The 57,237-nt window shown below is 46.2% G+C and carries 64 protein-coding genes (1 of these 64 only partly in view); 18 read left to right on the forward strand and 46 right to left on the reverse strand.

The features are described 5' to 3' along the window. Positions 1 to 76: 76 nt before the first annotated feature. The 4 genes from CHH53_RS13850 to CHH53_RS13865 form a co-directional block, all read right to left on the reverse strand. Positions 77 to 1,108, reverse strand: a complete 1,032-nt coding sequence (locus CHH53_RS13850; protein WP_233135111.1) for an EAL domain-containing protein — start codon at positions 1,106 to 1,108, stop codon at positions 77 to 79. After that, positions 1,108 to 1,521 (reverse strand): secondary thiamine-phosphate synthase enzyme YjbQ, encoded by a 414-nt coding sequence (locus CHH53_RS13855; protein ID WP_095216725.1) that lies wholly within the window; start codon positions 1,519 to 1,521, stop codon positions 1,108 to 1,110. Before CHH53_RS13855 ends, CHH53_RS13850 begins: the two co-directional genes overlap by 1 nt. Positions 1,522 to 1,798: 277 nt before the next feature. Further along, positions 1,799 to 2,260, reverse strand: coding sequence for a flavodoxin (locus CHH53_RS13860; RefSeq protein WP_095216788.1), 462 nt, complete (start codon positions 2,258 to 2,260; stop codon positions 1,799 to 1,801). Positions 2,261 to 2,338: 78 nt separating this feature from the next. After that, complete coding sequence (locus tag CHH53_RS13865; RefSeq protein ID WP_095216726.1) at positions 2,339 to 2,539, reverse strand: hypothetical protein; 201 nt, start codon at positions 2,537 to 2,539, stop codon at positions 2,339 to 2,341. Positions 2,540 to 2,636: 97 nt separating this feature from the next. Here CHH53_RS13865 and CHH53_RS13870 point away from each other — a divergent pair, with 97 nt between their 5' ends. Continuing rightward, positions 2,637 to 3,029, forward strand: coding sequence for a fluoride efflux transporter FluC (locus tag CHH53_RS13870; protein ID WP_095216727.1), 393 nt, complete (start codon positions 2,637 to 2,639; stop codon positions 3,027 to 3,029). Beyond that, positions 3,026 to 3,370, forward strand: a complete 345-nt coding sequence (gene crcB / locus CHH53_RS13875; RefSeq protein WP_158221567.1) for a fluoride efflux transporter CrcB — start codon at positions 3,026 to 3,028, stop codon at positions 3,368 to 3,370. Before CHH53_RS13870 ends, crcB begins: the two co-directional genes overlap by 4 nt. Before the next feature lie 37 nt (positions 3,371 to 3,407). Here the strand turns inward: crcB and CHH53_RS13880 are convergent, their stop codons facing one another. The 7 genes from CHH53_RS13880 to CHH53_RS13910 all read right to left on the reverse strand — a co-directional run bounded on the left by CHH53_RS13880 (position 3,408) and on the right by CHH53_RS13910 (position 8,712). Then, positions 3,408 to 3,833 (reverse strand): DUF4064 domain-containing protein, encoded by a 426-nt coding sequence (locus tag CHH53_RS13880; protein WP_095216729.1) that lies wholly within the window; start codon positions 3,831 to 3,833, stop codon positions 3,408 to 3,410. Between the two features lie 21 nt (positions 3,834 to 3,854). Next, positions 3,855 to 4,268, reverse strand: coding sequence for a DUF4064 domain-containing protein (locus CHH53_RS13885; RefSeq protein ID WP_095216730.1), 414 nt, complete (start codon positions 4,266 to 4,268; stop codon positions 3,855 to 3,857). A 26-nt stretch (positions 4,269 to 4,294) separates the two neighbouring features. Beyond that, entirely contained in the window at positions 4,295 to 4,720 is a 426-nt protein-coding gene (locus tag CHH53_RS13890) for a DUF4064 domain-containing protein (protein WP_095216731.1), read from the reverse strand. 17 nt (positions 4,721 to 4,737) lie between these two features. After that, positions 4,738 to 5,658 carry an ABC transporter permease gene (locus CHH53_RS13895; protein WP_095216732.1) on the reverse strand — a complete coding sequence of 307 codons (921 nt, stop codon included), beginning with the start codon at positions 5,656 to 5,658 and terminating at the stop codon, positions 4,738 to 4,740. After that, entirely contained in the window at positions 5,651 to 6,577 is a 927-nt protein-coding gene (locus tag CHH53_RS13900) for an ABC transporter ATP-binding protein (protein WP_095216733.1), read from the reverse strand. The genes CHH53_RS13895 and CHH53_RS13900 overlap by 8 nt, the downstream gene beginning before the upstream one ends. A 125-nt stretch (positions 6,578 to 6,702) precedes the next feature. Further along, complete coding sequence (locus CHH53_RS13905) at positions 6,703 to 8,055, reverse strand: processed acidic surface protein (protein WP_095216734.1); 1,353 nt, start codon at positions 8,053 to 8,055, stop codon at positions 6,703 to 6,705. A 150-nt stretch (positions 8,056 to 8,205) separates the two neighbouring features. Continuing rightward, positions 8,206 to 8,712 carry a GNAT family N-acetyltransferase gene (locus CHH53_RS13910; protein ID WP_095216735.1) on the reverse strand — a complete coding sequence of 169 codons (507 nt, stop codon included), beginning with the start codon at positions 8,710 to 8,712 and terminating at the stop codon, positions 8,206 to 8,208. 160 nt (positions 8,713 to 8,872) lie between these two features. Between CHH53_RS13910 and CHH53_RS17190 the strand changes: the two genes are divergently transcribed. Together CHH53_RS17190 and yidC are read left to right on the forward strand one after the other, a co-directional pair. Continuing rightward, positions 8,873 to 9,253 (forward strand): hypothetical protein, encoded by a 381-nt coding sequence (locus CHH53_RS17190; protein WP_143594504.1) that lies wholly within the window; start codon positions 8,873 to 8,875, stop codon positions 9,251 to 9,253. Next, the gene (gene yidC, locus CHH53_RS13915; protein WP_095216736.1) at positions 9,202 to 9,984 is read left to right on the forward strand and encodes a membrane protein insertase YidC; all 783 of its coding nucleotides are present in this window, start codon (positions 9,202 to 9,204) and stop codon (positions 9,982 to 9,984) included. Before CHH53_RS17190 ends, yidC begins: the two co-directional genes overlap by 52 nt. Positions 9,985 to 10,028: 44 nt before the next feature. Here the strand turns inward: yidC and CHH53_RS13920 are convergent, their stop codons facing one another. From CHH53_RS13920 to CHH53_RS13950, 7 genes are all read right to left on the reverse strand, one after another. Next, positions 10,029 to 10,445, reverse strand: a complete 417-nt coding sequence (locus tag CHH53_RS13920; protein ID WP_095216737.1) for an organic hydroperoxide resistance protein — start codon at positions 10,443 to 10,445, stop codon at positions 10,029 to 10,031. A 99-nt stretch (positions 10,446 to 10,544) separates the two neighbouring features. Further along, entirely contained in the window at positions 10,545 to 11,489 is a 945-nt protein-coding gene (locus CHH53_RS13925) for an ABC transporter permease (RefSeq protein WP_095216738.1), read from the reverse strand. Next, positions 11,482 to 12,402 (reverse strand): ABC transporter ATP-binding protein, encoded by a 921-nt coding sequence (locus tag CHH53_RS13930; RefSeq protein WP_095216789.1) that lies wholly within the window; start codon positions 12,400 to 12,402, stop codon positions 11,482 to 11,484. The genes CHH53_RS13925 and CHH53_RS13930 overlap by 8 nt, the downstream gene beginning before the upstream one ends. A 43-nt stretch (positions 12,403 to 12,445) precedes the next feature. Further along, entirely contained in the window at positions 12,446 to 13,135 is a 690-nt protein-coding gene (locus CHH53_RS13935) for an ABC transporter ATP-binding protein (RefSeq protein ID WP_095216739.1), read from the reverse strand. After that, positions 13,128 to 13,505 carry a GntR family transcriptional regulator gene (locus CHH53_RS13940; RefSeq protein ID WP_095216740.1) on the reverse strand — a complete coding sequence of 126 codons (378 nt, stop codon included), beginning with the start codon at positions 13,503 to 13,505 and terminating at the stop codon, positions 13,128 to 13,130. Before CHH53_RS13940 ends, CHH53_RS13935 begins: the two co-directional genes overlap by 8 nt. A 3-nt stretch (positions 13,506 to 13,508) precedes the next feature. Beyond that, the gene (locus tag CHH53_RS13945; RefSeq protein ID WP_095216741.1) at positions 13,509 to 14,294 is read right to left on the reverse strand and encodes a hypothetical protein; all 786 of its coding nucleotides are present in this window, start codon (positions 14,292 to 14,294) and stop codon (positions 13,509 to 13,511) included. Positions 14,295 to 14,417: 123 nt separating this feature from the next. After that, a complete protein-coding gene (locus CHH53_RS13950; RefSeq protein ID WP_095216742.1) occupies positions 14,418 to 15,527 on the reverse strand; it encodes a glycerol dehydrogenase in 1,110 nt (369 codons plus the stop codon). 155 nt (positions 15,528 to 15,682) lie between these two features. Between CHH53_RS13950 and CHH53_RS13955 the strand changes: the two genes are divergently transcribed. Beyond that, complete coding sequence (locus CHH53_RS13955) at positions 15,683 to 16,585, forward strand: SDR family oxidoreductase (protein ID WP_198946056.1); 903 nt, start codon at positions 15,683 to 15,685, stop codon at positions 16,583 to 16,585. A gap of 42 nt (positions 16,586 to 16,627) precedes the next feature. On the opposite strand, the gene CHH53_RS13960 is transcribed toward CHH53_RS13955, so the two are convergent. Both CHH53_RS13960 and CHH53_RS13965 read right to left on the reverse strand, forming a co-directional pair. Next, complete coding sequence (locus tag CHH53_RS13960) at positions 16,628 to 17,794, reverse strand: iron-containing alcohol dehydrogenase (RefSeq protein ID WP_095216744.1); 1,167 nt, start codon at positions 17,792 to 17,794, stop codon at positions 16,628 to 16,630. Between the two features lie 102 nt (positions 17,795 to 17,896). Continuing rightward, positions 17,897 to 18,754: a dimethylarginine dimethylaminohydrolase family protein gene (locus tag CHH53_RS13965; RefSeq protein WP_198946057.1), complete on the reverse strand. Its 858-nt coding sequence runs from the start codon at positions 18,752 to 18,754 to the stop codon at positions 17,897 to 17,899. 122 nt (positions 18,755 to 18,876) lie between these two features. On the opposite strand from CHH53_RS13965, the gene CHH53_RS13970 reads away from it, so the two are divergent. Further along, the gene (locus CHH53_RS13970) at positions 18,877 to 19,302 is read left to right on the forward strand and encodes a pyridoxamine 5'-phosphate oxidase family protein (RefSeq protein ID WP_369819894.1); all 426 of its coding nucleotides are present in this window, start codon (positions 18,877 to 18,879) and stop codon (positions 19,300 to 19,302) included. 298 nt (positions 19,303 to 19,600) lie between these two features. On the opposite strand, the gene CHH53_RS13975 is transcribed toward CHH53_RS13970, so the two are convergent. From CHH53_RS13975 to CHH53_RS13985, 3 genes are all read right to left on the reverse strand, one after another. Continuing rightward, complete coding sequence (locus tag CHH53_RS13975) at positions 19,601 to 20,839, reverse strand: MFS transporter (RefSeq protein WP_095216746.1); 1,239 nt, start codon at positions 20,837 to 20,839, stop codon at positions 19,601 to 19,603. Between the two features lie 18 nt (positions 20,840 to 20,857). Beyond that, positions 20,858 to 21,262: a MarR family winged helix-turn-helix transcriptional regulator gene (locus CHH53_RS13980; protein WP_095216747.1), complete on the reverse strand. Its 405-nt coding sequence runs from the start codon at positions 21,260 to 21,262 to the stop codon at positions 20,858 to 20,860. Between the two features lie 117 nt (positions 21,263 to 21,379). Further along, positions 21,380 to 21,613: a hypothetical protein gene (locus CHH53_RS13985; protein ID WP_095216748.1), complete on the reverse strand. Its 234-nt coding sequence runs from the start codon at positions 21,611 to 21,613 to the stop codon at positions 21,380 to 21,382. Between the two features lie 120 nt (positions 21,614 to 21,733). On the opposite strand from CHH53_RS13985, the gene CHH53_RS13990 reads away from it, so the two are divergent. After that, positions 21,734 to 22,225 carry a GNAT family N-acetyltransferase gene (locus tag CHH53_RS13990; RefSeq protein WP_095216749.1) on the forward strand — a complete coding sequence of 164 codons (492 nt, stop codon included), beginning with the start codon at positions 21,734 to 21,736 and terminating at the stop codon, positions 22,223 to 22,225. 172 nt (positions 22,226 to 22,397) lie between these two features. Here CHH53_RS13990 and treR read toward each other — a convergent pair whose 3' ends face one another. The 3 genes from treR to treP are packed head-to-tail and all read right to left on the reverse strand — an operon-like array spanning position 22,398 to position 26,225. Further along, on the reverse strand, positions 22,398 to 23,111 hold the full coding sequence (treR, locus tag CHH53_RS13995) for a trehalose operon repressor (protein WP_095216750.1): 714 nt from the start codon (positions 23,109 to 23,111) through the stop codon (positions 22,398 to 22,400). 12 nt (positions 23,112 to 23,123) lie between these two features. After that, positions 23,124 to 24,797, reverse strand: coding sequence for an alpha,alpha-phosphotrehalase (treC, locus tag CHH53_RS14000; protein WP_095216751.1), 1,674 nt, complete (start codon positions 24,795 to 24,797; stop codon positions 23,124 to 23,126). 18 nt (positions 24,798 to 24,815) lie between these two features. Beyond that, positions 24,816 to 26,225, reverse strand: coding sequence for a PTS system trehalose-specific EIIBC component (treP, locus tag CHH53_RS14005; RefSeq protein WP_095216752.1), 1,410 nt, complete (start codon positions 26,223 to 26,225; stop codon positions 24,816 to 24,818). Positions 26,226 to 26,435: 210 nt separating this feature from the next. Between treP and coaA the strand changes: the two genes are divergently transcribed. Both coaA and CHH53_RS14015 read left to right on the forward strand, forming a co-directional pair. After that, positions 26,436 to 27,359, forward strand: coding sequence for a type I pantothenate kinase (gene coaA / locus CHH53_RS14010; protein WP_095216753.1), 924 nt, complete (start codon positions 26,436 to 26,438; stop codon positions 27,357 to 27,359). Between the two features lie 23 nt (positions 27,360 to 27,382). Then, positions 27,383 to 28,249, forward strand: a complete 867-nt coding sequence (locus CHH53_RS14015; RefSeq protein WP_095216754.1) for a MurR/RpiR family transcriptional regulator — start codon at positions 27,383 to 27,385, stop codon at positions 28,247 to 28,249. Between the two features lie 14 nt (positions 28,250 to 28,263). On the opposite strand, the gene CHH53_RS14020 is transcribed toward CHH53_RS14015, so the two are convergent. From CHH53_RS14020 to CHH53_RS14035, 4 genes are read right to left on the reverse strand one after another with little or no spacing between them, the layout of a single operon-like run. Then, positions 28,264 to 28,902 carry a lysozyme family protein gene (locus CHH53_RS14020; RefSeq protein WP_095216755.1) on the reverse strand — a complete coding sequence of 213 codons (639 nt, stop codon included), beginning with the start codon at positions 28,900 to 28,902 and terminating at the stop codon, positions 28,264 to 28,266. Next, on the reverse strand, positions 28,886 to 31,501 hold the full coding sequence (locus CHH53_RS14025; RefSeq protein ID WP_095216756.1) for a YfhO family protein: 2,616 nt from the start codon (positions 31,499 to 31,501) through the stop codon (positions 28,886 to 28,888). Before CHH53_RS14025 ends, CHH53_RS14020 begins: the two co-directional genes overlap by 17 nt. Further along, positions 31,491 to 31,895 (reverse strand): GtrA family protein, encoded by a 405-nt coding sequence (locus CHH53_RS14030; protein WP_095216757.1) that lies wholly within the window; start codon positions 31,893 to 31,895, stop codon positions 31,491 to 31,493. The genes CHH53_RS14025 and CHH53_RS14030 overlap by 11 nt, the downstream gene beginning before the upstream one ends. After that, the gene (locus CHH53_RS14035) at positions 31,873 to 32,835 is read right to left on the reverse strand and encodes a glycosyltransferase family 2 protein (protein ID WP_095216758.1); all 963 of its coding nucleotides are present in this window, start codon (positions 32,833 to 32,835) and stop codon (positions 31,873 to 31,875) included. The genes CHH53_RS14030 and CHH53_RS14035 overlap by 23 nt, the downstream gene beginning before the upstream one ends. A gap of 200 nt (positions 32,836 to 33,035) precedes the next feature. Between CHH53_RS14035 and CHH53_RS14040 the strand changes: the two genes are divergently transcribed. After that, positions 33,036 to 33,266, forward strand: a complete 231-nt coding sequence (locus CHH53_RS14040; protein WP_158221568.1) for an HAD family hydrolase — start codon at positions 33,036 to 33,038, stop codon at positions 33,264 to 33,266. Positions 33,267 to 33,338: 72 nt separating this feature from the next. Here CHH53_RS14040 and CHH53_RS14045 read toward each other — a convergent pair whose 3' ends face one another. Next, on the reverse strand, positions 33,339 to 34,340 hold the full coding sequence (locus tag CHH53_RS14045) for an NAD(P)/FAD-dependent oxidoreductase (RefSeq protein ID WP_095216760.1): 1,002 nt from the start codon (positions 34,338 to 34,340) through the stop codon (positions 33,339 to 33,341). Positions 34,341 to 34,780: 440 nt separating this feature from the next. Beyond that, positions 34,781 to 35,251, reverse strand: a complete 471-nt coding sequence (locus CHH53_RS14050; protein WP_198946058.1) for a nucleoside deaminase — start codon at positions 35,249 to 35,251, stop codon at positions 34,781 to 34,783. Positions 35,252 to 35,429: 178 nt separating this feature from the next. On the opposite strand from CHH53_RS14050, the gene CHH53_RS14055 reads away from it, so the two are divergent. Continuing rightward, positions 35,430 to 35,765 carry a winged helix-turn-helix transcriptional regulator gene (locus CHH53_RS14055; protein ID WP_095216762.1) on the forward strand — a complete coding sequence of 112 codons (336 nt, stop codon included), beginning with the start codon at positions 35,430 to 35,432 and terminating at the stop codon, positions 35,763 to 35,765. A gap of 146 nt (positions 35,766 to 35,911) precedes the next feature. After that, positions 35,912 to 36,214 (forward strand): hypothetical protein, encoded by a 303-nt coding sequence (locus tag CHH53_RS14060; RefSeq protein WP_095216763.1) that lies wholly within the window; start codon positions 35,912 to 35,914, stop codon positions 36,212 to 36,214. A gap of 219 nt (positions 36,215 to 36,433) precedes the next feature. Here CHH53_RS14060 and CHH53_RS14065 read toward each other — a convergent pair whose 3' ends face one another. Continuing rightward, positions 36,434 to 37,795, reverse strand: a complete 1,362-nt coding sequence (locus CHH53_RS14065) for an FAD-binding oxidoreductase (RefSeq protein ID WP_095216764.1) — start codon at positions 37,793 to 37,795, stop codon at positions 36,434 to 36,436. 349 nt (positions 37,796 to 38,144) lie between these two features. On the opposite strand from CHH53_RS14065, the gene CHH53_RS14070 reads away from it, so the two are divergent. Both CHH53_RS14070 and CHH53_RS14075 read left to right on the forward strand, forming a co-directional pair. Continuing rightward, positions 38,145 to 39,836 carry an NAD-dependent malic enzyme gene (locus CHH53_RS14070; RefSeq protein WP_095216765.1) on the forward strand — a complete coding sequence of 564 codons (1,692 nt, stop codon included), beginning with the start codon at positions 38,145 to 38,147 and terminating at the stop codon, positions 39,834 to 39,836. A gap of 105 nt (positions 39,837 to 39,941) precedes the next feature. Then, positions 39,942 to 40,907 (forward strand): AEC family transporter, encoded by a 966-nt coding sequence (locus CHH53_RS14075; protein ID WP_095216766.1) that lies wholly within the window; start codon positions 39,942 to 39,944, stop codon positions 40,905 to 40,907. 42 nt (positions 40,908 to 40,949) lie between these two features. Here the strand turns inward: CHH53_RS14075 and CHH53_RS17405 are convergent, their stop codons facing one another. From CHH53_RS17405 to CHH53_RS14100, 6 genes are all read right to left on the reverse strand, one after another. Then, entirely contained in the window at positions 40,950 to 41,096 is a 147-nt protein-coding gene (locus CHH53_RS17405; protein ID WP_158221569.1) for a hypothetical protein, read from the reverse strand. A gap of 164 nt (positions 41,097 to 41,260) precedes the next feature. Further along, positions 41,261 to 41,860 carry a nitroreductase family protein gene (locus tag CHH53_RS14080; RefSeq protein ID WP_095216767.1) on the reverse strand — a complete coding sequence of 200 codons (600 nt, stop codon included), beginning with the start codon at positions 41,858 to 41,860 and terminating at the stop codon, positions 41,261 to 41,263. 163 nt (positions 41,861 to 42,023) lie between these two features. Then, a complete protein-coding gene (locus CHH53_RS14085; protein WP_095216768.1) occupies positions 42,024 to 43,586 on the reverse strand; it encodes an AbgT family transporter in 1,563 nt (520 codons plus the stop codon). 22 nt (positions 43,587 to 43,608) lie between these two features. Next, entirely contained in the window at positions 43,609 to 45,048 is a 1,440-nt protein-coding gene (locus CHH53_RS14090) for a M20 family metallopeptidase (protein ID WP_095216769.1), read from the reverse strand. Between the two features lie 220 nt (positions 45,049 to 45,268). Further along, a complete protein-coding gene (locus tag CHH53_RS14095; RefSeq protein ID WP_095216770.1) occupies positions 45,269 to 46,984 on the reverse strand; it encodes an ABC transporter ATP-binding protein in 1,716 nt (571 codons plus the stop codon). A gap of 123 nt (positions 46,985 to 47,107) precedes the next feature. Next, entirely contained in the window at positions 47,108 to 47,992 is an 885-nt protein-coding gene (locus CHH53_RS14100; RefSeq protein WP_095216791.1) for a Cof-type HAD-IIB family hydrolase, read from the reverse strand. A 186-nt stretch (positions 47,993 to 48,178) separates the two neighbouring features. Between CHH53_RS14100 and CHH53_RS14105 the strand changes: the two genes are divergently transcribed. Then, positions 48,179 to 49,522, forward strand: a complete 1,344-nt coding sequence (locus CHH53_RS14105) for a sugar porter family MFS transporter (RefSeq protein WP_095216771.1) — start codon at positions 48,179 to 48,181, stop codon at positions 49,520 to 49,522. Positions 49,523 to 49,555: 33 nt separating this feature from the next. On the opposite strand, the gene CHH53_RS14110 is transcribed toward CHH53_RS14105, so the two are convergent. The 3 genes from CHH53_RS14110 to CHH53_RS14120 all read right to left on the reverse strand — a co-directional run bounded on the left by CHH53_RS14110 (position 49,556) and on the right by CHH53_RS14120 (position 52,271). Further along, on the reverse strand, positions 49,556 to 50,260 hold the full coding sequence (locus tag CHH53_RS14110; RefSeq protein WP_095216772.1) for an ABC transporter permease: 705 nt from the start codon (positions 50,258 to 50,260) through the stop codon (positions 49,556 to 49,558). Then, positions 50,257 to 51,102 (reverse strand): ABC transporter ATP-binding protein, encoded by an 846-nt coding sequence (locus tag CHH53_RS14115; protein WP_095216773.1) that lies wholly within the window; start codon positions 51,100 to 51,102, stop codon positions 50,257 to 50,259. The genes CHH53_RS14110 and CHH53_RS14115 overlap by 4 nt, the downstream gene beginning before the upstream one ends. 152 nt (positions 51,103 to 51,254) lie before the next feature. Further along, complete coding sequence (locus tag CHH53_RS14120) at positions 51,255 to 52,271, reverse strand: LytTR family transcriptional regulator DNA-binding domain-containing protein (protein WP_095216774.1); 1,017 nt, start codon at positions 52,269 to 52,271, stop codon at positions 51,255 to 51,257. 79 nt (positions 52,272 to 52,350) lie between these two features. On the opposite strand from CHH53_RS14120, the gene CHH53_RS14125 reads away from it, so the two are divergent. From CHH53_RS14125 to CHH53_RS14135, 3 genes are read left to right on the forward strand one after another with little or no spacing between them, the layout of a single operon-like run. Then, positions 52,351 to 52,791, forward strand: a complete 441-nt coding sequence (locus tag CHH53_RS14125) for a YueI family protein (RefSeq protein WP_095216775.1) — start codon at positions 52,351 to 52,353, stop codon at positions 52,789 to 52,791. A gap of 59 nt (positions 52,792 to 52,850) precedes the next feature. Then, positions 52,851 to 53,471, forward strand: a complete 621-nt coding sequence (locus CHH53_RS14130; protein ID WP_095216776.1) for a flavin reductase family protein — start codon at positions 52,851 to 52,853, stop codon at positions 53,469 to 53,471. Between the two features lie 13 nt (positions 53,472 to 53,484). Then, entirely contained in the window at positions 53,485 to 54,165 is a 681-nt protein-coding gene (locus tag CHH53_RS14135; protein ID WP_095216777.1) for an SDR family NAD(P)-dependent oxidoreductase, read from the forward strand. Here CHH53_RS14135 and CHH53_RS14140 read toward each other — a convergent pair whose 3' ends face one another. From CHH53_RS14140 to CHH53_RS14155, 4 genes are all read right to left on the reverse strand, one after another. Further along, the gene (locus CHH53_RS14140; RefSeq protein WP_095216778.1) at positions 54,166 to 54,708 is read right to left on the reverse strand and encodes a transcription repressor NadR; all 543 of its coding nucleotides are present in this window, start codon (positions 54,706 to 54,708) and stop codon (positions 54,166 to 54,168) included. Between the two features lie 70 nt (positions 54,709 to 54,778). Further along, on the reverse strand, positions 54,779 to 55,651 hold the full coding sequence (locus CHH53_RS14145; protein ID WP_095216779.1) for a glycosyltransferase family 8 protein: 873 nt from the start codon (positions 55,649 to 55,651) through the stop codon (positions 54,779 to 54,781). 180 nt (positions 55,652 to 55,831) lie between these two features. Further along, the gene (locus CHH53_RS14150) at positions 55,832 to 56,392 is read right to left on the reverse strand and encodes a shikimate kinase (protein ID WP_095216780.1); all 561 of its coding nucleotides are present in this window, start codon (positions 56,390 to 56,392) and stop codon (positions 55,832 to 55,834) included. A gap of 95 nt (positions 56,393 to 56,487) precedes the next feature. Then, positions 56,488 to 57,237, reverse strand: the 3' portion of a protein-coding gene (locus CHH53_RS14155) for an aldo/keto reductase (protein WP_095216781.1). Its footprint extends 222 nt past the window's final position; 750 of the gene's 972 nt are visible here — the last part of the coding sequence; its start codon lies beyond the right edge, outside the window; it ends in the stop codon at positions 56,488 to 56,490.

Below are 57,237 nucleotides of genomic sequence, written 5' to 3' on the forward strand. Positions count from 1 at the left end.
TTTTAAAAAAACTCGTCAACAAAAGCCCTGCCACTTCAGCGCAATGATGCCGCCTGGTATCAGGACTTTCACACAATTATCTCAATGGAAACAATGAACCGCCAGAAACTGCTTCCGGACTTGGTTTCCCCACATAGTAGCCTTGGGCTAAATCAATTCCAATACGCTTGCAGAAGCCAAATTCTTCTTCTCTTTCAATCCCTTCTGCCAGAACCTTCGAACCAAGTGTCCTGGCAACATCGATCACATTATGGAGAAATTCCTGTTTTTCGGGATCCGTATCGCAATCGGATATATATGCCCTGTCTATTTTGACGATATCTGGCTCCAGCTCCCTGAACAAATCAAGTGTGGAATAGCCTGCTCCCACATCATCAAGCGCCACCATCATCCCCTCTTGTTTATAGCGTTTGAAAATACGTTTCAAGCGGGACACGTCATCCAATTTCTCCGTTTCGACCACTTCAAACACTAGATCACCGGGAGCAATCCCATATTCATTGACCATATGGAAAGTCTGCCTCAGACAGTAATCAGGATTATAGATAGTGGATGGCAGGAAATTGATGAAACTCTTCACTCCAGCCGGTATACCTTCCTTTGCCCTCTTCCTGACTGCCGTCTGTCTCGCTTGCTGATCAAGCATGGCGGTGAGTCCTGCTTCAGCAGCGAAATGAAACAAGACATCTGGCGTTACTTCCGATTTGTCCGCGCGCAATAAGTGCTCAAAACCGAAAATCGCCTCATCCTTCATGGAAATGATCGGCTGCAAAAAGGAACGAAATGCTCTCTTATCGATGATCTCCGTAAATTGGGGGAATTGAATCCGATGAAGCAGCACCTCGACTGGCACCATTGGATAACTATGCGTGACTTTCTTGGCAACGGAACACATTGCATCGGTTATGCTTTGGCTTCGGATGGAGAGCAGCATCTGCTCCAGCTGATGTTTATTGAAATATTGATAAATCGTATATCTATCTTCCTGCCTGAGCGGATTGCCTAAAGGCGGATTTTGATAGGATCCCGGCAGCCTCAGCAGTAATTCCCCCTTCTCCGGTATAGGGAGGATAGTACCGCACATCGCACAAACAGAGGGCTGCTCCATCACGATACACCCTTTCCGCATGGCAGGACTTGAACTGCATACTTCCGTGATCTGGGTCCATCGAATTCACAAAAATAAATGCCTTGCCATGTCCCCAATACTAATTCCCCCCCTGAAATAAGGACTGTCTGCGCATGTCCGACGGTACTGGTCTTTAAATGGGCTGCAGTATTTCCTTCTGCATGGCGGTCCAACTCATGTTCCCAAGGAAATACCTCCCTGAGCCGGCGAAGAAAATCCCGTTTCACATCGGGATCGGCATTCTCATTTACAGTGATCCCCGCCGTCGTATGCAGGGAAGAGATGACTGCAATCCCCTCCAGGATGCCTGCGGACTGTATATAGCGCTGAATGGAGTCGGTGATTTCAATCATATCATCATGCTGGTTTGTTACTATTGGGAAAATGTCCATAGTCCTGCCTCCTGTTCTGATCCTATACCCAAAATTATTCGACATTGTTCTACATAATCCTTTTTAAATCCAAAAAAGTGTCTGAACCAACTTTGACAGCGTTATCATAAATCATTCAAAATGGCATGACCCAGTAACTCTTCTTCATATATTTCTATTGCAGAGACAGAAGCGCCTAAAGTGGGGATAGGAGATAAAGAGCTTCACTTAGTGCCAGGAGGAACAAACGAAGAAAAAATCTCATGACAAAAAAGCAGTCTGCATTTGCAGACTGCTTTTATATGTGCTGTTTTTCCACTATCGAAGCAAACGAAGCCGCGAATTCCTGACAGTTGCGGATATCCTCGTCTTCCGGGGATAGGTCGACTTTCAGGTTTTCTAAAACGATTTCCGCTCCTCGTTCCTTGAATTTCTCCTCAAACGAATCGATGGCCGCACCGAAACTTGCATATATCGAATCACAAGATCCAAAAAGAGCTACTGGCTTGCCGTCCAGTTCGATGTCATCCAGCTCATCATAGAAATCCTCGATTTCGTAAGGGATGTCTCCGTCTCCCCAAGTATAGGTACCCATCAAGATGCCATCGTAATCCGGCATCGTAAATACATCTAGTTGATCTATATCAATTTGGACCTTCGTTACCTCGATCCCTTTTTCCTCCAGAGTCTGTTCCATAATGTCAGCCATCTCTTCTGTGTTGCCCGACATACTGGTGAATGCTATCAGTACACTTGCCACCTTCATTCACTTCCCTTCATCTGCTCTCATTTTAATTGATAACAATTCTCAATGTCAAATGGAGCAATCAAGGAAGCATCATTTCCTTTTGACTGCCTGGTAGGCAAGCTTAAAGTTCTTTTTCGTCTCTTCGCCGAAGATATTGAGGTCACCTTCGAAAATCTGCTCAACTGTAAGCTGATAAGCTTCTTCCAGGGTACAGTTGCGTGTATTCAGCAACAGGCGAAAATAGGATATGAAATATTCCTCACTAAGAATCGCCGCGTTTTTCATCATCATACTACCTTTCCTTATGAATCCATCATACTAGCGTAACATAAATAATGGGGTATAATACAGACATACAGCAGTATATGCAGAAAAAGAAGGTTTGTGTATGAAAGTGTATATCGCCATCGGCTGCGGCGGCAGTATCGGGGCACTTCTGCGTTATCTTGCCGGGGTAATAGTGAATCAGGACGGCAGTTTTCCCCTGGCCACGCTTTGCATCAATATCGTTGGTTGTTTCGCTATGGGGTATTTGACTAACTTCGTCAAACGGCGCTTCTTCGGGGATAATCCTGCCCTGGCCAAAGGACTGACTACCGGCTTGGTCGGGGCTTTTACGACCTTTTCCACTGTCAGCCTGGATACAGCCCTGCTTTTCCAGGATGATCTGATCCATATCGGATTGCTCTATCTTGCATGCAGTACCGCGGGCGGCCTGGGCGCTCTGCTTCTCGGACTGCGCTTTTCCCCGGATCCGGCTCAAAAGGAGCGTGGAGTATGAGCATTGTTTTTATTTTGATAGGCGGATGGCTTGGAGCGGTGATTCGGTATGAAATCAGCAGACGGATAGAGACATTCTGGAAATGCGGCTTCCCGCTGGCAACCTTCCTGATCAATGTGATGGGTTCTTTTCTGATCGGACTGGTGTTCCAGTCGGATTGGGGAACGGACTGGCATAATTTCCTCGCAGTTGGTTTCCTTGGATCGTTTACGACTTTCTCTACTTTCCATTTGGAAATTGTCCAATTAAGCAGCCGGAAGCAAATCATCATCGCTGTCACTTACTTGCTATGCAGCTATGCGGCTGGTATCATGCTGGCCCTGATCGGATTGACCATTTAAAAAGGGACACCGCTTCTCCAGAGCGGTGTCCCTTTTTTCAATAGCTCTCTATCGTGTTGTCGTTTGTATCGAAGGGTTTCCTGACGATCGCAAGGATCCCTGCGACAAGAAGTAGAATTGACGGGATAAAAGAAACGAAAAGTGTCAGCAAAGCAGAGAGTACGGCAGTTACAATAAAGATGACACCAGAAGCTGTGGATCTGTCGTCACGGCGTAAAAGCACGATTCCCACAACACCCAGAATAGCCGATATCACACTGACAACGACGAAATACCATCCCATACCGCCTAAAATACTGCTTATCAAATCTGCATCTTCAGCCGTAAGTGCAGGATCATTATACATCTCCTCGCGCATGACATCTCCCGTTGCCGCGATGAGTAATCCGACTAAAATGGCAGCCAATGCATGAAAAGCCACACCTATAATCCCTAATACCAATTCTGCAGTACGTTTAATCAATCTGTTTCTCCTCCCTGACCATTAAGCGCCGCTTTCATCCAAGGGCCTTCTAGCCAGCACCAATATACCTGCAATAGTGTACAAGACGCCGCCGATAAAGCCCGATAGGAAAGTAGCGATCGAACCCACCAACGCAACGATGATCAACATGACACCCAGTCCTACCTGCTTACGATCTGCCTTGAGCCTGAATGCAGCCACAATACCTAAAATGGCACAAATCACACTTACAATAATGACGAATATCCCGATGGAACTTGCCATATCGGCTATCATATCCGTATCAACCGGCCGGTCCACTCCGCTATCCACAATCTCTTGGCGGGCAGCTTCCGGATCGTATCCAGCAACCTGGACTGCCGTCATGACCGCAGTAATGAGGAAGACAATTGCACCAATGATGGCAAGTACCTTCTCCGCTGTTCGTCTCAACATGTCAAACCTCCTTCCTGCGTTACTTCTTAATAAGTTTCTCCTCTATCATTATATTGCTCGACAGGCTTGCGCACAATCGCCATGATACCCGCGATCAAATAAAGAACACCACTGATGAAACCGGAAAAGATAGAAAGAAGTGTACCAAGCACCGCTGTTACGATCAGAAGGACGCCTGCCCCTGTTGCCTTCTTATTTGGTTTCAGCATTGCAAGCGAAACAAAACCAAGAATTGCACAAATCACATACAGGATGATCAGCCAAATGGACATCCCAGTCACGATATCAGTAAACATAGAAGCATCCTCTTGCGTAAAACCTTGGTTTACGAGTTCATTCGTTGCTGCTTCATCCGCTCCTCCAAGCCCTATAGCCGACCAGACCGCAAAGATAAGAAATAAAACCGCTCCAATGATTGCCAATACTTTTTCTGCTGTTCTTTTTACCATCATAATTCCCCTCTCCTATTTTATTGACCCGCTACATCACGTTTGGTGAACAATACCCAGCCTATGACAAGGAAGATGAGATAATACACAATGATAGTCACAATCGAGAATGTAAGCGTTAAATCATCAATCATCTTATACCCTGTCGTAAATTGCGTCAAATCCAGATTTGCAAACAAAATATATTTTGCGAACGGTTTATCTGCTATGAAGCTGACAACCGAGGTGCCGACGAACATCAAGAAGATGGCAGTCCCGATGGCTAAGGCGCTATTGCGGAAAGCTGCTGAAATCATGAAGGCGAATGTCGACCAAACTGCCAGTTTGACCAGCTGCAGCCCGTAGTCCTGGGCAATCCTCGTCCAAACAGAAACCTCTACGATTTCCCCGTCCTTCATTTGCAGTACAGAACCATCCCCTCCCAATCCGAAGAAGATCATACCGAATAACCAAGCGGTGATAAATAAAATGATCAATGCCGTCAAAGCAAACAAAAGCACGCTCGCATACTTCGCGAAGAATATCTTTGTTCTCGTTGCAGGTCTGGTCAGCAATAATTTGATCGTTCCCCAGCGGAATTCATTCGCAAGGATTCCTCCGGCAACGATGATTGTAATCAGACTGAGCACGCTTGTCAGATAATGGCTCTCATAAAGGAATCCCCATGCCGACATTCCTTCCGGCTTCAAATCGTTTTCGATCCGATAATTGTTTATTGCGATATTTGGATCGGAAGGATCTATTTCTGCATACATTTGATTTTCTTCCTGCAAACTCTGCTTCCATGTCTCATCATCGTACGTCATGATACCGTCAGCTGTCCGCATTAATATTGAAAAGCCGAGCACGATGACTACAAGGATACCAAGCAATATCCATGTCGACAGCTGGCTGTACAGCTTCGTCTGTTCGTTACGGACAAGCTGGAAAAAGTTACTCAATGCTATTCTCTCCAATCACATGTAAGAATTTATCCTCCAGTGTCTTCCGTTCCACTGCAAAGCCGTACATTTCAATATCGGCGCGTGCCAGTTCCTTGATGATGGATGGGATGGCCTCACGCTTTATCGGGAATGTCAATTTCCCGCTGCTCGCCATTGCAGTTATGCCGAATTGTTCCTGCAGGAGACGCTGTGCTTTTTCGTGATAGTCTGAAGGGCAATCGATCTGAACGAGTTCAGCCGGTGTTTCCCCTTCCGTGTTTTGGATTTGCTGGATGGAGATGAGCTCGCCGTTTTTCAGGATGCCGATTCGATCACACATCAATTCCATCTCAGAAAGCAAATGGCTCGAAACGATGACTGCCACATTTTCCTGTTCTGCCAATCTGCGTATATATTGGCGGATTTCACGTATTCCTGTTGGATCCAATCCATTGGTCGGCTCATCCAGAATCAAAATGGATGGATTATGTAATAAAGCCTGTGCGATGCCCAGCCGCTGCCGCATACCTAAAGAATATCGCTTTACTTTTTGGTGAATGCGTTTTTCCAATCCGACGAGCTTCACCACTTCATCGATTCGCTCTTTCGTAATCCCGGGAATCATCCTCGAAAATACAAGCAAATTCTTATAACCTGACATGAATCCATATAATTCCGGGTTCTCGACGATGGCGCCTACATGGCGGATTGCTTCTTTATAGTCCGTCTTGATGCTTTTCCCCAGTATCCGTACATCCCCTTCCGAAATACGGATCAAGCCTACCATCATCCGGATTGTCGTTGTTTTTCCCGCTCCGTTCGGTCCCAGGAATCCGAATACCTCGCCCGGCTGAATGTCGAAGTCCAATCCCTTCACAATCAGTTTGGAGCCGATCTGTTTCTTCAGACCGATCAGCTGCATAGCCGGTTCTGTCATTCCGTTCACCCTTTCCTTGTCACGAATTTGTCACTTTCCATAATATGTACGCAGCACCTTGCCAGATTGTTTCATTTTTATTCAGAAAAAAACCATGAATCATACGACTCATGGTTCAGCATGTATTAATTACTATGTGTCTTGCGACGGTTCCATGCGTAAAGCGCTGCACCGGCAGCCATCAATACCGTACCTGCTGCGAGAATATTACCAATCGGAGAAGCTGTGTCCGGCAGACGCTTCCCTTCTTCTTTCACTGTTTCTGCGGCAGTCTTCGTCGGTATGGCTGCTTTCTCTTTTACAGGTGCTTCATGTTTTGGAGCTGCTGGTTCCACTGATGGCTTTGGCTGCTCGACTGCAGCCGGGATTTCGAAAATTTCATGGTTCACCAGATCACCAGTCAAAGAAAAATTCATCAGCAGGTTCCCGCTCGCATCATACAGCTCGACAAACAATATTTGATTGCCGATATCCTTTATACGGGATAATTCCTCGATTGTTACTTCTTGCTTCGTCGTTCCATCCGCCAGGTAAAATTTAGCTTTTAACTGGAATAAATCCATTGCTTCGTGCCAGATGGACACTATCTCTTCACGCTGGCTGTCATCCAATTCATTGATCGTTTCAAAGTCACCGAATGATTCCAAGCGATCGTACAATGCAAACAGTCTCTCAAAGAACGCATCATCCATTCCACCCAAGACTGTATTTAAATGATCATAGAAATTCCGATATTCCTCTTTGCTGATTCCGATTGCCTGAAGCAACGGACTCATGGATTCCCATTCCATGTCGAAATCATAGCCGCTCTCCGTATAAATGAAAGATGCCAATTCATCGTAGCTGGCGAAGTCGTCCATTGTTACGCCATTATCAGCCAAAAGCTGATCTAATCCTTCTTTGCTCATGTCAACATCCTGCAATAGGAAATGCAAGGACACGCCATTGATATCGTTGTAAATCACGTCATATAAATCATCCATAAAAGCATAGCTGTAAATGTCTAATCCACTCTCAGCAAACAGATCGGCCAATTCCTTCTCGGTCATGCCAAGATCATCGGCCAGCATCTGCAGGTTTTCGGCATTTACCGGTTCACCCATCACATAATACAGGTCCGTGACAAGCAGAATATTCTCGGCAGTGTAGCCCTTATCAGCATATCCTTGATCTGCCAATCTTTGATCGAATTGTTCGGCAGTATAATCATTTTCATCCAAAAAAGCTTGGAAGTTTTCCTTCGTTACCGGTTCACCGAGAAATTCACGCAATTCTTCCACAGAATCAGCATCGATCTCCTCCAGGGTCCCCCAGTCAAAATCGACCAAATAACGATTCAGACCTTCTGCATCTGTACCGAGCTCAGCTGCATAGGCTTCCAGCTCCTTCTCCTTAATGGCAGCAAACACAGTCCGAGGGGCCGCTGTTTGCAGGCAAAGCAAAACCATGATCATTCCAACCAATAGCTTCTTTGTCACGTATGTTTCCTCCTGGAAATATATTTATATAATTCCAGATTATTATAAATACAGTAGGGAGTCATGACTAGATAATTATTTAAAAAATGAAAACTTTTTTACTTGACATAGAAAAAACCCCTCAAAAAGGGGTTTTTCGAATTCATTTTCTTATTTCAATGATATCCCCATTCGTTTGGAACGGGGCTGCATGCCCATCTTCACATAGAAATCTTCAGCTCTGGTATTGAAATTCCACACATTCAACTCGATTTCTGTAGCTCCGATTTTCTTGCCATAGCGCTTGATTTTCTCGAATAGATGACCGCCGATTCCTTTGCCTCGCATATCGGACCGGACGCAGAATTCCTCGATGAAGATATGCGCATGATGTGAAATCGTTTCATTTTTTATCCTTATCGTAGCAAATGCCATGACTTCCTTTCCTTTTTCCACTAGGAACACTTTTTTATTATCCAAATAAATATTGCTTTCAAACACATGCCGATCCAGCGGTTCCGCCTTCTTGGCGAAATACTCCGGCTGATTTTGATAATGTGTATTGTATAATTCCTTGTACAGGACAGCGACTTGGTCGTAATCAGAGACCTTTGCCTCGCGGATCTTGAACATCGGCTTCACCTCTGCAGCTTGTAGTCTTGTTAACCAGTTTATCATGTTCGTCCCCCTCCGTCATAAAACTGTTCAAATAAACTGCTGTCAGCAGAGAAAACGTTCCTTCTAGCCATTTCTCCAAGCGAATCAAGAATCCCTGCGTAACTTTGACAAGTTCCTGTATCTATAGGAAAATAGAAGGAACGAAAGGAGGTGTATACAGATGCTGTATGCTTTTTGGAATATGTTCGCTGATGATTTTACATCACTTGTATTCTATATCGGCTTGACGATGACCTTCATCCTGGCACATCGGACCACAACGAAAGTCGCGAGCCGTTTTCATGCCAGCGATATGATGCAATGGCAGCATGTCTGTGCATTGGACAGCTGGAAATCGCATGCTCCTGCTACCATTACTTTCAGCAGGCCGATCGTTCATTGGCTCGCCCGCACTACCATGCGCAAAGACGGCCCCGAAGATGATGGCGAAACTGCTCCTTGTCTGTATCCAAACAAGATCCAATCGATACAACAAGGAGGAAAAACAATTTGCAGCGCACATCTGTATCCACTTTCTTTAAAAAGTACGGTATCATCTTAAGTTCCATCATTCTGATTGCATTACTTTCCGGATGCCAGGGCTCCAGCGGAGGAGCATCCGATGAGGGATGGTTCAACCATTATTTCATCAGTCCGTTCTCTTATCTGATCAAGCTGATTGCCAGTAACTTCAATGACGATTACGGAATAAGCGTCATTTTGATCACGTTGGCTGTACGTCTCATCTTGATGCCTTTGATGCTGATGCAGCTGAAAAAGGGCTACGAAACACAGGAAAAAATGAAGGTGTTCAAGCCAGAGCTGGATGCCTTGCAGGCCAAATACAAAAATAAAACGGATGCCGAGTCCCGCCAAAAGCAGCAGCAGGAAATGATGGAGCTTTATCGGAAGCACGGCATGAATCCTTTCTCTGCAATGGGATGTCTTCCTCTTTTGATCCAGATGCCGTTTCTGATCGGCTTCTATTCCGCCATCCGTAATACACCCGAGATTGCCACACATGATTTTCTTTGGTTCAATCTTGGGACACCCGATATTGCCCTGACAGTGATCGCCATGGCAGTTTACTGGCTGCAATACCGCGTTTCCCAGATCGGCGTGGACCCGGCAAGAAGGCAGCAAGCCCGTATGATCGGTATCATATCCCCGCTTATGATTGGCTTCATTTCCTTCAGCTCCCCCGCTGTACTGCCGCTCTATTGGGCTGTCGGAGGTTTGTTCGTGATCTGCCAGACCTTGCTGGCAAAGTTTTTATTCCAACGGAGAAAATGAGTACAAAAAAACCACTTCCTTAATGGGAAGTGGTTTTTTGGTCATTATTCTGTAACGTTCACTTTCAAATCGACATCGATGTTGCCGCGAGTCGCTTTGGAGTATGGGCAGAACTGATGTGTCTTTTCCAATAGATCTTCTGCTTCTTCCTGGGAAACGCCTTTTACGTCCACAGTGATAGCTGCGGCGATTTTGAAACCATCGCCATCTTTCAATAGGCTGACATCAACAGAAGTTTCTGTCTCCACGCGTTTGCGTTCAAGTCTTGCTACATGGTTGAAAGCACCATCGAAGCATGCGGAGTAGCCTGCTGCGAATAGCTGTTCCGGATTGGAACCTTCACGGTCACCTTTGCTTCCTGGCTGGACAAGATCAAGATCGATCAAACCATCATCAGATTTTACATGACCTTCACGACCACCGGTTGCTTTTGCGTGAGATGTGAACAATACATCACTCATGTCAATTCACTCCTATTTCGTTTATTGGTTTGAAAAAACTGCATACAGTATTACTAATTCCTTTTTACCGTTCTTTTAAACATAAAGCAAACGAATTGCTTAAGCTGTGACATCCCGTTTCATGAAACTGAACCAGGTGATGCCATTGATGATGATGAAATAGACAGCCAGTACAGCAATGGAGAAGCCCAATGTCATGCCATCCACCGGCGGAACATTGCCCGGATTATATACCGTCAAGTCCACGTTGTTAAACAAGATATATTTTGACCAGTCATATCTGGAAAGTATGAAACTGATGGTCGGGAAGAACAAGGAAATAAAGATAGAGAACCCGATTGCCAATGCTGTATTGCGGAATATGGTCGAGAGTGCAAATGCGATAGTCGCATAGAACAAGGTCTGGACAAAGTAGAGCCCGTAATCCCTCATCGTGGAGGCCAATATATTACTTGTCACAACATCTCCATTTTCCCAAACCACCCGCTTCGCATCGAATCCATTAAATCCGAAGAAGATACCTCCTATGAGGAAAGACAATCCTATAAAGAATGCAAAGAAAATGATGGTGGTAAGGATCATGCTGGCATACTTGGAAGTCAATACACTGCATCGGGAAGGTGTCTTTGTAAGCAATAGCTTGATTGTGCCTGTGCCGAATTCAGATGAGACAATCCCCCCGGCAATGATGGCAAGGAACAAAATGAGAAACGGTGCACAATTATACAAGACGTCTTCCATATAAGCCGCAAGTGAATCATCTTGAACCGGCGCGATGTCGTGATCCAGCTGATACTGAAGTGTGGTCAGATCCTGCTGTGCAGTGGCGGTATCCAACTCGCCTGCTTCGACCTGTTTTTGTATATCCTGTATCTGCTGTTCTGTATCCGTCCGCCAATCACTGGTGCTTCCTTCCGTGTAATACGCTATGAATCCGGCGATTGCAATCAGTAAAGCTGCTGCGATCCCCATCATGATCCATGTCGATAGACGGCGGAATGTTTTCATATGTTCATTCCTTACCAGCTTAATGAATCTAGACAATTTCTTTCCCTCCAGTCAATTCCAGGAATGTTTCTTCCAATGTCTTCGTTTCTGCTTGGATGCCATAGATACTGATCGCTTCCTTCGTCAGCTTGGCAGCAGCGGCAGGTATCTCATCGCGCGTCAGCTCCATGATGACTTGCTTGTCCTTGATCTGTGGTTTCTTGCTGCCCATATCACCCAGGACAATTGCCGCTTGCTCCACCGGTTCGACCTGGAATCTGACCATTTGAGTTTGTTCATCCGACATTTCATGTACTTGCTGTACCCCAAGCATCTTGCCATGCTGCAGGACTCCGATCCGATCACACATCAGTTCCATTTCGCTCAATAAGTGACTGGATACGATGACAGCCAGCCCCTCCGCCTCGGCCAGGTTGCGGATATATTCACGCATCTCGCGGATCCCGGCAGGATCCAACCCATTCGTCGGTTCGTCGAGGATGAGGACAGCAGGACGATGGAGCAGTGCCTGGGCAATGCCAAGACGCTGTCTCATCCCAAGGGAATAGGTTTTTACCTTGTCATGAATTCGTTTCTGAAGGCCCACAAGCTCGATGACCTCATCAATCCGTTTCCTATCCACGCCATCGCTCATTCTTCCAAAATGCATAAGATTCTGGTAACCGGTGAGATACTTATACATCTCCGGATTCTCCACGATAGCGCCGATATGCTTCATGGCCGCACCATGGGAGGTCTTGATGCTATTGCCTTTGATGAGGATATCTCCGTCCGTCATCCCCATCAGTCCAACAATCATCCGGATCGTCGTTGTCTTGCCGGCTCCATTCGGCCCTAAAAAGCCGAATACCTCCCCGGGATAGATGGAAAAATTGATGCCGTCGATGATCTTTCGGCCGCGTATCACTTTCGTAACCTGCTTTATTTCAACTGCTGGCTGCTTTTGCATGCTTTTTCGCTCCTTTGCCTTCATTAAGAGTTCCAATGCTTCCTTACTCATAAATCGAACTCATCCATTCCAATATGCCTTTCTGCTCATCATAGCGAAGATCTTCCACATTCCGATGATCGACCAATGCACCGTCCTTGATAGCGACCACTTCGTCGAGGATCATCTCCACTTCCATGATCTGGTGTGTGGAGAGGAGAAGCAGCTGCTTCTCGGTATCCACGAATGTAATCAGGCCTTTCACAATCGAATCCCGCACAAGCGGATCCAGGCCGGATAGCGGCTCATCCATCAGCAAGACCGGCACTTCCCTGGACAGTGTGAGGATGATTTTCAGTCTGCCGCGATTCCCCTTGGACAAATGCTTCACCTTTGTGTTGGCATCCAGGTTCATATAAGCCCGTATTTCCTCCGCTTTCCCTTTATTGAAATCAGGGAATTGTGTCGCATGGAAATCGATTGTCTGCTGGACGGTGTAGAAGGAGTAATACTCATCAAGCTCGGAAAGATAACTGACCTTCGATGCCACCCGGCGCGTCACTTTCTCTCCATCCAGTTCCACAGACCCTTTGGTCGGACTGATCAGCCCCGCAATGAGCTTCATCGTCGTTGATTTACCCGCTCCGTTCAATCCGACAAGACCGACGATTTTGCCTTTTTCCAACTTCAGATTCACGTCTCTTAATGCCGTCTTCGTCATATAACGCTTTGTCACATCTTTGAATTCAATCATTGCGTGCATCCCCTTCCAAGTAGGCCTGGAGCCCTTTTGTTATTTCTTCATTCCGATAACCCAAGTCATGCATGACTTGGATGAAAGTCTCGATTTGTTCTTGCTTCAGCTTCTCACGTATAGAAAGGAGAATGTCTTCATTTTCCGTGACGAATGTCCCTTGCCCTCTTCGTGATTCCACGATTCCCGATGCCTCCAGTTCGCGGTACGTCCGCTGTACCGTATTCGGATTTACTTTCGATGAAACTGCCATCTCCCGTACTGAAGGCAGTTTGTCGCCTGGCTTCAGCTCGCCGCTGACTATCTGTCTATTCAGCCGTTCTGCCAGCTGCAGATAAATTGGCTGGGATGATTGAAATGTATCGGCCATATGCTACACCTCTACCTTTTTGTCTAATAGCCAAGATGCAATGAAATAGATGATAAGAATGATGATCAGCTCTATTACGTATTTACCCGCATAAAGAGACAAACCTTCCCCTTGAAAACTGACCAACGCTTCCCTGGCACTGATGTCAAAATGCAAAGAATTGGCAACAGCACCCAAATTGATTCTCCCCCATTCTGTAATGGCGGTGTAGAATTTGGATTGGCTGAAAAGACCGAAATATAGATAGACGAACACCCACCAGCCAAAGAAAACCACTGTTCCGCTAAGAAATGATGGCATGTATCTTTCCAATAACAGAAAAACCACATACGCAAGAATGACGTAAACAGAAAAATCAATCGAAAACGAAACTACATGTACGAATGCAAGCATACCAATCTTGAACCACGTACCATCTGATAATGGTACAAAGTGCAACCCGCCCAGATATGCAGCAATACTCACGATGAACAAAGAGATCATCATGTACACGGTACCTGTAACCAACTTTGCTGCAAGAAGCCCGGAAGCATGCATCGGATTATGAAGCCAGAGATGCAATCTTTTTCTCTCGACCCCCAGACTGTAAAGCATGTAAATAGCCATGAAGAAGAAATGACTGCCTCCCCAGGCTAAACCGATGATGCCAACAGCATCCCAAGCATATCCGAATCTATAGGCACTCACTGTGACTATGATCAGCCCGACCAGGAATAACACAATCGCCAAGAGCAATATCGGCAAACCGACCCGGAACTCCTTCTTCACTAATGCAAGCCATGCTTTCATAAAATAAAACCTCCTGATGTATTACTGTATTAATTAGATAGTACACTAGTACAGAGATACACGTCAATAGGCAAAGAAAAAAAGCTGGAACATTTTTTCCTGTTCCAGCTTTTTCATTTCCTATCAGGCCTCGTACCCAATCGATTCCTTGTAGGCTTTGGCATATTGATCCGCTGCTTTGATAGCATCCACGACTTGATCTGCCGTGATCGTACCAGGGAGATTGTGGATGGATTCCCCTTCTTGAACAGCCAGTTCGGCTACTTTCAGCAAATCTTCATCCGAAACATCTTTCAGCTTGATATCCTCCAATGTAACTGGAAGCCCTAAAGCGAGATAGAAATCAATGTATGTGTTGATTTCATCCAGTGTGCGATCCTCCAAGGCCAGCTGCGTCAATGTACCGAAGGCGACCTTTTCCCCGTGAGTGAGATTATGGATTTCCCCGTGCAGGGCGGTAAAACCGTTGTGGATGGCATGCGCCGCTCCCAGCCCTCCGCTTTCAAAGCCGAGTCCGCTGAGCAGTGTATTTGCTTCGACCACTGCTTCCAATGCTGGTGTGACAATCTGACGCTTGTTGGCCTCATAAGCAAGCAAACCGTACTCAAATAATACTTCTTCCGCTTTCTCGGCAATCGCTTGCCCGGCGATGGTTGCCAGCCCGCCAGCCATATTAGTGCCGCGGCCTTCTATGGAAGCGCGTGCTTCCACCCAAGTGGCCATCGCATCCGCAATACCGGAAGCCAGGAAACGCGGAGGCGCTTGAGAGATGATTTTTGTATCGACCAGGACAAGGTCCGGATTCTTGTCATAAAACTTATAGCTCTCGAATGTTCCCTCCTCGGAATAGATGACGCTCAAACCGCTCGTCGGCGCATCAGTCGATGCTGTCGTCGGCATGATGACGACTCCAGCCCCAATCTCGTCCGCGACCGCCTTGGCGGTATCAAGTGTCTTGCCGCCTCCGATCCCGATGACAACATTACTTTCCTTGCCTTCATCCGCAATCCGTTTGATTTCTTCCGTTGAAGCTTCCCCGCCGAATACGATCTTTTTCGTCTGGATACTGTTCTGCCCCAGATTCTCTACCACTGTATCACCTGCCAAGTCCCATACAAACTCATCAGCGAGAACAAGCGCATCATCCCCGATTTTTTTCACATATTCGCCAGCTTTCCGAAGCACATCCTTTCCTTGTACATACCGGCTTGGACTGATGAATACTTTTTCCATGAATAAGACCCCTCTCCAACTTTTGAATGGTCACTCTTTAAATCCTTTTCCCTCTTTGTTCTGTTCCCTAACGTAAAATACCTTTTCCTTGGCAAATTATCATCTCTATTTGCATATATTTCATCTGGAGCGAAGAATGCAGAGGAGGGCAAGAATTGACGCAGCAACCCAATCAAAAATACCGGCCGGTCCAACCCGGCACGAACTTTTACTTTCCGCCTCAGCATCAGGAGCAGCAGCCTGGCATAGAGGGGCTGATGCAGCCGAGGCCAATCATCGAGACAGATGCATATAAAGGATCAGGTAAGCTGGAAGGGAAAGTAGCCATCATCACCGGGGGCGACAGCGGCATCGGAGCGGCTGCAGCCATCGCTTTTGCCAAAGAAGGTGCCGATGTTGTCATCCCTTATTATTATGAGTACGAAAACGAAGATGCCGGACGAACAAAGAACCGTATCGAGCAGCTTGGTCAGCGCTGCACATTGATAGTTGGCGATTTGCGGAGTGAATCGCATTGCCGGGCTGTTGTCGAGCGTACCATCCAAACTTATGGAAAGCTGGATATCCTTGTGAACAACCATGGGGTCCAATTCCCTCAGGACTCCTTGACGGATATTTCCACCGCACAATGGGATGCAACATTTCATACAAATATTTTTGCTTTCTTCTATTTGACAAAAGCAGCACTCCCGTATTTGAGAAGAGGAAGTACAATTGTGAATACAACGTCCGTGACAGCTTATGAAGGCAGACCTGACCTGATTGATTATGTCTGCACGAAAGGGGCAATTGTCGGCTTCACCAGGGCGCTATCACAAAACCTTGCGACAAAAGGGATTCGGGTGAATGGAGTGGCACCAGGACCGATCTGGACACCGCTCATCCCTTCCAGTTTCTCTGCTGAGGATGTTGCCACATTCGGCCAGGATGTACCGATGAAACGTGCCGGCCAGCCATATGAGCTTGCCCCGGCATATGTATATCTCGCCAGTGAAGACTCTTCTTACGTCACCGGCCAGATCATTCACGTTAATGGCGGCACTATGGTAAGTTCCTAAAATAAAAAGCCTGCGCAAATTCCATGCGCAGGCTTTTGATGATCAATAAGACGCTTTGTAGATGGCAAGCGAATCTTCTTTATTCAGTTTGCGATATCCGCCGAATTCACCGTTGGCATAAGCCTTTTCAGCCATCAATTCCAAGCTGTCCTCGGAAATATCGTAGTCACGAAGTGTTGCCGGGGCATCGATGCTGTTCCAGAATGCCCGTAATGCATCAATTCCCTCAAGCGCAACTTCCTTATCTGTTTTGCCTGCCGGATCGACACCGAAGACACGGACAGCAAGCTGCTTGAAGCGAGGTGCAGTCTCATCATCAAGCACATGCTTCATCCAGTTAGGGAAGATGATGGCAAGACCGCCGCCATGCGGGATGTCATGGACTGCAGAAACAGCATGCTCCAGATTATGTGTCGCCCAGTCGCCGCGGAAGCCCATGTTCAGCACGCCATTCAATGCCATCGTGCCGCTGTAAAGGATGGTTGCACGGTAATCGTAATTTTGCAGATCCTCAAGCAGCTTCGGACCAGTTTCCATTACTGTCCGCAATAAGGATTCACAGAAACGATCCTGCAATTCGGTGTTGGTTGTCGTATGGAAATAATGCTCCAATACGTGTGACATCATATCGACAATACCGTAAATGGTTTGATCACGCGGAACCGTGAACGTGTTCTGCGGATCCAGGATAGAGAATCTCGGGAATGTATGCGGGCTTCCCCAGCCGTATTTCTCGTTCGTTTCCCAGTTCGTGATAACAGAACCGGAGTTCATTTCGGAACCTGTCGCCGCAAGCGTCAGCACTGTACCGAATGGAAGGGCATCGTCTGCGAATGCCTTCTTCGTAACGATGTCCCATACATCCCCATCATATTTTGCCCCTGCTGCAATGGCTTTTGTACAATCGATTACACTGCCGCCGCCAACAGCAAGCAAGACATCGATTCCTTCTGTTTTGCAGATCTCCACGCCCTTGCGCGCGGTAGAGACACGCGGGTTCGGCTCCACGCCTGACAGCTCGAATACTTCGGCGCCGATTTCTTTAAGTTCTTTCAATACTTTGTCGTATAAGCCGCTGCGTTTGATGCTGCCGCCGCCATATACAAGCAATACTTTCTTTCCGTATGCAGGAATTTCTTCTTTCAATTTATCTAATTGGTCTTTACCGAAAATCAATTTTGTCGGGTTATAAAACGTAAAATTATCCAATCTGATCGCCTCCACTTTTTATTATGCTAAAGGCCTGGAGCAGAAGTAAAGCAATCCGCTCAGCCTGCCAAAACTTAGGATATATAATTGCAACTATTTCATTCATTGCCGCAGCAGCGGCAGGGAACAGCAGCGGAATGATCCGCCGGATTTGATGATTTCCGAGAAATCCACCTCGATGACCGTGACTCCTTCCTTGCGCAAAGCTTCATTCACGCGTTTATTGGAAGGCAGGCTCAGCAGCTTATCCGGCGCAAAGGAAAGGATATTGGTCCCCATATAGAATTGTTCTTCTTCGGAAATCTCTATCGTCCTGTAAAGCTTTCGGAACCTGTCCAAATCCGCCTTTTCAAAAGCATCCGGATAAAGGATTGCCAGGTCATCCCGGACCAGATTGAAAACGCAATCCAAATGCAGGATATCCTCCCGGATCTTCACGCCGATCACTTCATAGTCCGGCAGCTGCTGCTGTACTTGCTGTACGGCATCCTTGTCCGTCCGTCTGCTCAGCCCGATCCAGACTCGCCGGCGATCGATGACAACATCGCCGCCTTCGATCGTCCCCTCGGTAATATCCTTATATGTAAGTCCCTGTTCCTCAAGCCATTCGCGGAATACTTTCGTTTCCCCTTTCCGTATATCGTCTTCCATATTCGACGCAAATAGCGTATCTCCTACACAAAAACCGATATCCCGGGTATAAACTTGCTCATTGAATGGTTCTTTCGCCGGCAATGACAGCACATCGACTCCATGATCGCGCAGCACGTCTACAAAATCCGTGTGCTGTTTCATGGCTAAATGCTTATCGATATTATGATTCAGATAATGCTTTTGTGTTTCATTGATCACTTTACGTATTTCCATGAAAGCCGGCGGGCAGACGACGACATGCTTAAGCTGGCCGAATTCCGTCTGGCACTTGATCTGAGGTTTTTTCCCTTCCTGCATCTTAGTCATATGATTCCCTCCATTGTTAGCTATCGGACAACACTCTCTGCCGCTCTTTATACCCTTCCCTATTTTCGTGTTTAATAAGCTGCCAAAAAAGGGATACTACCCTTAGACAGAAGGAGGAGAGCATGATGGAACAAGCAGAAGTCAGAAAACGCGTTGAACGAATTCTTGAAAATCAAAAAATCGGCACACTTGCCACCGTACAGGGAGGCAAGCCTTATACTCGATATATGGCCTTCTTCAATGAAGGATATACATTATATTGCGCAACCAGCGGCAGCTCACACAAAGTGGATGATATCGAGAGCAATCACAGCGTCCATATCCTGCTCGGATATAATGGTGATGGCGTCGGAGATGAATATGTGGAAATCGAGGCCGATGCCATTGTGAGTGAATCTCCCGAACTGAAGCAGCAGCTTTGGAAAGACAGCTTCCGAGCATGGCTTGATGGCCCGGATGATCCGGATTATGTCGTATTGGAAATCAATCCCGATAAAATCCACTTGAAGAATGTGAATAAAAGCGACGTTTATAACGTCGACCTATAAAGACAAGCAGAACCTCTTTGGAAGTCGCCCTATCGGCAGAGAGACTGAGCAGCTTGGCGGGGAAGATGATTCCTGTATGATGCAGGAATCATCTTCTTCACTTTCCGCTTTCCCTGAAAATGATCCTCATAGGAATCACAATTCGAAATCCGTCTCATCTTCCTTCTTTTCTGCAAGCAGTGCCTGGATTCCTCTTTTTCCATGCAGTCCCCGGCAACAGGATGAATCCAATATGATTTCACTGGTGATCAAAGTCTACATACAAAAAAGCCATGATCGGATGATCATGGCTTTCCCTTTAATTCAAGCGATCCATTGCGCCTCTTCTGGCTGTGAATAATAGTAAACCGATTAGCACTGCTGCCGCAGCGACATAATACGGGGCACCAATCGAAATGTGCTCTGATACTTTCCCTGCAAGCCATGGCGATATCGAACCACCTGTGAAGCGGAGGAAGCTATATGCAGCCGATGCAGTAGAACGCTCAACCGGCGATACTTCCATAACGGCTGTTGTCATGACAGTATTGTTAATACCAAGCAACAATCCCATCAAGGCAATCATCACGATCAGGAACACCGGCCAATGGGCACCGATGCCCATCAAAGCCAACGTAATGATGATACCGACCATTACCAGACTAAGCGATTTTTTCGTGCCCAGCTTTGTTTCGAAGGATGGTGCGATAAAGATCGAACCGATTGCCAGCATGACACCCCAGACGAAGAAGACGAATCCGATACCGAATTCACCCAGATTCAAGACAAACGGCGAATAAGTCAATAAGGTAAAGAATCCGAAGTTATAGAATAAAGCTGTCAAGCCCATCGTCAGGAGTCCTGGATGACGGAGCGCCTGAAATGGCGCCGAAAGCGGAATTTTCTTCGCCGGTTTCGGTACATCGGTCAGCAATATCCATACTGCGAGCAATCCGATCAGCATCAGTACAGCGACACCGAAGAAAGGTCCGCGCCAGTGAATGGAACCAAGCAGACCTCCCAAAAGCGGTCCGACCGACATCCCTAAACCCAGGGCCGCTTCATAAAGCATGATGGCAACCGCCGAGCCGCCGCTGGCCACACTTACAATCACGGCAAGCGCAGTGGAGATGAACAAGGCATTGCCCAACCCCCAGCCGGCACGAAGTCCGACCAGTTCATTCACACTGCCAGCCAATCCTCCCAAGGTGGAGAACAAAATGATGATGATCAGTCCGGTCAACAGCGTCATTTTCGGACCGATCCGGCTTGATAACCAGCCGGTGATCAGCATCATGATTCCGGTAACAAGCAAATAGCTCGTAAATAATAACTCGACTTGACTTGGTGTCGCATCCATCTGAGCTGCGATGGAAGGCAGGATAGGGTCGACCAGCCCTATCCCCATGAATGCAACCACACATGCAAAAGCAACCGCCCATGCTGCTTTCGGTTGCCGGAAAATCCGTTTTATACTATGTGCATCTTCCTGTAATTCTTTTTCCGCTTGTTCGATTTCGTGTCCATCGGGTATCGTTTCATTACGAATGTCCGACATACACTCATCTCCTTTCCTTTAATTAGCGAGCATCTTACGGCTCAGCCTTATGAATTCATTCTTTTCTTCTTCCGTCAATTTATCCAAGAAAGAGCCAAATGCTTTATCCCTTGCACCTGAGAAGCTTTCATAGAAATCGGATCCTTTTTGCGTAATCGCAAGCATGACCACTCGACGGTCCTTCTCTGAATGAATACGTTCCAAATAGCCTTCCTTCATCATGCGATTGCCTAAATTTGTCGCGCCGCTATAGCTGATACCGACTTCTTCAGCCAAATCAGACATGCGCATAGGACCATTATTTTTCAGCAGCCTCAGCAATACAAGCTGCGGACCGGAAATCTGGAAATCCCATTCCTTTCGCAACGCTTTATTGACATTGCGTACTAATTCGATAAAATCTACCATGTCTCTGTTTTCCACAGCCAAACCCCCAATTGGTGCTTTCTACTAGTATTAGTATACATCAATATTTCATACATGTGAAATAAATTTCATTAAAAAAGTTCCAGCCGCCCTGACAGCAGCTGAAACTTTTCCTTAACCTCTTCTTTTACTTGTTTTTTCCGTCTGTTCATTCACTGCTTGCCTGATATGATAAAGTTCAGCATACATACCTGCTGCGAATGCCCCGATGATACTGAGCAGCACACTTACGATCATTGCCATGAAGTCTGAATCGAAGCCAAGCATAGCGACCGCGCCGATGATGAATCCGATCACCAAGCCGATGGCAGTGAATTGGAGTATCTTACCGAATGTTACGGAATGCATCTATCCCCATCCTCTCATCTGCCTTTTTATCTATTTTTCTTATACCCCAAACGCAATGAGACTATTCTTCCATTCGATCGTTTAGTATAATAAGCCAAAAAAAACACTGGGGGAAATGGCATGCAATACCGTATCGCAGAAATTCATGATCTTCCTGCAATTGTTTCCATTTATAATTCCACAATTCGGGGAAGGATGGTGACAGCCGATCTGGAAGAGATATCAGTCGAAAGCAGATTGGAATGGTTCCAGCGTCATACTGAGCTGAGACCGCTTTGGGTGGTAGAAGAAGATGGGAATATATTGGGCTGGATCAGCCTGGAGCCGTTTTATGGCAGGGCTGCTTATCATAAGACTGTGGAAGTCAGCATCTATATCCATGAGGATGCCCGAGGCAAAGGACTAGGGAAAAAAATGCTGCAGTTCGTCCTTGATCAGTCCAAGGCATTGGATTTCAAGACTGTTTTAGGTTTTGTTTTCGGACATAACGAACCAAGCATCAAGCTTTTCGAGCACTTTGGATTTGAGCGTTGGGCCAATATGCCGAATGTTGCGGAACTCGATGGCATCGAGCGGGATCTAGTTATTCTAGGCAAGCGGATTCGGCCATGACAGCTATCCACTTGTGGATAAGTTCCTCTCAGCATCAATCGTCAAATTTTTCTGTGTATAACTCAAGTTACGCACAAATTATGTGAACAAACAGAATCCTTCTGTGTACAAGCATCTCCTTACCCACAAAAAATGTGCATAGCCTCTAAGCTATGCACATTTGCCATATCTCTCATTTCGTCCTTCGAGCAAAATCGACAAAGCGGAACTTGTCAGGGCGATGTTTCGACTCCGTGTATTGGAATAAAGTCGTATCCTCCAGATAAACAGCACTGCGCACCACCACAAGCTGTTGATAACTTCCCATGTCCAATATCTCTTTATCTTTTGCATCTGCCTCTTCGACGACAACTTCCTTCCTTGCGTAGCTGATTGAAAGCCCCAATTCCTTTTCCAGATAATCATAAATAGAATCAGCGGCAATTTCTTTCGTAAGCCCCGGGGCCAGCTCCTTCAATAGCAGATCTTTATCATAAATGACTGCTTCCCCATCAAGCTTGCGCAACCGGTGCAGCTCCCATACAGGAGCACCCTCCCCGCATTGCAGCACCTGCTGCCTGAACCCACGCGCTTCCTCGGTGAGAAGCTTGATGACACTCGTTTCCACCTTCTGCGACATCGAACGGGCCAACTCCTTGAAGCTTGTCAAACCACTGACAGGCAGAGGCAGCTTGTCCTGTTCAAGCACTACCGAGCCTTTGCCTTGCAGCTTCTGGATATATCCATTTTGAGATAATAGCTGCAACGCTTTTCTTACTGTTTCCCGGGATGTTGCAAATCTTTCCGTCAATTCATTTTCAGAGGGCAGCAATTGCCCTGCCCTGATTTTCTCCGTCTGAATTTCTTTAGCCAATAAATCATAGATTGCTTGAAATTTCTTCTCCATCCCATCAGGCCTTTACGCTTTACTATGATAAATGACCGCTTCGTACGGGCGAAGCCGAATCTGTCTGTATTCCGATGGACTATCCTGATAATTGGAAAGCAGGATTTCAGCTTTTGCCGTTTGTTCTTTCGGATAGGAAAATTCGGCTTCCTCTCCGAAGAAATTCGCAACGACCAACAGTTTCTCACCGTTCCACCTTCGCTCATAACAGAAGATGCGCTCATCATCCATACATAACGGTTCATAATCTCCATGGGTAATGATAGCATACTCCTTCCGTAATCGAATCAGCTTTTGATAGTGATAAAAGATGGAATCCCCATCCTGGAGTGCTTTTTCCACATTGATGTCCGGATAGTTCGATGCGGCTTCAATCCATGGCTTCCCTTCAGTGAATCCGGCATTTTTTGAGCCATTCCATTGCATCGGGGTCCTCGAATTATCCCTGGAGCGAAGCTGGATGATCCGCAGCACCTGTTCCTCTGCCATTCCCGATTCTCTTAATGCCAGATAAGCATTATGTGTCTCGACATCCTTATAATCATCCAGCTTTGAGAATTTCGGATCTGTCATCCCTATCTCTTCTCCCTGATAAATATAAGGAGTCCCTTGCATCATATGGAGCACGGTTGCCAGCATCTTGGCGGATTCTTTCCTCCATCGACCGTCATCACCGAATCTGCTGACAATACGAGGCTGATCGTGGTTGCACCAGAAAAGCGCATTCCAGCCGCCCACTTCCTGCATACCGATTTGCCAATCAGATAAAATCTGCTTCAATTTGATGAATTCCAGTTTACCATCAGTCCATTTCCTTCCGTTTTCATAATCCACCTTCAGATGGTGAAATTGGAACGTCATATCCAATTCCTCGGCATCGGGTTTCGTATACTGCTGGCAGGCAGCCAAACTCGTGGATGACATCTCGCCGACTGTCACCAAGTCATGCGGAGCAAACACTGCTTGATTCATCTCATGCATAAATTCGTGGATACGGGGGCCATCTGTATAATATCCCTTGCCATATTGACCATCCGGAGCATTCCGATCATCAGGAAAGCTCTGTACTTTTGACACTAGATTGATGACATCCAGCCGGAACCCATCAAGACCCTTTTCGGCCCAAAAATTCATCATCTTAAATAAGTCTTGCCGTACCTTTTCGTTTTCCCAGTTAAGGTCAGCTTGGGTCTTGTCGAACAAGTGTAAGTAATACTGATTCGTATGTTCCTCCAATGACCAGGCACTGCCGCCAAACTTGGATACCCAATTGTTCGGCTCGGCGCCATTTTTGGAATCCCGCCAAATGTAATAGTCGCGATATGGATTATCGATCGAGGAACTTGCCTGGCGGAACCATTCGTGATCGGTCGATGTATGGTTAATCACTATATCCATCATCAATTTCATATCACGATCATGCAATTCGCTGATTAACCGTTCCACATCTTCCATCGTGCCGTATGCTGGCTCGATCCTGTAATAATCGCTGATATCATATCCATTGTCTTTCTGGGGTGATTGATAGATAGGGGTCAGCCACACCATATCCACACCCAGCTCCTTCAGATAATCAAGCTTCCCGATGATACCTTGTAAATCTCCCACTCCATTGCCTGTCGTATCAAGGAAGCTTTTTGGATAGATTTGATAAACCGTACTTCTTTTCCACCATGGTTCGTGCATTATCATTTCTCCTCCTGCTTACACATTCCTTTTCTTTTTCGCCACTAAATAGGTTGTGACGAATGGCACAACAATGACAATCACCATCCCGATAGCAAATGCTCCCCAGCTTCCGGGAAGAATCGAAAAGATACCCGGCACGCCTCCGATCCCCACCGAGCTAGCCTCCACGCCTCTCCAGGCAATGAACATTCCAGCTATGGCCGAAGCTCCCAGTGCCAGGAAGAAGGGGTAGCGAAAACGCAGGTTGACACCGAATACCGCTGGTTCCGTGACACCGAGCCAAGCGCTGATCCAGGATGTCAGCGACAATCCGCGCAGCTTCTCATCCTTTGTTGCCAGCATCACACCCAGTGTGGCTGACCCTTGCGATATATTGGACAAGGCTAATATCGGCCAGAGGAATGTGGCACCTGTATTGGCGATCAGCTGTAGATCGAGCGCCAGGAATGTGTGATGCAAACCGGTAACGACCAATGCTCCGTATAATGCCCCGTACAGCAAACCACCAAGCGGGGCGACCATATCAAAAACAGCAACGAATCCATCAGTGATGGCATTTCCGACGATGAACATGATGGGGCCGATCACGACGAAACTCACAATTCCAGTAAGCAGGAGCGCCACAGGAGCTACAATGAGGAGCTGGAAACTGTCAGCCACTTTACGCCGCAGGAATATTTCTATCTTTGCCAGCACCCATGCTGCAAATAGTACCGGCAGGACCTGCCCTTGATATCCGACACGCTGGATTTCCAGTCCAAACAGATTCCAGACCGGTGCATTGCCTTCCAGGGCCGCACTGGCATAATCAGTCGGATTCAATAGGGATGGATGGATCAAGGCCAATCCCAGCACCATACCGAGCAGCGGACTGCCACCGAACTTTTTGACAGCCGACCAGCCGATCAAAGCCGGCAGGAAGGCAAACGCCGTGTTAGCGATTACATAAATCATATCGGCAATGCCTGCCCACTGCGGATAAACCTGTATGATCGATGCTCCATCGAAGATGATGCCTTCATTATTCAAGATGTTATGAATGCCCAGCAAAAGACCCGCCGTGACGATGGCTGGCAAAATCGGGATGAAAATATCGCCAAGTGTTTTCAACGCTCGCTGCAGCGGGTTCCCTTTACCGCTTACAGATTCTTTGACCTCCTCTTTGGTGGATTCGCCGATATCGGCAACCCGGATGAAATCCTTGTATACTTTATCAACCGTACCTTGTCCGATGACAACCTGATACTGGTTATTTGCCGAAAAAGACCCTTTTACAACATCGATCTTCTGCAATGCCTCTTTGTCCACTTTTCCTTCATCCATCAACGCTAACCGCAGCCGCGTGACACAATGCGTCGCAGCTTGGACGTTCCCTTTGCCGCCAAGGGCCGCCAGTATTTCCTCCGCCTGCTGTTTTAAATCCACTTCGGACACCTCACCTTTTGTATGATGTAAGCGAATACATTTTCATCATAACTTGTATATACAAGTCATGCAAGCTATTACTACCATTCTATACCCCAAGATTCCACTCTGGATTATTGAATTTTGTCGTAGTAAAATGGAAAAGTATTTGTAAACGTTTTTACTTGGCACACTAATTCTCAAATTCGCAGACAAAAGTTGAGGGTAATCATGCATACATACAAACCTTACTATCATTTTTCCCGGGAAGCGTGGGCTGCTCTTTCGGAAACTGAAACACCGCCCCTGACGCAATCAGAACTTGAAGAAATCCGCGGAATCAATACACGGATTTCCCTGCCCGAGGTGGAGAGTGCTTATATGCCGCTGACGAAGCTCATTTCTTTTTATCTTGAAGCGGCAGAAACACTCCACGCCAAAGCAGGTGCTTTCCTTGGAACAAGCGAGAAAAAAGTACCTTTCATAATCGGCATCGCTGGAAGCGTGGCAGTCGGCAAAAGTACAATTGCACGATTGCTGCAATTACTGCTTTCCCGTGTACTGCCTCATAAGAAAACGGAGCTCGTGACGACAGATGGCTTCCTTTATCCGAATGCAGTCTTGCAGGAAAAACAGCTGATGAAACGGAAAGGTTTCCCGGAGAGCTATGATATCAAGGCATTGATCGATTTCATGGGGCAGGTGAAGGCGGGCACGACGAATATCATGGGCCCGCAGTACTCCCATCTAACCTATGATGTCCTGCCGGAGCAGGCAGAATTGGTATCCGATCCAGACATCCTGATCGTCGAAGGAGTGAATGTGCTGCAAGTGAAGGAAGAATATCAGTTCTTCGTCAGCGACTTCTTCGATTTCTCGATATATATCGATGCCGAAGAAACCAATATCGAGAAGTGGTATAAGGAACGCTTCCTTATGCTGCGGGCTACGGCATTCCAGGATCCGAAATCCTATTTCCGCCATTATGCGGAAGTTTCCCTTGAAGAAGCACTGAAATCAGCGGATACGATATGGAAAGAGATCAATGCAAAGAATCTGCACGAAAACATCCTGCCGACTAAAGGCCGTTCCGATCTCATCCTCCGCAAGGGAAATAATCACGAAGTCGAAGACGTATATTTACGTAAACTCTGAAGCGAAAGGGGTCTTTTTCCGTCATGCCGGATATATACCACCGTATTTCCAGTCAGCGGGAGCAGATGTCAAAGTCCCAAAAGAAAATTGCTAATTTCATCATCGAACATCCGAATCAAGCACCCTTCCTCAATGTGGAAGGCTTGGCGAATGCAGCAGGGGTCAGTGATGCGACAATCGTACGCTTTGCCGCTTTTATGGGGTATCGCGGCTTTCCCGAGATGCAGCTCGCCTTGCAGAATGCCATGCAGGAGCAGCTGAATGCAACGGAACGATTCAAGCATCCTTCGGAGGAAATCGAGACAGAGGATCAGGATTTATATGCCATCTTCCTGCGTGACCAAGCGAATATCCAGGAAACGATGGAGGGAATCGATATGCAAGCATTCCATGAAGCTGCCGATACAGTCATCAATTCCAAACGAATCTTCATCCTGGCGAATCGCAGTGCAGTCAGTGTAGCGGATTTGCTGCATTATCATCTCTCCTTCATATTCGAGAATGTGGAGATCGTCGAACCTTCCGACAGGGCAATAGACCAAATCTCCACCATCCGGGAGGAAGATGCGCTGATAGCCTTGAGCTTCGTCCGTTATTCGAATCACACACTGCGATTATTCCAGATGGCCAAGGATCGCGGCGCAAAAGCCATTGCCATTACAGATGGTTTATCATCGCCTCTGCTCACAGCAGCCGATTATTCGTTCATGGCTTCCAGCAAATCTCCTTCGCTGACGCATTCCCTGACGGCCCCGATCAGCCTGATTCATGCTTTCATCGCTCTGATCGGAAAAGAAAAGGCCGATGACGTAAAAAAACGCCTTCGCACAATCGAACAGGCGTGGCGTGATTTTAAAGTGTTTTCCAATTTCAAACCCCCGACATCTTGATCGGGGGTCATTTTTTATTTATAAGCAGCCTCTGCTGCCGGCAAGTAACTATAGACGGCTTTTACATAATGAATATCTCCGTAACATGCATCCAATTCCTCCGATTCCGGACGTATACAGCGATAATCTTCCGGATTGTCGAGCTTTGCATATTGTTCTTGAGAAAATTGAATTGCCAGCTCTTCACTGAATACCCCGCCATTCTCATTGACAAAACCAATGAATCCCGGACCGAAATTATAAGCCTGGATCGCAACATCCTGTTCTCCATTTGCTTTCTTCAGCATATCAAGGAAGTGGTCGATACCATAGGCGATGGACTCTTCTGGATCCTGTATACAGCCCGGCTCTCCACACTTGCTTTCAGAAGCTTGCATCGGGTCGTCTCCCCTGCCGCCCGACTCCTGCATCATGATGGAGAGCACAAGCGGCGCCAGCGATTCCTGACCTGCTCCGGCTAATTCCTGCTCGATTGTATCCCGATAAGCTAATACATCCTCGGAAAGCATCCTCCCCTCTTTCTGCTCCCTGCCGCTGTTGTCCACCACGACAGACAGGAAAAACAGAAAAAAGAATAAGCCCAAACCGAATAAAAGCACTGTACCGAAAGCATATAAAAGTGATTGCTTTTTCCTGTTACGCTTCTTTTTCACCCTTCTCACCCGCCATATGACGTTTTCGCAGAAGCCATCCCCATCCCAGTGAAAGAAGGAGGCTTCCCAGACAGAGAACAATCAGTATATTCCAAAACGGCGGTCTGTATGTGAAGACTATATGGTTTTCCCCATCCTGGAGCTTCACTCCCAGAAACGCATAATCAGCCTTCAGGAGTTCCTGCTTCTCGCCATTCACCGATACTTGCCAGCCCTTTTCGTATGGCACAGGTATTTTCAAATAGCCATCACCATTCTGCTGATTATCGTAGTCTACTATCACCTGGTTATTATGGATCAAAAATGGTATCTCCTCAGCTTCCGCTGCAGTCTCTTCAAGTTTTTGGTAGTCTTCATGCTGCAGCTGAAAGTCTTTGATGGTATAACTCCCCTTCGGCAGTCTTATCCGAATCGTATCAGCTGCCTTGACCCGAATGGTCAAGTCATCGACTTTCGTACGGTAAATCGATTGCTGGGATTTCCGGTCTGTTTTGAACTCATTGACTGCCAAATCATATAATGGCGCACTCGGATCATTATTCTTCAGGTAGAAGCTGGTGTAATAATCCCCTGTCTGTGGCAATCCTTCATCGAGCCGCAGATCGAGACCGCCTTCCTCTTCATCCACCTGGAGCTGTCCATCCTGGTAAGTGCCTCCTGCAGCCTCCACCGTTACCTGATCCATCAGATCCGGAAGTGAATCTGCATCTTCACTCGATTCACCATCAGCGAGGACGATCCCATCAAGCATTGCATGCTCCCGCTCCAGCGGTGTATGACTTTCCAGATCCTTCTCCTGGAACACATCATCAGAAACCTTCGCAAATGGTAGCATATTATCATTCCGATAAACGACATAATTGCTGCTGGCCATGTACGGCTCAAATCCGTAAGGCGCATCAATCGGTTCCTGTTTATCGTACATGATGTATTTCCCATTCAGCAAACCGTACAGATTCGCTCTGTTTCCAAAGCCTGCATAGCGGCTCACGCTTTCTCGTTTCATATCAATATTCAGGTCATAATAATAGAAAAACAGCAGTTCCTTATTCAAAATGCTCGAATAGATACTGACACCCGGAAAACTTTGAACCAAATTCGTATTATTCCGATTATCCGTCTTCCATTCGAGTCTGGTAAAGGTCCCATCCGATTCGAGTACATCCTGAATCAATTCCTGCTGTTCGCTGCTGGCATACCTGTCACTTTTCAGGAATTGGAGCGTGGAATCCTCCACATTGCCAGCACCGGACAGCTGCTTTTCCTGATGGGCATTGATAAGGGGAATGTAAGTCGCAAAGACAACAATAAGACAAAGTCCCAGCATCCATGCTTTCCTTTTGAACGTATAAATAAGGAAAGCAGCCATTACCAGCGCAACACCCCTCCAGACGTACCTCGCCCAGTCGTCCTCCCAATCCAGCGTCACATCATGGCGCAGATGGAGGCAGTACAATAGCACCGCAAGTCCAATCGCCAATAGCAGATGCGCTTTCCTCACCTTAGGCAAAAGTGTCAGACCGACAGCAATGGTTCCGGCAATGACAAACATGGACAAATATTCGAAACGATATTGCGGAGCGGAGAAGCCATTGAAAATGCTCGCGATACGGGGGCTTCCCTGGAAGAAAATGAACAAGATACTCAGCAGCGCAAACAATCGGAATAGCTTGTTCCTATAGAATCCTGCCACACATACAAGGATGACAAATAAAGCAGGCACAAGCAGCGTCCTGCTCGTGAACAGGATATTATCCTCATTCCCATAAAACGGAATCGGGTCGTCAAAAGCCGGCCGGTAATTATTCAAAAATGCATAGACAGACGGTATGAATGAAATCGAACCGATTCCGAAACCAAGCAGTAAAGCAGGAATGAAATAGAGCAGCTGAGACCTGATTGGCAGCTCATCCTCTGATAGCTTGATAACCCAGCGAGCTATGACATAGATTCCGATAAAAATGAAGCTTATGTATGAAAAGTAGAAATTATCGAAAACGGATATCGCCACAGCAGCAATGAACCAATAAGGTTTCCGTTCCCTGATGATTTTTTCCACTCCCAGCACAAGCAGCGGCAGCCACAAAAAGGCATTGGAGAAAAACTCCCAATATACGACATGCCGGAAATAGATGGCGCTGCCCGAATAAAAACACGCCCCGGCAAATGCCGGCAGAAGCGGTATGCGAATATACCGGAAGACTGCAACTGCAAGCAAAAGCGCTGTTGTAAGACGGATGATGCTGACAGGCAGGATGGCTTTCGCCCAGGTAATGACATCCGGATTTCCGATGACATTGGCAATATCGAGAACCTTTATCACAAGCATTGTCAGCAGATACACGATGCTTGTAGAAAAATAATAAGCCAGCTGACTGTATATGCCCCCTCCGAGTCCGAAAGAGAACGAATAGAAAAGGTTCCCCTGTGTATATTGCTCATACAAGTGCTGCTTGAACGGCAGCATCTGCGCCATTCCATCATTCGGTCCGAGCATGATGCGGCCATCCAAGTATCCCCTGATGAAATGCATATGTACCAAAATAGCAAATGTGAGCGCTGCTGAAACAAGCAGCACCACTTTCCACCTACGCTTCATTTGTCACATCCTCACGTCCACTCTTCATGATTTTACTGGTGATGACAAACGTGATCGGCACAGTGAAGAAAACAGCTGCGATTGGTGCCACTGTACCATTCCAGCCGAAGCCCTCGATGAAAATGTATACGAGGACGGAAGACACTGTGATATTGACAGCCTGCGTCAGCGGAAACTGGAAGAATTTCCGCCAGGTCGGTCTTACACCGTACGTAAAGTAACTATTCAAGAAAAATGAAAAAACCATGCTGATGATGATCCCGATCCAATGGGATACAAGATAATGCACATCCGCCAGCTGATAAAAGAGCAAGTATACCAGATAATAACAGATTGTGTTCAGCACACCGACAATGATAAAACGAGTGAATTCAAGCTTCCATATTTTTTTCATAATGTTTCCTAGCCTCGATATTTGTATCTTTTACTAAGTAATGCGGTCTCCGTTTGGTTTCATTGTAGATCCGGCCGATATATTCCCCGATCACACCCAGGCTGACCAACTGCACTCCGCCCAGGAACAGGATGGCAGTGATCAAAGTGAAATAACCCGGTGTGACGACTCCGCGGACCAGCACTTCCACGAATGTATAAAGGATGTATGCCAGTGATAGGAATAATACGATGAAGCCGGCATACAAGCAGGCACGCAATGGTTTTGTGTTGAAGGATACGATACCATCTATGCCATAATCGAGCAATTTTCCAAACGACCATTTTGATTTACCGTTTTGGCGGCAGACATTATCGTAATAGACTGTTTTCTGTTCGAACCCGATCCAGGAAAATAAACCTTTCGAAAACCTATTGCCCTCACTCAGGATCAATAAGGCGTCGATAGCCCTGCGGCTAAGCAAACGGAAATCACCGACTCCATTTTGGATCCGGACATCAATGAATCGGTTGATGATTTTATAGTACATCGTCGAAATAACTTTACGCGGGAAGCTTTCCCCTTTTCTGTTTCTCCGGGCGATCACTTGATCATACCCCTCTTCAAATCCGGCCAACAACTCATGCAGCAGGGAAACAGGATGCTGTAAATCAGCATCGATGACGACCGCACAATCCCCTTGGGCATGCTGAAATCCGGCCAATATCGCCGCCTCTTTTCCAAAATTCCTTGTGAATGACAAATACCGCACATTATAATGCATATCCGCTAACTCTTTCAGTTCCAATAGCGTGGTGTCAGAACTGCCATCATCCACATAGATCACTTCATAATCATAGGATGAATATTGTAATTCCTTGGCAAGTTCATCATAAAAAACCTTTACATTTTCCGCTTCATTAAACGAAGGCACAATTACGGATAGTAATCTCCCAGCCATTCTTTTCCCTCCATTTAGGTATAAACCATTCTCTATGTATTGTTAAAATTGTGAGCGGCTTGACTCCTTATTATACTTCACTACCCTTAATTCGTCAGTTTACATCCTGTTCAAAAGAGGAAATATGTGTAAAAGATAAGTAAAAAAGCTGCCGAAGATGCGTAAATTAGCAGCAATAGACCTGGATGGAACTTATCTCCATGCTGCATGCTGATGCTGTTAAAAAATCACAGCAAAAAAGGGGCTGGAATCATCGGCAGCAAAGCATCGAGGGAAAATGCACTGAAAAACCCGCAAAGAAATTAGACTTTAGTAAAGACGAGATCATTGCCGTCGGCGACAGCATGAATGATCGGATCGTGCTTGAGACCGCAGGGACAAAGGTCGTTCTGGGCAATGCAGCTGAAGAAGTGAAACAGCATTGCGATTAGCCGACCAACACCAATGAAAAAGACGGCGCTGCCAGTATGCTTGAATGGGAAACACAAAAATAGAGGCTGATTTCAGCCTCTATTTTTGTGGTATTCGATTGTACTATATACTTGCGCGCTAGCTGATGGATCCAGATACAGCTTCGCACTATTGACTGCAGTGATCGCCTCAGCGAACCCTGTCGCAATCAGCATATTCTTATTGGGATACTGAACAGCGTCCCCGGCTGCATAGATACCTGGCACATTGGTCGCCATCGCTCGATCAACGATGACTTTATTCTTGTCCGTCTCGATTCCCCAGCTGGCAAACGGTGTTTGCGTCAGATTGACATTTTCATAATAAAGCAGGGCGTCCGTTTCATGCATCATCTGTAAACCTTCCTGATCCACCAGCAATGTATGCAATCCTCCGCTGTTCCCAATCAGCTTGGTCACTTTATGATTGTACTTGACCTGTATCGAGGTTTCCTCCAGCGCTTCGATCACATGAGGAGGAGTATATAGGAAATAATCCTGCTGATTAAGTAATGTCACTTCCTTCGCTGTCTTCTCTAGTGCCATCGCCCAGTCAATGCCGGTCCTATTCATTGCATAGACAGTGACGCGCATATCACGGAATCGCTCAGCCGACTTCAAATAATAATGAAGATTCTTTCCTTCATAAAGCGGCGCCTCCGCAAGCCGCAGCGGTTTCATCTGATAAGTTCCCATTCCGCAGGCAAGGATGATTGTCCGAGCCATATACAGCTTGCCGGCAGTCGTTCCCACTTCAAAAATATCGTTTTGCTGTTTTCTCACCTGTTCGACAAATTCTCCACTCACGACTTCAGGCTCTGCCGATCTGCTTTGCTCAAGCAATTTGCCGACCATCTCCTCTCCCGTCGCGACCGGGTATGCACCTACATCATAAATTTGCTTTTCCGGATAAAACTGCGCCACTTTCCCGCCAAAATCCGATGAAGCTTCGATCAATAATGTCGTCATCCTCCGCAGCTTTGTATAAAAGGATGTATAGAGACCGGTTGTGCCTCCTCCTATGATGATCACATCGTATATAAAATCATTTCGCAATTGGCTATCCTCCCTGCTGCTTGATTTCCATGATAATTCCTCTGATAGAGGGTTACTTTTTCACACTCACACACAATGTATCCAAGCCTATTTTACTGTAAAAAAACTTAAAAGTTATTCACAAAGTATTTTGCCGGGTCGGATACTGTCACCCTTGCTGCATGCTTCCTATTCATTGCAGCTCCCTCAAGCTATATCGCAATTGAATACGCGCCCAGCAGGTTAAACTGCGCGACAGCAAGATACAAATACGGCTTTAGACTCAACTTCGGCGAATCAAAAGCCAGCCGATTACAATATATCGCAAATCATGACGAGTTGACGAATATACCGGATCGCCGCTGCTTCGAACAGCAGTTTTTCACTATTCGACAAAAGCTTACAAGTGAGCGTGCTCCACAAAAAAAGAAGACGCCTCCTGCATAACAGGGTCGCCTTCTTTAATATTCTGCTCTATCTTCCTTCTCCATCCAGGCCTTCATCGGATCTGATGTTTCCTTGTCACGGAGCTGCACCGTATGAATCTTCCGCTTCTCATATGGTTTCCCGATTTCCTGATAAATGAAATCATCATCAAAACCGATTGCAGCAGCATCCTTTTTCGTATAAGCGAAATACAACGCCTTTGGGCGAGCCCAATAAATTGCTCCCAAACACATTGGGCATGGTTCACAGCTGGAATAAATGATGCAATCCTTCAATTCGAAATGCCCAAGATTGCTCGTTGCATCGCGTATGGCCTGTATTTCGGCATGGGCGGTCGGATCATGAAGACTCGTGACCAAGTTCGTTCCTTGTCCGATGATTTCCCCATCCCGGACGATGACAGCACCAAATGGTCCTCCTTTACCGCTATTTACGTTCTCAACAGCAAGCTTACAAGCATAATCTATGTAATGATGATGATCCACTTTCATCTCCTCCTACAGCATACTTACTTTCAGTATAGAATTTTTCATAATTTTTAGCCAGTAAGTCTGGATAGAATGCCGCAGAATCAGGAACAATAAACTTGTTACTTTTCGTAACCTCATATATAATGAAACATAAAAGATTAAGTAAACAGCGCTTTTGAAGAGGTGATGATAGATGAAATCCGCAGAATTATGCCCACGCTTTGAATCAGGAATGGAGCTTCTCAGCAAACGTTGGACTGGGCTTATCATTTTCCGCCTCTTAGAAGGATCACAGCGATTCTCTGAATTGGAATCTTCCCTGCCGATCAGCGGCCGTTTGCTCTCTGAGCGTCTCAAAGAGCTGGAAGCAGCGGGTATCGCAACAAGAACAGTATATCCGGACACACCTGTCCGTATTGAATATGAACTGACAGAAAAAGGTCATGCATTGCGCCCTGTGATTACTTCTATAAGAGAATGGGCGGAAAAATGGGTTACATTGGATGAAAGCGCTCCAACAAAACACTAATTTTTTTAACAGCCTGTCCCAGCCATAGGACAGGTTTTTTTGTGTGATTTTATTCCGAATTGTGAAAATATTACTAAAAATCATTTACATTTTTTCTTAACGGGTATATACTTAAGAGATCATACTGGATAGGAGGTGGGGAGGAAATGCAACGTAAAGCTGCTCTTTTGTTTATTGGCCTTGTATTGTCGATCACATTGCAAGTAATGGTGCTGCATCCGATGTTTCATTTAGGGACAAATGACATCCAACCACAGCACGTCGTCATCCATAAGGCCGATTTACCGGATGATGAAAAACATTGGTTTCCGATCATAACACAAACAGCAGTCCTGACTTTTCTGCCATTGCTGCTTGTCCCGATTATGTTACAAGCACGTATGCTGCAGACCAAGCAGGCAGTCCGGCATTTCCTGCTGGCCGTCTTCTATCAATCGAGTTATCGCTGAATAGTCCTCCTTTTGCTTTAGGTTGTTTTAGCAATCCAAAGGAGGGGACGAAAATGTTTGTGGCAAGAGCGATCATGGTCATAGCACTTTCTGTTAGCGCACTATCCATCCTTGCATACCAAGGTATTGAATTTGTGCATGCGATTTCAGACCTATTCAGCAAAAAAGGATAATAGAAAAAGAGCGTATTCTTGAGGGGGAATACGCTCTTTTTCTATATTAATCGATTAACTTGCCGGGATTCATGATTGCACGCGGATCGATCGCCTGCTTTATCGTGCGCATCAAATCGTACGCTGCCCCATGTTCCTTTGATTGATATCGCTTCTTGCCTACTCCTACCCCATGCTCGCCTGTACAGGTTCCATCATGCGCCAGCGCATAGTCCACAATCTCTTCATGAAGCTGTTTCGCTGCAGCCACTTCACTCGCATCCGCAAAATCCGCCATTGCGATGATATGGAAATTCCCGTCACCCACATGTCCTACAATACCAGCTTCCAAGCCGCTTTCATCCACTGCCCGTCTTGCATGGAGGATTGCCCCGGCAAGCTCGGATATAGGCAAGCATACATCCGTGACAAGCATTTGTTTAGTCGGCGCTCCTTGTATGTAGTAATAAGCAAGATTATGTCTTGCATCCCATAATCTCTCCTGAGCACCCATGTCTGTCTCGGCAAGGAATTCCACTACCTCAAAAGGCTTTAATAGCTCCTCCATCCGTTTAAGCTGATGCTGGAGATGCTCAGTTTCCCCGTTCAATTCGAAGAAAATCGTCGGCTGTTCGATATAGGCTGTCTTGGCGAAATGGTTGACGTGCGCTACAGAGGGTGCATCCACGAATTCAATCCGCGCCAAATCCAGCCCAGCGGTACGAAGTCTTACGACAGCCGTGACTGCTTCTTCAAAATCACGGAAGACTGCACGTGCAGCCACTGTCGCCTCCGGTATCGGATACACACGGAGTGTAAGCTCCGTAATGATGCCAAGGGTGCCTTCCGAACCGGTAAATATCCCCGTAAGATGTAATCCTGAAGAAGATTTCAGCGCTTTTGAACCTGTATGGATGATTTCCCCGCTTGGCAATACTACCTCCATATCCAGTATATTATCCCGCATTGTGCCGTATTTCACTGTATACGAGCCGCTCGCATTCGTTCCAGCCATTCCCCCAAGCGTCGCTTCCGCCCCGGGGTCGACACTGAAGAATAATCCATGCTTCTTCAGGGCATCATTCAATTGGAACTGCGTCAGCCCTGCTCCGACGACAACGTAACCGTCTTTATCTCCAATGGCCTTCAGATCATTCATCAAACCAAGGTCCAGGGAGATTCCTCCGTCATAAGGAATTGCATGTCCCTCCAAGCTGGAGCCTTTCCCAAAAGGAGTGACAGGAATCCCATATTCGTTGGCAAAAGAAAGGATCGCGCTGACCTCTTCCGTGTTTTGAGGGAAGACAACAGCATCGGGATCTGCCGCAGGGTGATAGGATGCATCATGATTATGCTGACCGATGACTGCAGCCGCTGTCGATATCCTCCCTGGATTCACAATCTTACTCAGTTCTTTCACAATGTCCATACCTAGCTGCACCTTCTTTCCATATATAAATAAGCTTAACATGAAGGCTGCGAATTAAAAAGCAGAATAGTTAGAATAAACAAACGCATTATAAAAAAACGTTCATGTATATTTTTCTAAGTAAAAAAAACAATAAAAAAGTAAAAATCGAATTTATTTCACATCTGTAAAATACTTTGATGCCGCGGTTTTCCGGAACGCCAATCAGTATGTGAAATATCACACAAACTCGATAAATGCAATAGTTATTTTAAATACTTTGTTAAAATTGATTAACAATTGATTAGTGATAGAATTATTTATGGCAGTTACAAAAGGTAAGTAATCATTCGAAAAGGTGGAATCTGATATGAACACATATCGCAATAATGAAGATGGATCCATTTCCACTTCTCTAAGAGGTAAGAACTTAATTTCAAATCCTTTTCTAAATAAAGGTGTCGCTTTTACAAAAGAAGAACGGGCAGAGCTTGGCCTTGAAGGCGTATTGCCAGCGACCGTATTGACATTGGATGAGCAAGTGAAGCGTGCTTACGAACAGTTCAATGCACAGCCTAACAACTTGCTGAAAAACAATACATTGAACCAGCTTTACAATCGTAACGTGGTTCTTTACTATCGTCTTTTGACTGATCATCTAAGCGAAATGCTTCCTGTCGTTTATACTCCGACTGTAGGACAAGCCATCCAGGAATACAGCCATGAGTACACACGCCCAGGCGGTGTTTATCTTGATATCAACAATCCGGACGGCATCGAGCAAGCATACGAAAATAATTTGCTTAATTCAGATGAAATCGACTTGATCGTAGTCACTGACTCCGAAAGCATCCTTGGAATCGGCGACTGGGGTGTCGGCGGCCTGAATATCTCCATCGGTAAATTGGCTGTATACACAGCAGCTGCTGGCATCGACCCTAACCGTGTACTTCCAGTCGTAATCGATGCTGGTACAGATAATGAAAAATTGCTTAACGATCCGCTTTATGTCGGTAACCGCCATAAACGTGTACGCGGCGAGCAATATGATCAATTCATCGATGCTTTCATCAGCAAAACAGTAGCGAAATTCCCTAACGTACTTCTACACTGGGAAGACTTCGGCAACCGTAACGCTCGCAACATCATTGATAAGTATGGCGACAAGATCCTTACTTTCAACGATGATATCCAAGGAACTGGCGCCATTACACTTGCAGCTGTGATGAGTGCTTGCAAAGTAGCTGGCACACCAATCAGCGAGCAGCGCGTCGTTGTATTCGGTCCTGGTTCTGCAGGTATCGGTAACGCAGACCAAATCGCTGCTGCCATGGTACTTGATGGCATCTCCAAAGAAGACGCATTGAAAAACTTCTGGGCTATCGACCAACGCGGTCTTTTGACTGATGACATGGATGGCATTGCTGATTTCCAGAAACCATACCTTCGTTCTGCTGATGAAGTAAAAGACTGGAATAGAGAAGATGGCATCATCGGACTAGCTGAAGTCATCCGCCAAGTGAAACCGACTATTTTGATTGGTACTTCCGGTCAAGCTGGTGCATTCAGTGCCGAAATCATCAAAGAAATGGCAAAACACGTAGAGCGTCCAGTCATCATGCCTATGTCCAATCCGACTCCGCTTGCTGAAGCAATTCCGAAAGACTTGCTTGAGTGGACTGACGGTAAAGCATTGATCGCAACAGGAAGCCCGTTCGACCCTGTTGAATACAAAGGTACGACTTACCACATCGGTCAAGCGAACAACGCCTTTGCTTTCCCTGGTCTTGGACTTGGCTCCATCGCTGTAAAAGCAAGCCGCATCACTGATTCCATGTTTGCCGCTGCAGCCAATGCAATCGCGGACATGGTTGAAAGCAATGTACAAGGCGGTTCCTTGCTTCCAGCAATCGACGAACTTCAACCTGTTTCAACCGCTGTTGCAGAAGCAGTTGCCAAAGCTGCAATCGAAGACGGCGTATCTGATGCAAAACCTGAAGAAATCAAAGACCTTATTGCTAAATCTGTATGGAAACCAGAATACAAAACCATCAGAGGCTAAGATTTTAAAGAATTTCTCATGGTGCAGGTGACTCCTTCATAAGGAGGCACCTGTATTAATTTTGACAATTCGAGCAAGATATCTACTGTAGGGAGTGGAATGAACATGAGTTTTGGTGAAATTTTCATCATTCTAATACCGATCTTCTTCGTAATCCTTCTTGGATTCATCGCAGGGAATCGGGGCATATTCAACAAAGAAACATCCAAAGGGATCAACACACTTGTAACAAAAATCGCATTGCCAGCACACTTATTCGTCGGGATCACAACTACTTCCCGTGAAACGATTTTCGATAAAGCTTCTTTCCTTGGAGCATTGATCATCGGTGTTATCGGATTCTTCATCGTTGTACTTCTTGTCACTAAATGGACTACTAAATACGATTTCGTACAATCAACGATGTTTTCCTTGAACTCGACTCAGCCAACGTTCGCCTTCATGGGTATCCCGGTTTTGGGAAGTCTGTTTGGCGCCGAAGCAATCGCTATTCCAATTGCTTTGATGGGTATCATCGTTAACGCATTACTTGATCCACTGTCCACCATCCTTGGTACAGTAGGTGAACGTAACCGCGGTACAGGATCAGATGAAAAACAAGAAAGCTTGTTCAAAGTAACAATGAAATCCATCCTGCATGGTCTCAGCGAGCCGCTTGCTTGTGTACCTATCATCGGTTTGCTTCTTGTGCTTATCTTTAACTTCCATCTGCCTGAATTAGGCGAAAAATCACTAGATCAAATCGGTGATGTCGTATCCGGTGTTGCATTGTTTGCAGTCGGTGTCACAATCGGTATCAATAGAATCAAACTAAGCTTCTCTGCATTCTCGATCGCAATCCTGAAAGCAGTCGTTCAGCCGCTTGCTATGATTGTCATCGCGCTTGCACTTGGTTTGAAACATGATGATCTTGTAATGGCAGTATTGCTTGTATCCTTCCCAGGTTCCGCGGTTGCATCCATGATCGCAATTCGCTTCAAAAGCTTGGAAACAGAGGTTGCTTCCGCTTTCGTAATCAGTGCCATTATGTCCATCATCACCTTGCCGTTCCTGATCACGGCGATAATGTAAAAATAAAAGGAGTATCCCCTGATAGAGGGGATGCTCCTTTTTTTATTTGACGGCAGGAAGGTCATCTGATTTCGACATTTCGTCTCGCAAGTAATCCATGTATCGTTCCAGAGTGGTCAGAATTTCATCTCGTTCATCATCCGACAAGTCACCGGCATGCTGCAACTTTTTATATGGATATGCACTCACTTTACTTCCTTCCTTTCATTATAAGTTGATTATATTTATAACTACTGTATACCCCGCTCCCAAGGCAAGAAACATATGTAATACAAATGTAACGGAATTTTCAAATAATTATATCTAAACAAAGCGCTATTGTCCACTTCAGACAATAGCGCTTTGTTTTCGTCTTATTTAATGATCCTTACACGCTCTTCCAATGGTTTGAATTCTTTATCACCAGCTGGCATTGTCGGTTTACCGAATGGCATCTGTCCACGAAGCTTCCAGTTGGATGGGATATCCCACTCTTTTTGAATCGCTTCATCAACCAATGGGTTATAATGCTGCAGGCTCGCGCCAAGTCCTTCCATTTCCAGCGCAGTCCAGACAACAAGCTGATGCATACCAGAGGTCTGTTCAGACCAAATCGGGAAGTTGTCTGCATAGAGTGCGAATTGCTCCTGCAAACCTTTTACAACCGTCTCATCTTCGAAGAATAGCACTGTGCCATATCCATTGCGGAATGATGCGATTTTCTCTTCTGTTGGTGCAAAGTTGTCAGCCGGCACGACTGCACGAAGCTGTTCTTCTGTTATATCCCAGAAACGGTCATGCTTGTCTCCAAGAAGTACGATGGCACGTGTGCTTTGGGAGTTGAACGCAGATGGCGTGTATTTAACTGCAAACTCCACAATCTCCTGAATACGCTCATCAGAAATAGGAGACTCCTTAGCTAATCCATAAATGGATCGTCTGTTTTCTAATGCCTTGAAAAAATCCTGAGTCATTACTTATCCCTCCAAAAAATTGTATTACCGTTAGATAGCTTACCCTTTTTGATAACCAACCATTAGTTACCTATGATAATGGGGTTACTTTCAGTAATTAATTTAACCCATTCGAAAGAATCCGTCAATAAAAAAGCGCTGCAAACAAGCAGCGCCCGACTTCCTATAAATGAATATCGACACCAGGACCAACCTGCAGTCCAAGCAAACTCCAAATAACGAACATAATGATCCATGCAGCCAAGATGATGACCGCAAATGGCAGCATGAGCGACATCAGCGTACCTAGACCAGCCCGTTTATCATACCGTTTCATGAAGCCAAGCAGCATGACCACATAAGGGCTCATCGGGGATAAAATATTGAAAGCCGAGTCCCCGATACGGAAGGCTACCTGCGTATAAGCGGGGTCATATCCCAACTGGTAAAACATCGGTACGAATACTGGCGCAAGCAGCGCCCACAGCGCGGAACCGCTTGTGATGAACAGATTGACGATGGCACTGATCAGCGTGAAGCCGACCATAGCCCCTACACCTGTCACATTCATATTCTCCAAAGCCACACTGCCATTGACAGCAATAATCGTACTGATATTCGTCCATTCAAAGTATGCAATGAATTGAGCAGCTGCAAATACCAGGACGATGAATCCGGACATCTCCTTCATTGCAATGCCCATCTTTTCCGGAATGTCCGAAACCTTCTTCAATGTACCAGTAGTAAATCCATAGGATACCGCCAGGATGATGAAGAGGATCAAAATCAAAGGAACGATATTACTCAAAAACGGTGATGGGATGACTGTCCCCTCTTCTCCGCGCAGGATACCGTTGGAAGGGACGATAAGCAAAGAAACCAGAATGACATAAATCCCCGCAGCAATCAATGCATTCCGGACACCGCGTTTCTGCTCCGGCCGCAATTTTTCAATCTGTGCATTGAGTATGCCTTTGTCGGCAAAGGCAGGATCATAATCACCAAGCCGAGGTTCGATCAATTTCTTGGAAACGAACGCTACGACGAAAACGAGCATGATGGTAGATGCAGCCATGAAATACCAGTTATCTAGCGGGGAAACTGCCCGCGCATCACTATACTGTCCTTGGATGACTTCCGTGGAAATGCCTGACAGCAAGACATCTGTTCCCGCTATCAAGAAATTCGCTGTAAAACCAGCAGATACAGCGACGAACGATGTCAGCAGTCCCGCAATCGGATGCTTGCCGATGGAATAATAGATCATTGCGGCAAGCGGCGGTATGATTACCATTGCAGCATCCGAAGCAATGTTTCCCAAAACACCGGTAAAGATGATCATATATGTAACAAGACTCTTCGGGATATTCATCACCATCCCGCGCATGACCACTTCAAAGAATCCGACGTGCTGCGCAAGCCCGATACCGAACATCATGACCAGCACAAGACCTAACGGGGCAAACCCAGTGAAGTTTTCAAGCATAGAGGATAAAGCAAATGTCAATCCCTCTGTCGATATCATGTTGTTAACTTCCACAACCTCATTTTCCGGTGTGGTGACGGATACGCCAAGCATGCTCATGATCCAGGAAACAATGGCGATGATTACTGCCAGGTAAATGAAAAGCATGAATGGATCAGGCAGCTTGTTCCCAGCCCGCTCTATTGCCGAGAGAAATCTCAGAACCTTCCCCTCTTCCTTTCCAGGCTTTTGCGAGCCGCCATTTCGAACCTGATTTTCCATCTCTTTACCCCCGATCTGTTAGTTAGGTTAATATAGTCGGCTTCACACCATCTGGAATAGGGTTTGTATATCCATTCGGTCCCAGTCGCCTTTGCATTTCAAGCTTTGCAGCTTCCAGCTGCTCTGGCTTTTCGAATAAAGATAGTGCTGTAGCAGCCATCACTTCGCTTGCATACAGCATTCCTTTTTGGGCCAGTGATGTTTTCCCTTGTGATACCACTTGCCATGTATGCAATGGCGTCCCAACAGCGAAGCAGGCCGCATGGAACTGAACAGTTGGTGTGATTCTGCTCACATCGCCCACATCAGTCGAACCATATTGAAAATTCTCCGAATCATGGTATGGAATCGGCCTCGCAAGGATTGGCGAAGCATCCATTTCCTCTTCCCATAATGGTGCATCCTTTCCGATCAGCTGCAGAATCGATCGTTTATCGGAAGCAATATCTTCTTCACTCAAGGTCATCTGAATACCTCTGGCAAAATCAAGCTCCTCCGTTATATAGTCAGGGACTTTGATACGCTCCACCTGTTCCTGCATGATTTGCTCAAGGACTGTATTGCGGATGAATCCGGAACAAGCTTTATCGAATGTTATCTCCAGCTCGGTTTCTGTCATCAGTGCTGCCCCCCGGGCGATCTTTACGACCCGCTGATAGATGCTCTCCACCTGTTCCGCCTCTGGTGCCCTGACTAAATAAAGGACCTCAGCTTCAGGCTGGACAACATTTGGAGAGACACCGCCTGCATTCGTAATCGCATAATGCAAACGCGCGTCCTGCACAACATGCTCACGGAGGAAGTTAGTGCCGATATTCATCAGTTCGACAGCATCCAGTGCGCTCCTGCCTAAATGAGGCCCTCCTGCTGCGTGTGCACTTTTCCCCTTGAACTTGAAATATACTTGATAATTGGCCAGCGTCTCCGCTCTTTGCACCCCGCTGTGCGTATAAGGATGCCATGTAATGGCTGCATCGGCATCATCGAAAATCCCCTCTTTCGCCATGAAGGTTTTACCTGATCCACCTTCTTCTCCCGGACAGCCGTAATAACGGACAGTTCCTCTCAATCCGTTTTCCTTCATATATTCCTTGACTGCCAATGCAGCTCCAAGCGCACTTGTACCAAGCAGATTATGTCCGCATCCATGACCCGTCCCTCCCGGAACGATTGCTCTTTGTTCAATGACTCCTGCCTCTTGGCTTAAATCCGACAGTGCATCGAATTCCCCCAAAAAGGAAATGACCGGCTTGCCTGCACCGAAATTCGCCACAAAAGCCGTCTCGATTCCCGCAATTCCGCGCTGGACTTCAAATCCTTCTTCCTCCAGCACATCCGCAAGGAGAGCAGCAGATTGTTTTTCTTGAAAGCGCAATTCCGCGAACTCCCAAATCCGTTCACTTACCGCGCATAGCTTTTTTGCTTTATCCTTTAAAAGGCCATCGATCGAAATTGTCTCCATTAACTATTCCTCCTTGGTACGCGAATCACATGTTAGCTTTCCTCACCTGTGATGTTACATGTAGATGAGGGAATTCGCAATAGAATATCGTCAAAAAAGTCTAATAATTCAATTTTTATTGTAAGTTATTTTAACATACCTTAAGGAAAACGCTTACATATTCGACAAAAAAACAGGAAGTCTCCTCTTCCTTTTGGAAGAAAACTTCCTGACCTGCACATCAATGAGTGAATTGCGCATCATAAAGACGGCGATATGCACCTTCTTTTTCTAATAGCTCACTATGCTTCCCTTCTTCTGCAATGCCTTGCTTTGTGACCATGATTATCTTATCAGCGTGTTTAATTGTAGCCAGTCGGTGCGCGATGACCAATGTCGTCCGCCCCTCCGACAGCTCATCCAGCGCTTCCTGTATCTTCACTTCCGTCTCTGTATCCAGCGCAGATGTCGCTTCATCCAAAATAAGGATCGGGGGATTTTTCAGGAATACACGCGCAATGGATATACGCTGTTTCTGTCCGCCGGAAATCATCACGCCGCGTTCGCCGATGACGGTATCCAAACCATCCGGCAGTTCTGCAAGGAAATCTGTCAGCTGCGCCCTTTGCGCCGCTTCCTCTATCTCTTCATCCGTTGCATCAAGCTTACCGTAAGCAATATTCTCTTTGATCGTGCCACCGAACAAATAAACATCCTGCTGCACAATCCCGATTTGACCGCGGAGGGAGGCAAGCGTCATCTCATCGTTCGGTATACCGTCGATGGTGATCTGGCCTGCATTCCGTTCATAAAATCGCGGCAGCAAGCTGCATATCGTCGATTTACCGGCTCCTGATGGACCGACAAAAGCGACGGTTTCTCCAGCATTGATGGAAAAACTGATATCTTTCAGGATCGAGCTCCCCTCTTTATATCCGAAAGATACATTCTCATAGCGGATATTCCCGGCCAATGAATCCACATGCTTGGCATCTGGGGCGTCTTTTATATCCGGATCAAGCCGCATGATATCCATATAACGCTGAAAACCAGCAATCCCCTTCGGATACAGCTCAATGATTGCACCGATTTTCTGAATCGGCTGGAAGAATACATTCGTCAGGAGGATAAAGGCTACCAAATCGCCATATGACATCCTGTCCTGGATGATGAACCATGCCCCAGCCACCAACTGGAATACTGCTATGAATCGCATCAACATATAAGTAACGGATAAATTCAATGCCATGATCTTATAGGATAGCAGTTTTGTCAGGCGGTAGCGTTCATTATTGACCTTGAACCGTCCTTCTTCATGCGCTTCATTGGTAAAAGCCTGGACAACACGGATACCGCCGACTGTGTTTTCGATACGGGAACTGAAGTCCGCTGTATCTTCATTCATCCTCCTGGAGGCTTCTGTCATTTTCTTATTACAATAAAGGACAATCCAGAATAAAATCGGTACAACAAGCATTGTCATCAATGCAAGCGGCCAATTGATGAAGAACATGATCAACAGCGCACCAGCAATGGTCATCACCGCTATGAACAAATCTTCCGGTCCATGGTGGGCCATCTCACCGATCATGAATAAATCGTTTGTCAGACGGGAAATCAAATTCCCTACCTTTGTATTATCGAAGAAGCGGAAACTCAATTTCTGCATATGTGTAAACAGCTGCTTCCGCATATCACGTTCAATATTGATACCAAGCTTATGTCCCCAATAGGTTACGATGTATTGCATGACTGTACTCAAGCCATATACGATGAACAGCAGGATACATGCAGTTACGATCCAGCTCCAGTTCTCCGTCGGAAGCAATCGGTCCACCATCATATTTACACCGATCGGAAAACCAAGCTCCAGTATAGCTACAAAGACTGCGCTGCCGAAATCCAGCATGAACAGCCGTTTATACGGTTTATAAAAAGCAAAAAAATCCTTTAACAAGAACCAACACTTCTTTCCAGGAATGATTATCACTCTATTTTACATAAAACAGCCCGACAGCGCATCCATTTATCAGAATTCAGTACACAAAAAAACCGGCGCACCCGGGCACCGGTCTCCCCCTCATACTCCTTCTTCGACTCGCCGGAGCTCTTCTTGCTCCCCGGCAATCAATTTATCCAGGAAGTAAGCAACGCCCAGATCATCGTTTGATTTCGTAACATGCGTGGCAATTTCCATAAGCTCTGTCATCGCATTTTCCATGGCAACACCGTTGCCGGCAACCTCGAACATACTGATATCATTCGGACTGTCCCCAACCGCATAGATATCTTCCTTTTGGATTCCATACTTTTCAGCAAGCATGGTAACGGCATAGCCCTTACCTGAATTACTTGGTAATATCTCCAAAATATGCTCTCCGGAAGAGGTCACTGTGATTTTGGAATTCTGGCTGATTGCCTTATACACTTTAGCGAGATTTTGAAGATCGAAACTGAAGCAAAGGATCTTGAAAATCGTATTTTCATCAGTGAAAATATGATCTATATTCGGTACAAAGCGAATGCCGGATTGCTTGAATTGAGACATGGCACCGATCCAGAGCTGCTCCAGGTTTTCATCCGGATTGGCCGAAACCACCTTATCCAATTCCGCTTTCAGCTTCTCTTCCCCATTATATGGAGACAGCAGCTCCGTTTCTGTATACACTTCAAAATAGATGTCCTGTTCGACAAGGAAATCAGCAATTTCCTTCGCCAATTCTTTCTCAAAGATAATCTTGTTAAGTAATCTATAGCCTGTGTCATGAATCGTGCCGCCATTGGATGCGATGATCGGGATGTCCAAATCATCGCCTACAAGGGATTTTACATCGAATGTCGCACGGCCGGTACTGATGGCTACCAGCATATCGGCATCCACGGCGCGTTTGATGGCCGCTTTATTTTCTTCGGGGATTTGACTCTCGGTATTCAATAATGTTCCATCCAAATCGATCGCGATCATTTTTTTAGCCAAGTAAAATCCTCCTAATAAGATTTTTATGTAGTCATTCCTGCCATTATTAAATTATAATGGTTTATTGTGGGACTTTTCAATCGAGAGCAGATGAAGAGGTTTCATCTTATAACGAAAGAGGAAAAGGCTTACATATTATAACACAATAATCATACAACTCAGGAGGTACAGAATATGCAGAAAAAACAATCAAGCAGCTTATTGTATTTTTTTGGTGCATTAGGCGGCTTGCTTTATGGCTATGATACCGGAGTCATTTCTGGTGCGTTGCTGTATATTGATGAAGATCTCGGCCTTACTTCCTTTACAGAAGGATTAGTCGTCAGTTCCCTTTTGGTCGGCGCCATCATCAGTGCCGCAATCACTGGAAGAGTCACGGATAAAATAGGACGTAAAAAGACGATAATCAGCGCCGGTATCCTGTTCCTTATCGGTGCATTGACTGCTGGATTGGCTGTCAATGTAACGATGATGGTCATTGCCCGTGTCATTCTTGGTTTAGCCGTCGGATGTTCCACTACTATTGTACCACTATATTTATCAGAGCTTGCTCCGAAAGAAAAGCGCGGCTCTCTTGCTTCATTGAATCAGCTGCTGATCACAATCGGTATTTTATCCTCATACCTGGTGAACTACGCTCTATCCGATGCAGGCGCATGGCGCTGGATGCTTGGACTGGCCGTCATTCCCGCAGCGATCCTGATCATCGGCATGATTTTCATGCCAGAAAGTCCGCGTTGGCTTTTAACGACCGGTAAAGAAGATCAAGCACGCGCCATCCTGAAACGTGTGCGCGGTGAGAATGCTTCCATTGATGAAGAGGTTGCCGAAGTCATGAAAACAGAAGAAGAAGACGAAGGCGGTATGAAAGAATTGCTCTCCAGCTGGGTGCGGCCTGCATTGATTGCCGGCGTGGGAATTGCCTTTTTCCAGCAGTTCATCGGCATCAATACAATCATCTATTACACTCCGATAACGTTGGAGAATGCTGGCTTTGGAGATTCCGCCGCCATACTTGGTACTGTCGGCATCGGGGCAGTCAACGTATTGATGACGATCATCGCCATCCGTTTTGTCGACAAGATCAACCGTAAGACTTTGCTTATGGCAGGTAATATCGGTATGGTTGCCAGCTTGATCGTCCTATCCACCGTCAACTTGCTTGCACCTGATTCGACAGCTGCAACATGGGCAATCATCGTTTGCCTCGGCACATTCATCATCTCTTTCTCGACAACCTGGGGACCAGTCGTCTGGATCATGCTGCCGGAACTATTCCCTACCAGCGTCCGCGGAATCGGAACAGGTGTGGCTACCTTCGCTTTGCACGGGGCTAACTTGATTGTTTCCTTGCTATTCCCGATTTTGCTCCGCACAATCGGTATCAGCTCCCTATTCTATATTTTCGCCGTCATCGGTATCCTAGCCTTCCTGTTCGTGAAATTCTTTACTACGGAAACACGCGGGAAGAGCCTGGAACAAATCGAGGAAGATTTGCGCAAACGCAGTGCAGTTTAATCCAAACGAAAAGCCGCCCAGCCTGGGCGGCTTTTACTTCGATAACTTTTTCTTTTTAAATGTAAGGAGGGTTACCGCCAAAGCCGCAATGGTCCATCCCCCAAGCCAAAGGATATCTCCGCGATAGGAGGAGAATGCCTCGCCATTGATCGCTCCCATACAAGCTTCCATTATATAGTTACCAGGCGAATAGCCTAAGATGTCAGCTATCACACTATCCGAAAAATACATCTCAATCATCGGACTGAAACCGAAAAGGAAGCTAAGCGGCAAAATATACATTGACGTTTGTACCAGATTTTCACTTAGTAAGCCAACCAAAGTGCCCATTGCAGCAAAGAAAATTACAGCCAATAGCAAGATGATACAAAGTAGGAGCGGACTTTCCATTCGAACGTCTATGATCAGTATAGGTACAACAAAAGTAATGACGGTCAAGATAACCGAGATTATACTTTTTCCGATCATGATCTCAGCGGCTGTTGCAGGTGAAAGCAATAAAACTTGCAGTGTATTCTTCTCTTTCTCTTCCCCAATCAGGACTGCCTGTGCATACATCGTTACAAACGCAACGGCCTCTAAAAAAATAAACGAAAGTGCGAAGTCTTGCTCCCCATCCAGCCGGCTAAAAATCACAGCCAAAAATAGAGGCACGAATAGGACAGATAATATTGTGAAATTCGACTTTATATCGTGGTATTCCTTTACAAGCATGGCGGATAAACGAGCCGTATTCATGCTAATTCCCTCCCTGTCACTTCGATGAATATATCTCCCAGAGTCGGCTGATCGGAGTGAACGGCAGCTACTTCTTCTGCCTGCATATACCTATATAGGCGATCTGCACCGACAGGATCATTTTTGATTATTTCTTTACGTCCATCTTTCAGCTCAAGATGTATGGTGTTTTTTGCATACTTACGCTGAAGCAGACACGGTGCATCCAATTCCCGGATTTGTCCTTCATTCAGGAATGCAACTCGATCACAAAGCTGCGCGGCTTCTTCCATATTATGTGTTGTCAGGAAAATCGTCGTCCCCTCCCGGTTCAAATCCCGCAAAAGGTCATGCATCTTCTGCACATTACCTGGATCCAAAGCCGATGTCGGTTCATCCAGAAAGAGTATTTCCGGCTTGTGCAGGACAGCCCGGGCAAGCAGTACACGCTGCTTCATTCCTTTGGACAGTTTTTTTACTTGCTTTTTCTTATCATTTGCCAATCCCACCAGGTGCAGTACCTGTTCCACTCTTCCTGCAGCAACATTATAAAGCTTTGCATAGAAATCCAGATTGCGCTGTACAGTCAACCGGTCATACAACCCACTGTTATCCGTCAAGATACCTATCCTTCCTAAATCTGCGTCTTTTATTTTAGCTGCCGGCTTGCCCAAAATAGTAACATCTCCAGCAGTTTGCAGAAGCTGACCTGTAAGGATCTTGACAGTCGTTGTTTTCCCAGATCCACTTGGGCCCAGGAAACCAAAGACCTCCCCTTTTTTCACATTGAATGAGACTTGCTGCAGTGCACGCTGCTGGCCGAAGACCTTGGATAAATCATTTACCTGTAATGCGTACTCCATGTTGCTGCTCCTTTCCGTTTGTAACGGTTGATAATCACAGCTTAACGCCCTTTACGGAAAAACGCTGTAAAATCAAGCTTAATGGAAACCTAAAAAGACGAATGGAGCAAATGAAGGGATGAATGCTGCAATATCCAAGCTGAGTGGGGCACTTACAGACCGAGCATTCCCTTCAATTCCTCAAAGCGGTTTTTGGATAGCGGGACCGAGCTGCGTGAATGATCATCCAGAATCAAACTGAAGCTATTCCGTGTCCAGGTGACCACTTCCTTCACCTGCTGCAGATTCACCAGATAGGATCTGTGACAGCGAAAGAATCCGAATGCCCTTAGCCGCCCTTCTAATTCCTGAAGCGTATATGTACATGGAAATACTCCATCTTGAAGGTGCAGCTGTGCCATTCCTTCGCTGCTTTCAATAAAGTTGATATCAAACGGATTGAAGAGAATGATCTTATCATCGATTTTTGCTGGGATCTTTTCCAATTTGACTGGCTGAAGCACCTCTTCTTCTGCGGCATCTTCATCCTCTTTCTCTTCGATAGCTATTCGTTTACAGCTTTTATCCGTCAGCGAATAGACATGATCTGTCAACGCCAATGCATTTTCCAAATCTATAGTGGTAAGGAGGATGGTTTTATCTTTCTTTTTGAGCTCATCGATGATGCGATGGATGATCAAGCTCGTTTCCAGGTCTACATTCTGTTCCGGTTCTTCCATGATGACTATTGGCTGATCCTGCACAATCAGCCTTCCGATCTGCAGTCGGCGTTCCTGTGAAAAAGTCAGCTTGCCGATTTTGGTCGTTCGCCATTCACGCAAGCCGACTTGCTGCATCACTTCTTCCAGATCCACCTTGCTTCCATGGATTTTCCGAAAGAAAGCAAGGTAATCCTTCACTCTCATCCTCGTGTAAGCTGCATCTTCCAGATACAGAAAGCCGATTCTATCATTCACGGAATGCAGGTTTTCGATATTTTCACCGAATAGTAGTACACTACCGGTAGAAGGATTTTCTTTTTTGTTAATTATTTTAAGAAGCTGATTCCCGATCACTTTATTGCAGCGAATCACATAGCACTCCCCTGCTTTCAGCTCTATATCGATTGGAGGCAGGAGCATCGTATTACGTGATGTCTTGCTGAGATTTGCAAATTGCAATGTCGTCATTTATGTATCGCCCCCCATTTTACTTTTATTGTAAAGCTAACGTCATGAATTGGAAATACCGAATCGGAGGTGAGGAGCATTGAAAAAGAATATTGATGATTACCTTAACGAAGGCATATATGGAACAAAAGAAACAAAGGCAAGTGAAAGGAAGGAATATCTGGGAACTTTGCGGGAGCGGACCATTCTGGCAATGACTGAAGGGGAGGTCGTCCAGCAAAAGGGACTGCAGCAGCTGGAAACAGCGATGAAAAGCTATCCGGATGCATCCTTGCGTTTATCTGGCGAAGTGAATATGCGCTTCTTCAAGCCCTATAAAACACTCGCGTCATCCTACCGTATCCCCTACACATCCGTCACCAATCAAGGAGTCGATGTGGATATTGCACTCGTGCTGCATGTCGACCATGCAATAGATAAGCAGGAAATCTTCTTGGAAGAAAAAGAAGCCCCTGCAAAGAGCATCGAAAAAACGGACCATTCTTTTTCTTCCATGCTTAAGAATATCTTTAAAAGGTAATAGAACTGTTAAGCGCTAGTAAGATTCATGTGATAGCCCGACCGAAAGGAGTAATAAATTTGTATACATTCCATGCAAAAGATCTATCCACCAAGACACATTATAAAATACTCACAGGAAGCATCATCCCTAGACCGGTAGCCTTCATCACAACCAAGTCCGAGGAATCGGATGCCGTGAATGCTGCACCTTTCAGCTACTTTTCAATCGTCAGTGCAGCGCCTCCGATCATCAGTATTTCCATACAGCGCGCAGAGGGCAGACAGAAAGACACAGCACGTCATGCCATTCGCTCGGGGGAACTTGTCGTCCATATCAGCACCGAGCCGATCGCCGAGGATATCAATAAGACCGCAGCTACCTTGCCTGCCGAAGAAAGTGAGCTTGATCACACCGGTTTGACGCTTGTCCCGAGCACATATATCTCGGTTCCCGGAATCAGCGAAGCTTCCATCCGGATGGAATGCACTTTATATGATCATATCGAAATAAAGGATGAGGAAGGAGCTGTCACAGCAGACCTATTGCTCGCCAAAGTGGCAGGCTATCATCTTTCTCCGGAAGTTTATGATGACAGTACCGGGTATCTAGATGCAAAAGCAATCCAGCCAATCAGCCGTTTGGCTGGCAACGATTATAGTAAGCTTGGTGAGCTATTTACACTGAAACGCCCCAAATGACAAGGAGAGTGGAATATATCCATACGTATGCGACCTGGCATCATTCACCAGTATTCATGCCTGTGCAGAAGCATTGAAAACACACCTTCCTGTGATCGACATACTCATCAACAATGCCGGCATCATCACACCAAAAAAGCAATATACCGCTGATGGCTTGGAAATGATGATGGGAGTGAATCACTTTGGACACTTCCTGCTGACCAATTTGCTGCTGGGACAGATCAAGGCAGCCCCACAAGGGCGGATTGTCGTCGTGTCCTCCGGTGCTTATAAAATCGGAAAAATCAACCTTCATGATTTAGACGGAACGGAATCCTATACGCCTTGGCGGAATTATGGCCACAGCAAGCTTGCCAATCTTTTGTTCACCAAGGAGCTCTCCCTGCGGCTGCATCATTCGAATGCCACAGTGAATGCGCTGCATCCAGGAGCCGTCAGTACGAGTCTAGGCGTGGACAGACACACCGGTTTCGGCAAAAAAGTCCATCAGTTGCTCCGTCCTTTTTTCCAATCACCCGCCAAAGGAGCTGATACCGCTTTGTATTTAGCAGAAAGCCCTGAGGTTCAGCATGTATCCGGCGGATATTTTTATAAACGGCGGATACAGGAAGTGAAGGGACAGGCGGATAATGAGGAATTATCCAAACAGCTATGGGCAATGAGCGAAAGAAAAGTGGGATTGACTGTATAGTCAATCCCACTCTGGTACTAATAAGCCGCGCTCCCTCAACAGCTCGATCGCCTCGTCCATTATCGACTCATCATCTGCAGCCAGGGTATGGAGATGGATGCCCTCCGTCAATTCAGATAAATAGCCTGCTCTGCTGTTTGCAATCCTTTCAATGAACTTCTTGACTTCCCGGCGGCTGGAAACCATGATGGAGGCTGTTATTTGTCCGTAAACAGGATGTTCCACCCGGACATCCTTCACTGTCACTCCCAAGTCGACAAGCAATTGCAGCTCTTCCTCTGTTCGTCCAGGAGCATGCTGGCAAGCTACGATTCTTTCCACTGAATAAACTGGCTGCTGCTGCAGTATATATCCTTCACTGGTAGCAATGATCGGATGCTGCTCTGCTTTCAGGAGCGTGACATCGCCTACGATCACTTGCCTGCTGACATTCGCTTCCTTCGCCAATTCACTTCCCTTGAGCGGGCCATTTGCTGTCTGCAGCTTTTCCAGCAGCCATTTTCTGCGCGTCTTCCCCAATAGCTTCTTTTTTTCTTGAACCATTCTGATCCGTCCTTTTTTCTGTTTCCTGTATTATAGCAAATAAAAAAGGCACAGCCATACCAGCTGTGCCTTAGTCTGCATACACTTCCTGTTCTTTTTGTCCCGGAAGCACTTTCCATGGGGTCTGCTGCAGGAATTCGAAGTAAAGAGGAGCAAATGGATGTCCGACATCCGAATTCCATGGTTTATTTGCACCTGTGAAGTGGACGATGGCCGGGGATTGACGCGCCTCCTTATAGCGTTTCCGTTCCGCAAGCTCCGGCGGTGTCTTGGTCTTGAGTATGATGAAGGATTGAGCGTTCCATCTTGGGTGTATCGGCTTCCACTTATCCCAAAGGATGGCATTCAAAGCATCCTGATCATGCAAGTAAAGGAACTCTGGATCATTGTTTTCATCAATGAATTGCAGTACCTTTTTTGAAATATCCTGTTCGCGCCAGCCTTCCATGTCGATGACCATCATACCGGAATTGAAATATTTACCCTCCGTCGTGATGTTCATCTTTTCCAGCCTCCGCAGCTGCCCGGCATCCTCCACTGCCGCCAGCAATTCACCATCCAAGTCCATGTCACACAACTCGGAAATGTCTGTAAGGACCAATGTATCGCAATCGATATAAATGACTCGCCCGACAGCTGGATCGGTTATGATTTCCGGAATGGAAATGCGGTAATAAGCTGTTTTATTGATATATCTGCTTTCTGTTGCATTCTTATATGATTCGGTATCTATGGTCAGAAAACGGATCGGGACACCGAATTGCATCGTCGTCTTCATCAGCCTCCGCTTATTCGGCTTGGTAATGCCTCCGTCGATTACATATAGCATGACTCGTCTGTTTCGATTGACATTTGTAAGCAGTGATGCCAGCATCACACCAAGGTGGTGGGCGTAATTATCATCCGCACTGGAAACAACATGAATTGTATCTTTGTGATGCAAGACGTTCATCCTCCTTTGAAATCGTATCTTTCTGTACCCCGCATTCCATTCCTGAAAACTTTCATCAGTGAAAATAAGCAGATAGGACCCGTTAATTATTTGATAATTAGGACAATTATCAGGTTAAAAAGAGCTATTACAACAAATGCAATTGCAATAGCTCTTAGATCAAGTTCCTGATCACGATAGCGGCTGATGGAGTTCCCATCCCAGCTTCAATATTTCTACGATATAATCTGCAACTTCTTCCGGATTCAGATCATCAGTTGTAACGCGTGCATTATGCTCTGCATAAATCGCCTGCCGTTCATCGAAAATCCGCTGAACCTCATCCACCGACTTATTATGCAGTACCGGGCGATTCTCGATCAGCAGATCCATACGTTCCTTCCACCGATCCCAGCTTAAATCAAGGAATAGCACAAGACAGCTGTCGAGGCATTTCTCACGGATGGCTTCCTGCTTGAACGCACCGCCACCGAGGGAAACGATATTGCATTGTTTATTATCACAAATATCGATGACCGTGTTCCGTTCGATTTCCCGGAAATATCCTTCCCCATGCTGAGCGAATATCTCCGGGATCGTCATGCCGCAACGGCGTTCGATCTCGATATCGATGTCGATAAAATCCCTATACAGTTTATCGGCCACCAGCTTGCCGATCGTCGTTTTCCCGACACCCATGAATCCGATCAGGACGATATTTTTCGCCCGCACGGGTATATGCTGTCTGCTCATAGTCCGCACGCCTTAACTCCCCTCTTTCATACCGTATACTTTGTGATATGTTCTATTGTATACGATAAGTCAAAAAATCGTAAGGGAGAAATGCTTTATTCCACTTTGGCATCCTCCAGCTCCAGATTCAGCCATTTCACTTCCTCCTCGGTCAATTGAATATCGATCGCCGGTAGGGCTTCTTCCAGCCGCCGCACATTTTTACAGCCGACAATGGCGCATGTCGGAAACGCTTGATGCAGGACATATGCGACAGCAATCTGGTTCGCCGTCACACCTTTCCTGTTGGCTATTTCGACAGCACGGTCATATCGTTCCCAGTTATCATCATTGTAATAGACACGCGCGATTTCTTCATCCGTTACATGATTGCGATCATATGTACCGGTGAAGAATCCTCCCGCCTGAGCTGCCCAGGAAATGACCGGCATTCCCGTACGGCGATGCCAAGCAAGATATTCATCATCCAGCGCGACCGTCCCTGCCCATCGCACTTCATTCAGCTGCGCAAGGCTGAGATTCGGACTGTTCACCATCAGCCTGTCATATCCTTTGCTATCGGCATAGGCATTGGCCTCCTCGATACGATCCGGCTGCCAGTTGGACACTCCGTATATGCCTATTTTCCCAGCCTGCTGATGCTCATGCAGCATATCCATCAGTTCCTGGACAGATACACTGCGGTCATCCCGATGTATGAGATAGATATCGATGAAATCAGTCTGCAAGTTCCCCAAGCTCTCATGCAGATCCTTCGTAATCTCGACAGGGTCCACCCGTTTCAATTCCGGATGATGCGTGCCATCCCGATCGATATGATAATGGCCGCCTTTTGAGATGAGGAT

It is taken from the genome of Terribacillus sp. 7520-G (genome assembly GCF_002271665.1).
Taxonomy (GTDB): domain Bacteria; phylum Bacillota; class Bacilli; order Bacillales; family Amphibacillaceae; genus Terribacillus.

Bases quoted from the DNA above. Each gene is read 5' to 3' on its own strand.
- CHH53_RS13850 (WP_233135111.1), bottom strand. From the start codon at position 1,108: ATGGAGCAGCCCTCTGTTTGTGCGATGTGCGGTACTATCCTCCCTATA.
- CHH53_RS13855 (WP_095216725.1), bottom strand. From the start codon at position 1,521: ATGGACATTTTCCCAATAGTAACAAACCAGCATGATGATATGATTGAA.
- CHH53_RS13865 (WP_095216726.1), bottom strand. From the start codon at position 2,539: ATGATGATGAAAAACGCGGCGATTCTTAGTGAGGAATATTTCATATCC.
- CHH53_RS13870 (WP_095216727.1), top strand. From the start codon at position 2,637: ATGAAAGTGTATATCGCCATCGGCTGCGGCGGCAGTATCGGGGCACTT.
- crcB (WP_158221567.1), top strand. From the start codon at position 3,026: ATGAGCATTGTTTTTATTTTGATAGGCGGATGGCTTGGAGCGGTGATT.
- CHH53_RS13885 (WP_095216730.1), bottom strand. From the start codon at position 4,268: ATGTTGAGACGAACAGCGGAGAAGGTACTTGCCATCATTGGTGCAATT.
- CHH53_RS13890 (WP_095216731.1), bottom strand. From the start codon at position 4,720: ATGATGGTAAAAAGAACAGCAGAAAAAGTATTGGCAATCATTGGAGCG.
- CHH53_RS13900 (WP_095216733.1), bottom strand. From the start codon at position 6,577: ATGACAGAACCGGCTATGCAGCTGATCGGTCTGAAGAAACAGATCGGC.
- CHH53_RS13910 (WP_095216735.1), bottom strand. From the start codon at position 8,712: ATGATAAACTGGTTAACAAGACTACAAGCTGCAGAGGTGAAGCCGATG.
- CHH53_RS17190 (WP_143594504.1), top strand. From the start codon at position 8,873: ATGCTGTATGCTTTTTGGAATATGTTCGCTGATGATTTTACATCACTT.
- CHH53_RS13920 (WP_095216737.1), bottom strand. From the start codon at position 10,445: ATGAGTGATGTATTGTTCACATCTCACGCAAAAGCAACCGGTGGTCGT.
- CHH53_RS13930 (WP_095216789.1), bottom strand. From the start codon at position 12,402: ATGCAAAAGCAGCCAGCAGTTGAAATAAAGCAGGTTACGAAAGTGATA.
- CHH53_RS13935 (WP_095216739.1), bottom strand. From the start codon at position 13,135: ATGATTGAATTCAAAGATGTGACAAAGCGTTATATGACGAAGACGGCA.
- CHH53_RS13940 (WP_095216740.1), bottom strand. From the start codon at position 13,505: ATGGCCGATACATTTCAATCATCCCAGCCAATTTATCTGCAGCTGGCA.
- CHH53_RS13945 (WP_095216741.1), bottom strand. From the start codon at position 14,294: ATGAAAGCATGGCTTGCATTAGTGAAGAAGGAGTTCCGGGTCGGTTTG.
- CHH53_RS13950 (WP_095216742.1), bottom strand. From the start codon at position 15,527: ATGGAAAAAGTATTCATCAGTCCAAGCCGGTATGTACAAGGAAAGGAT.
- CHH53_RS13965 (WP_198946057.1), bottom strand. From the start codon at position 18,754: ATGACTAAGATGCAGGAAGGGAAAAAACCTCAGATCAAGTGCCAGACG.
- CHH53_RS13970 (WP_369819894.1), top strand. From the start codon at position 18,877: ATGATGGAACAAGCAGAAGTCAGAAAACGCGTTGAACGAATTCTTGAA.
- CHH53_RS13975 (WP_095216746.1), bottom strand. From the start codon at position 20,839: ATGTCGGACATTCGTAATGAAACGATACCCGATGGACACGAAATCGAA.
- CHH53_RS13985 (WP_095216748.1), bottom strand. From the start codon at position 21,613: ATGCATTCCGTAACATTCGGTAAGATACTCCAATTCACTGCCATCGGC.
- CHH53_RS13990 (WP_095216749.1), top strand. From the start codon at position 21,734: ATGCAATACCGTATCGCAGAAATTCATGATCTTCCTGCAATTGTTTCC.
- treR (WP_095216750.1), bottom strand. From the start codon at position 23,111: ATGGAGAAGAAATTTCAAGCAATCTATGATTTATTGGCTAAAGAAATT.
- treC (WP_095216751.1), bottom strand. From the start codon at position 24,797: ATGCACGAACCATGGTGGAAAAGAAGTACGGTTTATCAAATCTATCCA.
- coaA (WP_095216753.1), top strand. From the start codon at position 26,436: ATGCATACATACAAACCTTACTATCATTTTTCCCGGGAAGCGTGGGCT.
- CHH53_RS14015 (WP_095216754.1), top strand. From the start codon at position 27,383: ATGCCGGATATATACCACCGTATTTCCAGTCAGCGGGAGCAGATGTCA.
- CHH53_RS14025 (WP_095216756.1), bottom strand. From the start codon at position 31,501: ATGAAGCGTAGGTGGAAAGTGGTGCTGCTTGTTTCAGCAGCGCTCACA.
- CHH53_RS14030 (WP_095216757.1), bottom strand. From the start codon at position 31,895: ATGAAAAAAATATGGAAGCTTGAATTCACTCGTTTTATCATTGTCGGT.
- CHH53_RS14035 (WP_095216758.1), bottom strand. From the start codon at position 32,835: ATGGCTGGGAGATTACTATCCGTAATTGTGCCTTCGTTTAATGAAGCG.
- CHH53_RS14040 (WP_158221568.1), top strand. From the start codon at position 33,036: ATGCTGCATGCTGATGCTGTTAAAAAATCACAGCAAAAAAGGGGCTGG.
- CHH53_RS14055 (WP_095216762.1), top strand. From the start codon at position 35,430: ATGAAATCCGCAGAATTATGCCCACGCTTTGAATCAGGAATGGAGCTT.
- CHH53_RS14060 (WP_095216763.1), top strand. From the start codon at position 35,912: ATGCAACGTAAAGCTGCTCTTTTGTTTATTGGCCTTGTATTGTCGATC.
- CHH53_RS14065 (WP_095216764.1), bottom strand. From the start codon at position 37,795: ATGGACATTGTGAAAGAACTGAGTAAGATTGTGAATCCAGGGAGGATA.
- CHH53_RS14070 (WP_095216765.1), top strand. From the start codon at position 38,145: ATGAACACATATCGCAATAATGAAGATGGATCCATTTCCACTTCTCTA.
- CHH53_RS14075 (WP_095216766.1), top strand. From the start codon at position 39,942: ATGAGTTTTGGTGAAATTTTCATCATTCTAATACCGATCTTCTTCGTA.
- CHH53_RS14080 (WP_095216767.1), bottom strand. From the start codon at position 41,860: ATGACTCAGGATTTTTTCAAGGCATTAGAAAACAGACGATCCATTTAT.
- CHH53_RS14085 (WP_095216768.1), bottom strand. From the start codon at position 43,586: ATGGAAAATCAGGTTCGAAATGGCGGCTCGCAAAAGCCTGGAAAGGAA.
- CHH53_RS14090 (WP_095216769.1), bottom strand. From the start codon at position 45,048: ATGGAGACAATTTCGATCGATGGCCTTTTAAAGGATAAAGCAAAAAAG.
- CHH53_RS14100 (WP_095216791.1), bottom strand. From the start codon at position 47,992: ATGATCGCGATCGATTTGGATGGAACATTATTGAATACCGAGAGTCAA.
- CHH53_RS14105 (WP_095216771.1), top strand. From the start codon at position 48,179: ATGCAGAAAAAACAATCAAGCAGCTTATTGTATTTTTTTGGTGCATTA.
- CHH53_RS14110 (WP_095216772.1), bottom strand. From the start codon at position 50,260: ATGAATACGGCTCGTTTATCCGCCATGCTTGTAAAGGAATACCACGAT.
- CHH53_RS14115 (WP_095216773.1), bottom strand. From the start codon at position 51,102: ATGGAGTACGCATTACAGGTAAATGATTTATCCAAGGTCTTCGGCCAG.
- CHH53_RS14120 (WP_095216774.1), bottom strand. From the start codon at position 52,271: ATGACGACATTGCAATTTGCAAATCTCAGCAAGACATCACGTAATACG.
- CHH53_RS14140 (WP_095216778.1), bottom strand. From the start codon at position 54,708: ATGGTTCAAGAAAAAAAGAAGCTATTGGGGAAGACGCGCAGAAAATGG.
- CHH53_RS14150 (WP_095216780.1), bottom strand. From the start codon at position 56,392: ATGAGCAGACAGCATATACCCGTGCGGGCGAAAAATATCGTCCTGATC.